The following is a 42,578-nucleotide window of genomic DNA, read 5'->3' on the forward strand; positions in this document are numbered from 1 at the left end:
GCGAGCTAGTCACGGTATATCAAGGTTTGTAGCGATTGGCTTACCGGAGAATGACCGGTAAATCTAAATTAGATAACGTTTATTTAGCGAAAATTATAACGCCTTTTTAGACAGTTTACGCCGACTGTTTGAGGGGGCGTATTTTTTATGTCTATATGTCCGTTTTTAATCGAAGTTGACCATTATATGTTGGATTGCTGTATGTTTCGTTGTGACGCTATACATCTTTCTCCAAAATATCTCCAAAAACCATGAAAAGTTATGAACAGACTTTAACGCTATTCAGAAATTACACAGTGCGAGATTTCATAATTAAGGATGCAGGGAAGGTAAAATCATCTTATATTCAACAATACATCAAATACTTGAGAGAGCGTGGAAAGGACACTGCTTCTTCTTCTGACAAGGTATTAAACAATAACTATCCTAAACGTAGGGAAGATTATCAAAAACCAGATACTACCATAGCCAATTGTTCAAAGAATATGAAAGTATTTTACTTTTTGAAAGCTGAACGAGAAATAACGGTTAATCCGATTGACACAATAGAACAGATTAAACCAAAGCGTAAGTAGAAACAACTGCTTCCCCCTGAGGAAACTAAATTAATACTAGGTGCTTTCAATCTTACAAAATATTATGAGTACAGGACTTGGATTCTACGGGGCTTAAGGCTAATGAGTGTTGTTCCTTAATGACCGAGGATATAGATTTAAAAATAATTCTATTCTTGTCAAAAATGCCAAGAATGGACATCAATGTTATGTATTTTGGGGCATAAAACGGTAGGTAATTTAAGACGTTGATGCAACTAGACAGATTTCAGATTCGCCATTTTTATTTCCAACAAGCTATAGTAGGTGTGAATATTTTGAAGATCAATAAGAAGGGAAGGTTTAAGTGTGGGTTTATCTGTTCATCCACGTTTAATACGAAATAACTTATTACATCATTGAAGGAAAGGTGAAATTTGTAAGATTGAGTAAAATTTTAGGTCATAGAAGTGTGGAAACGACAATAAAGCTTGTCTAGATTTTACTGAAAATGAGATAGATAGAAAATAACAATTTCAGTCTACAAAATAATTTAGACTTTTAGGGGACGGAACAAGAGGAGGAAAAAAAGGAGAAGATAAGAATGATAGACTACAAAGATTTTTTTCAGTACCGCAGAATTTTGAAGGGTTCAATGATTTGCAACAGCGCAGGGGAATGTTGACACTAATTGTATCTAAAGGTGGTCAGAAAAGGGTCTTAAATGATGTGAAAAGCTTGGAGCAGTCAAGATTGATGTAGATGAAGAACAGAAAAAAAGTGTTTAGAAAACTCGACTAAGCGAGTATAAACAGGCATTAGGCTTAGTGAGTTCTCCTTTTGTCCTAGTGGCGAAGTGAGAAATTGCGTAGGAAAAAGCTGTTAGTGCGCGAACACTAACGACTTTTAACTGAATATGACTACCGCAAAGCAATAGCATACACACCTATGTAACGCTATTGTACAGCCTATTCGAAAAAAATCAACGTCTAGGCTAAATAAGTGTGCTTATTTTCCGTAGTCGAACGTGGAAGCCTAGTACATATGCTCAAACTAAAACTTGACAGGTTTGTACGATAGCCGATGTAATAATTATCGTTATTACGCTATGTAAGCGTGCCTTGTCTCGCTTTGAATGCCATCGTTAAAGATCAGGAGCGAATTTTGAGTGGCTACGGCAACGAAGAACATATCATATACTATAAAGTTAGAATTCCTGGCCAATAAAGGGATAAGTATTTATAAGCGTACGGCTTACAGCAACTACTGGGGGCAGAAGTATAAGGATGCTAGGAAAGAGGTTCATGGAACTATGAGGTCTTGTTCCTTTAAGTCTATTTATAGATTTATTGAGATCAAGGCAGCACTTTTTCGACGAGATGTTGATACACACTCAGCTTCATGTTAGGGTGGGCGTAAATAATATTAATATAAATATGTAAATACAGTTATATAAATATTGTGCTAATTTTGTACAGTGTTTAGACCCTATCCTATATAAAATGTGCCAATTCGGAACATTTTTTAGATAAGTGGGTCTAAAATATACGCTTAGTTGGAACACATTCTGACAAGTTTAAAGAAAAAAACTATTTAAAGAAATAAATAGTGATAAAGAAAAAACTATGGACGGGCTTGCGCCTTAGTTTACTTTCATGGATATATTTATTATTTGAACACATTAGTAGAACTGTGTTCTATGTTATAGATTTCCAAACAATGTACTGCATGACCGCAAAGACGATTCAGTCAGACGGATATAGCTGTTATTTCAGTGATTTAATAACTAGGATAAGTACCCTGGAAGTAGTGCAAGCACCTATTTTTGTAGGGGTCTTTTTATGCGTGAAAAGTATTGCTAATATTTTTTGTAATAATATATTTCGATAATTATTTTCGGAAAAAGCATTGGTAAATAATAAAACAATATATAATGAAGACTAGAGAACTGTGATTTATGAAAAATAAAAGGAGCATATTTAATGGATTTTAAACAAAAAATAGATCAACACAAATTAGGCAAATATGACTTAACAACAGAGTTGATAACCATGGGCGCAAAGGTTGAATATGAGTTGTCCTTTCATTTAGTGACAAAGCATATGTACAGTTACATGGAGCCGAAACGAAAAGCAAAGGCAGAAGTTGCAGAGGATTATATAGCAATCTATATCAATTCGCTACAACAACGATACGCAAAGTATGTATACAAAAAGTATCTGTCAAATATTGAGAGATCGCATGATGACATGAAAGCTGCGGACTATATTTATTACTATTTGTCACAGATTGGCGAGTATTATTACGTTGATGATTTTGATAAGATACCTGATAAAGTGTTGAAGCAAGTAGAGCATGAAGAATTTGATGAGTGCTTTAATGACATATTACGGGTATTGCCATATGTCAAAAAAGAAAAAGCAGAGAAGATTGCTGAGACAGTTGAGCCTTTAAAAAAGGTGCTAAATGAAATTATCCAAAAGGTCGATACAATGAAAACTGACAAAGAGATTGTAAAGTATATCAATCATGGTATTAACAAAAAAATCTATCGTGAGATTGCCAAAGCAACAGGTACTAGAGAGTTTAACATTGATGGAGAGCGTTATTTTATCAATCAAAATGATATGAAGTTACTCAAAAATCAAACAAATTTTCGTAGGATATTTAAGTTTGATTTCTTAAATTTGTCGGAAAGACAAAAGGAATTTACAAATGAGTTGCTAGATCACTTGCAACGAGCTTTGGATAGCAAGCAGACAAATGTATTTACATTTAATCAAAATGGGGAAATTATCGATTTCAACAAACGCAACTTTGCTAGATTGATGATGCTGGAAGAAAGCAACTTCAAAAAAAGATTAAAGCGTGTGCAAGACAAGTATGACTCTTGGAGATGACCTGAATTCAAAAGTCACACTTTTTGCGTACAAACTGTTCATAGTGAGAGGATAATTTTCCTCTTAAATTTGTTGAGGTTACAATAGAGCCTTGGCATAATTTTAATATTATAATCAAAAAAATGGTAACTATTGAACGTAATCAGGGCCATTGTTTGAGGGCTACTAATTGTAGTCCTTTTTTTGTTAGCCATTATTCAAATCTTTAACTGAGCATGTTCATAACATCTATTGAGTGAATGACAGCTTGGAACACCACCTGTAAAGTCTAGTGAGCGTCAATGAGTCATTCCTGATATTTATGAGTGGCTTACTCAGAACGCTCTATATGACGTTCTATGGACTTATATGGAGTGATGGACAATTAAGCCATGAGTAGTTGCTTATTGGCTTTTTTTAGTTTGTGTAAATATGGAAAATACCAAATCAGAAGGAGAATTATTAATGGGGAATTTACAAACAGCAGAAGCAATTGAAATGAATTCTATTGAGGTTACTGAGGGAGTTGACGTAACTGAACAGGGACAAAGTGTAAATCCGTTGGAACATGAAAAACAAGAGCTACAAAAAGAAACCGAGCGTTTGGAACAAGAAAAAATTGAATTAGAAAATTTAAGATTACAGTTACAGCTTGAAGAACGAGGGTTTGGCTTTGCAAAGGAATTTGTAGAGAAGTTTAGTCTTACTAAAACACCAATAGAAAAAGTTGATGCTCTAGCAGAGTTAATAAATGAAGTAAAACTTGATATGGGCTTTAAGCCTAAAGAAGTTGCTAAGCAAGATGATTATACAGCTCATAAGCAAAATGGTGACGCTAAAGGCATGATTGCTAGTAAGTTCGAAAAAATATTTAAGTAAAACAAATTAACAGGAAGAAGGAATTTTATAATGTTTACATCACAATCATTTACAGAATCAGAACGCATTTCATTAGCAAATGAGATTGCAGTAATTGGGGTTCAAGCAACGCCATTTACATCATTACTTATGGCGAAAGGCAATATTGAAAAAGCACTTAGCACTGTGTATACTTGGCGAGAAAACTCACTATCTAATGATGAAGATATTTCAGCAGTTGAAGGAGCAGACACAACAGTATTCTATGAATCTGCTAGGGCAGAGCTAAGTAATATCCTTGAGATTTTCAAGAAGGGTGTTCAGGTATCAGGTACAGCAGAAGCTATGCAATCAACTCAGTTCTCAGGGGAAGTAGCTGACCGATTACTAGAGTTAAAAGTTAACATGGAAAAGAAATTTATCAATGGTCTTAGAGCGGATGGTTCAAAAACACCGTTCAAACGCCAATTATCAGGTCTAATTGAAATGGCTGATGCTTCTAATGCTGTAACAGCTCCGATTGATGAAATTGCAATTAAGCAAGTTATGCGTAATCTTTGGAATCAGGATTTAGCAGAAGGTCAAGTATATGCCTTTGTCAATGCTGATATTAAAGAAAAAATTGACGCTATATATAAGGATAACTACTCATACAACCATGTGACAACATCATTTGGCTTACTAGTAGATGAAATCAACACTAATTATGGTTCAGTAAAATTTGTGTTATCAAAACATGTTCCTGCTGATAAAGTTGTGTTCTTCAATGATGCTTATGTTGATTTAGCATATTTGCGAGAGCCACACTTTGAACCACTTGCAAAAACAGGTGATTCAGTGAAAGGTCAAGTAATTGCAGAAGCAACTTTAAAGGTTGGTTCAAAGAAAGCAGTTGCAGTATTAACACAGGGTAAATAATCCCTTAGACACTCTCAGAAATGGGAGTGTCTTTTTCAATTCATTTCATGAAAATTTTTAACTAGAAGAAAGGAAGTAAGTAAGACCATGACACAAATAGAGTTGTTCTTAATGCGTAGACAGAAGCAAATTAGACTAACTGATATTGCTAGGCACATTGGTTGTTCGATAGCTTTGCTCTCAAAATATGAGAATAACAAAGTAGCTATGGAAGCAAATAAAGTACAGAAATACAAAGAATTTATTCTGAAAAACTAAGTGTTCAAATGGACAGATAGGGGTATATAACATGACAAACTTAACTGAAAAAGACTTCTTCTTTTGCTTTACAAAGAAACTATCAATCTATTTGAAAGAAGAAGGAATTTCATACATCATAAAAGCTAGAAGCATTAAGGACAATGCGATTTATACGGTCTATCACAAAACTGATGAACTACAGCGAGCGTTAGATAAATATAAGAAAATTAACTAGGTCGTTACCGAGAGGGTGACTTCTTTTTATAACAAAAATACAATCACACAGGAGTTTTTACATGATGGAATTTATAATGATTAACAATCAACTTATTTCAGATGGAAATGAGTTTCAACTAACACCGCAGGAATTATTTATCTATGCGTTGCTGTCAATAAGCAGGGACTTTAGAGAAGATATTTATATTTCGGTTTCATTGCTTCATGCCAAAGGACAAATTGAGCTTGCAAGCAACAAAAAGCGAGCAGTTAAAGTAATCAAAGATACTCTTATTTCTTTGAGAGATAAAAAGGTTATTAGATTTACTAGTATTGATGGTGAGCTTGTAGATGAGTTTAATGCTAATGATATTCTTATTGTTGAATTAGTGGAATTTGAGGATATAAGCCATACACAACTTAAATTTGATGTGTTCAATGAGCTTACAGACATCCGCCAATTGTATGTATATCTTGCTACCTATAGATGGTCTAAAAGTGAAAATGGTATATTTACTTGTTCTAAATCACGTTGGGCGATAATTTTAAATTGCTCAGAGTCAACAGCAATCCAAGCAGTAAATAAAACAATTGCGGCAGGTCTAATTCACAAAAATATTGGTGATTACAACGATACAGGGAAGCAAAATACCAACCAATACAGAACAACGCCTTTTGAAAATGATGAAATTACACATCATTCATTTAAGAAAAAGTATGTTGAAAAATTAGTTGAAGAAGAAACAGACCTAGAACATTCGACTGTAGAACAGTTAAAGGAAACAGAGCAGCGATTCAACAAATTTAAAGATGAAAATGGTGAAGATGTATTCCCTATTGAACAGGATTATGTTGCTGTTTTAGACCTGCGAAAACAAAAAAGAGAAGTAGGTTTAACTGACATTGAGAAAAGAGTCTTGAGAGCGGGGGAAAACCGCATTAAGAAACTGAAAAAACAAGACTATTTAATAGATGAGTATGGCAATGAGTTTAAAATTGTTGATAGACACATTGAAAATGCAAGACTTTACATCCAAAACAGGGATGAAATGAACTCTGAATATCACTAAAAGAGAGGATTGATATTTATGGATATTTACAAAGCACTTGAAGCTGTTCCATACAAGAAAAGGGAATACTTCAAATGGAAGTTTGACCTATATGTTAATCGAACAGAAGAACTCTCAGAAGAAGCATTGTGTCTAAAGTTAGATGTGAAAACATTGAACCACATGAAGAAGTGGGAGAAATCTTCTGAGTATTTGATGTTGACTAATTTGTATCTTGAATCACGCATGGCGAATGATTTAGAGCAAATTTATCAAGTCACAGCAGAAAGGGCCATTGAGGGGGATGAAAAGGCTATTAAGCTTTTATTAGACCTTCAAAAGCAGGTCAGAGCATTTAATAAAGAGTTTAAGCTTACTCGGGTCTACGAGCCACAAGAAAGCAATGCTTATGATGAATTGGTGATGTAGTACATGGCAACTAAATCAAATAAACTTGAAAAAGTTCTTAGTGAGTTCCCACTTTTTGCTAAGAATTTTATTTTTATTACAGACAACGAAAATCAGGTCATTAATTTTGAAATCAATGAAGCACAGCAAGAAATTGAAAATCTAATGCTAGAGAATCGCTTTGTTGTGATTGGTAAAGCAAGGCAAGCAGGTATTTCAACATTTGTGCTTGCTAGGGCATTATGGCGAGCATTAACTAAGCCTAACGAAAACATCTTGATTGTTAGTTATAAGGGTGATTCAGCAAAAGCGCTTTTTGAAAAGTTGAAGCAAATGAATGACACTGTTCCAAGAGAAAAATTCCCTAATATATTCCCAAAGGTTCGCAGGGATAACAGAAGCGAGCTTTTGTTCACTAATGGTTCAAGAATATCAAGTGTTACAGCAGGGAACAAAGATATTGGACGTGGTTCAACATATACCTATGTTCATTTATCTGAGTTTGCTTTCTATGCGTCACAGGAAACGCAACTACTCTCGGTTGAACAATCCCTTGCAAAAGGGGCTGAGAGTAAATTAACAATTGAAACAACCTCCAATGGTACAAGCAACCATTTCTACCGCCTGTATATGCAAGCCCTCAAAGGTAAGTCTAAGTATGTTCCTTATTTCATTCCTTTTTACCACAAGCTATACAAAAAGCAATTTGCCCATGACTATGATGAAGCAGAGCGTTGGTATAAAGCAACCAATGGTGGCAAGCGATTTGCTTCTGATAATTTAGAAGAAGATGAAGTAGCTCTCTATAGAGCAGGTGCAACTTTAAGGCAATTAATGTGGAGAAGATGGAAGGTTCAGGACATGGAAAACGAACAGCAGTTTATGCAAGAGTACCCCTCAAATCCCTTTGAATCCTTTATTTCTACAGGTAGAAGTGTATTTGATCAACATAAGGTTTTAACTAGGCTTTCTTATACAATTGAGCCGTTACCTAAAAATGAGATGTTGTCAGAAGTACCTGAGAGCGTTCGGAAATATATTGGTAAGGGCCTAGACCTTTTCGAATTTCCAAAACGCAATACAAAATATTATTTTGGTGTCGATACAGCGAGTGGCTCAGGTAATGATTACTCCACAATTACTGCATTTGATTCAGAAGGGCATCAAGTCATAAGTTTCTACCATAATAAAATTCCAGTCTATGAATTTGCTCAGGTCATCTATGACTTGGGGATTTTTTATAATTATGCTTTTTTGACAGTGGAACGCAATTCATATGGTTTACCTGTTATTGAACGCTTACGCAAAGAGCGTGGCTATCTAAATATGTATAAGATGAAAACCTTCGATGACCGAGGAAAGAAGAAATTGCAAATAGGCTTTATCACTTCTGAGAAAACAAAGGCGATAATGATAAGTGATATGAAAGAACAATTTGAGCTTGGGCTTATCAATATAGAATGTAAGACTACCTTACAGCAAATGCAGATGTTTGTTGAAACAAATGGTCGCTTAGGAAATAAGCGAGGGAATAGTGAATTGCACCACGATGATAGTGTTATTTCAACAGCATTGGCTATTCAAGGCATGAAGATAAATAAGTGGTATGTATAGGAGAATAGCAAAATGGAAGCATTTAAAAAGTATTGTGACAGTATTGAATCAATATATCATTGGCAAGGTTGGTACGAGAGAAAGTAGTTTTTAGCCATACTCATTCAGGGTAAGGTTTATTTTGAATAAGAAAGGGAAAAAGAAGATGAATTTAGATAGATATTTACAAGTAAAGCACAAGGGTAACCCCACTTGGTTCTTAGAGGAAATAAACTCTTATGACAACCAAGAGCGTTTGCAAGAAGTGTTTAGTAAGAAAAAGTATTTAGATGGTCAGCACAAGATACTACAGCGTGATTCATTTAAGTACAATGGTCAGTTCATTGAGCCACGCAAGATTGTGATCCAGTTGGCTAAGACTATTTTGAACTTCCAAACGCAATACCTGTTGAAGAACAGTGTCAATATCATTGGAGTAGAGAAAATGGTTGAGCAATTTTTGAAGGTAAATAAGCTAGGTCGCTTTGATGATAAGAATGTTATTATTCTAAACAAATTAATCAAGTTTGGTCAGGTAGCTGAATATCTTTTCATTAATGCTAAAGGGAGAATTGATTCAAAAATTATTGACGCGGAGGATGGAACACCTGTTTTCAACCATCATGGGGAAATGATTGCCTTTGTTGAGCATTATGTCTTTGATGGTATTGCTTATTACACAATTTATACCGATAAGTTAGTCCAAGAATGGTCAAATGAAGGTGGAGAATTAAAACTAGTTGCTCAGTATGCTAATCTAAGTGGCTTACCTGTCCTATATAAAACTGACAATGAATTTAGTGATACAGAAGGTCGCTCAGAGTTAGATGATTATATGGGGATATTGGATAACATGGAAGATGTATTATCTAAGTATGTTGATAGCATGTATAAGTTTATGAATCCTATCCCTGTTGCAGTTGGTCAGCAACTCAAAGACTCATTGCCTACTGATATTGTTGGGGGAGGCTTAAACCTTGATGATGGTTCTGACTTCAAAATGGTATCAAACCAATTAGATTCAAAGTCTTTTGAATTAGTCTACAAGACGTTACAACAGGCATTATTAGATGTAAGTTCAACGCCTGCTGTATCCATGAACAAAACTGATGTAAGCAATCTATCGGAGGTTAGTATTAAGTTGCTGTTCTCATTGGCAGATACGAAAGCAGGATTAAATGAAACATACTTGAAGCAAGGCTTTTATGAGCGTTGGGAGAAGGTCTGTGAGCTGTTGAGATACAAAGGGGTTCATATTTTAGAAGACGATTTTATGACCCTTGAATTTAACTTTCAATACAACACACCTTCTAACCACGCTGAGATTATTGACAATATGAGTAAGCAACATGCAATGGGTGCTTTAAGCACTGAAACAATCCTTGAGCAGTCGCCGTATGTGAATGATGTTACGCTTGAAATGAATCGCATACAAGATGTGAAACCATTTGAACAAATAGAACACAAGAATCTTGGTGGCTCTAGTAACCTTGCTGAAAAGGTATCATAGAGATGGATAAAATCAGAATAAAATAGGTGTCTATATTTAATAGAAATCATAAAGATTTTCGTTATGTGTAGGCATTTTTATTTTGGCGAAAATTAGTGTTTTTTCGGGTGTAGAGGGTTGGAATGATTATGTCCAATTTTTCACGCCTGTTACAACAGTTGTATTGGAGGTGAATGAACAATGGAGAAAATGAGTTTATTCACTATTCTAGCCTTAACAGGAACATCATTATCCTTCCTTATTGGTGGGTGGCATGTATCATTGACTGTCCTAGTAGTTTTTATGGTTATTGATATTGTTACAGGTGTAATTGTGTCACTTGTACAAAAGCGTCTATCCTCAAAGATTGCTTTTGTCGGATTCTTAAAGAAAGCCACTATTATGATTGTGATAGTCTTGGCGAACCTATTAGACGTCCTTACAGCGTCAGGTATTCCTGTCTTTAGAACAATGGCTATATACTTCTATATCGGAATGGAAGGCTTATCTATCACTGAAAACTTAGCTAGGATTGGTGTGCCATTGCCTAAAGGGGTAAAGGAACGTCTATTACAGTTAGCAAATGAGGAAAATCAACAAAAATATTAATGTATAATATCTTTTTTTATGTTGTATTTTCAATAGTCTATTGATGTTTTGGTGGAAACCTTGATATATCAACAATGTATAGAAAATTTATAAAAGAAGTATTTCTGCCGAACTTAAACAATTTTGTTGTATCAGTTGTTTGTGACTACTTTTAGTTTACCTAACTAAGGTTGTCGGCAGTTAAAGATGAATATTATGCAAAATAAATTAATTGGAGTGATTACTAAAAATGAATAATTTACAGCGCTTACAGTTGGAAACAAAAGGTATTGACCTTGAACAGAATGAGTTGATGGTGTATCTTGCTGAAAACGGTCTTGATGCTTATTTAGAATACAATCCACAGTCTATGACAGACAAGAAGGCAATCTATTCTACTGCTCTCAGTATGCTTGAATCAGTAGCTAACAATCCAACACTGATGAAAGCCGTTAAAATTGATGATATGACAGTCAGTGAGTTCCACGAGAACCTAATGAAGCGTATTGACCAATTAACTTTTAAGGTAAGAACCATGAGAACTGAAAATAGTAACGCAGATGTGTTCATGCTATATGTGTAGGTGGTGGCAAGATGAAATTATTTGACGCACAGACGCTCACAGACACATTCTCAGAACTTGTTCAACCTTACATGAAGAATGAGTTGACTGCTACACCAAGTACCTTAGAGGGCTTGGTGACAAATACTAGGCTGTCTACGAACAGTACATTTCACTTCCATTCCGTAAGTGAGTTTAAGCGTGGCGATTACTTTACTATTAACGGTAGTTACTACCTTGTGACAGGTGATATAGTAGCTCATAGAGGGTTCAAATATAAAGCCTTAGTGGAATTTTGCAACTATATCATTGAGCCAACTACTACAGTAAAAATCAAGGTAGGAACTGACGCTATGGGTAGACCAATCTACAAAACGGAAACAGTTGTAGACCGTTCCGAACCTGCTGTGATTTGCTATAAGGAAATGACAGTTGATGAGGATTCCATTGTAACGGCTACTAAGACACTTGTTATCAATGTGCAGGATAACGCTAAAAACCGAGAAGGCTTCCAAGTGAATAGTACAATAGTGATTCATGGGCGATCATACAAAGTGATTAATGCTGAGATTGTGAAGGTTGGACTGATAGAACTAAAGGTGCAATCAGAAGATGTGTTACTTCCATTGCTTGATGATTAGATAATGATACCCCAATCGAGTTTCTTCTACTAATACCATATCAATTTTCACACGCACATAATTCTATAACAATAGTAACTAACCAGTACTATTGTTATAGAATGAATATTAGAAAAAACTAGTTGGTGTAATACGGTTAATTTGAGTAATATGTTGTATTTTGGGGAGTTTTATGTTGAAATCTATATTTTTAATAGCTATTTTGGCACTATTGTTTATAGTTGCCGGTGGAACTGCATATCTTGTGTATTGTGCTAACGGTGGGGAAAATGATGCGAAAAATACAAATGTAGAAGAAGATAGGACAGGTCAAGATGTTCCTCCTTCTGAAAGATATGCTACTGAATACATTGTCCAGAATTTATGGAAAAGTATGATTTAAGATTAAAGGGTTGAGAAGTTCGATTTAACTTATCAAATAATCTAGATGAAGATTTCTATTTGAATGGTAATGATTAATTATGTGATTACTACAATCATGGATATACAAATGAAGGAACATTCTTTTCTGGTCAATTAACACCTGTTGATGGTGGATATTCTGATTCGTGGTATTTATATTTTGATAGAGATTCATTTGACAGCGTATATCTAGCAAGATTATATGGAAATGTTGATATGAAAAATGTGGCAAGGATTTCTAGTAATATTTATGAACGAGGACAAAGGAATATGACTGTTGTGAAAGCTTTTGAGGGTTATTAATCACTGTAACATTCTTTCTCGTTCTGTTCTTTATAGTAATAATAATATTTATATTTATATTTATATATATCCAACGTTTCAATCCCTTCCCTTTATAGGCATATATGATTGAAAAAACTACTGTGTAAGATAGCGGAAGGACTACAGTATTTTGCTGTAGTCTTTTTTTACTTTTATGAGGACTACAACATAATGTGTTCATGTCTTTTTAATTTGATGGTACTAATTACACGAATTTAATGTAAAATAGGGTTGTAATACAGGGCAATACATAGGGGTGTGTGATATGAAAAATTTGAGTAAACAAGTTTATTGTTATGGTTGTATGAGAAAAAGGAATCATGAAATTATTACTACATAATAGTGAATATTGATGGACAAAGAGAGTGGATAGATGAATTTACAGTTTACTCAGAAAAACTAAAACAAGAGGCTTACATCAAATAGAAATAAAATATTTCAAACATGCTCCTGAGATTATAATTCATTTGAATGAACAGATTGTTGAATTATAAGCATTTAATTTTGTGTACTTCTGGATTAAGAACTTTAATTAGAGGGAATTTGTTCGCAATTAAAAATTATAAAGGTTTTTTATATGATGAAGAAAGGACAAAATTATCAAATCAAGATCCTAGGTGGACGGATTTTCGGATTGTACGAGAGTGGTTACATATTATTTCCACAAGCATTAATGCCTCGGAAGGTTAAAGGATTTGGTAATAAGGCGATACATGAAATAATCGTTCCAAACGTTAAAACTATAAAAGGAATTTTTATCATTTTAGAAAAGTAATGTATGACATTTTGTGTTGGGAAATCACGAGTAACTTAATAAATAAACTTTAAAAAGAGTGGGAATACCCTCCTTTTTTTAGCAATTTCACACGTCTAACAATATAATAGAAGAAAGTAAATTTGACTACCAAAAAATTTACAAGTATTGACCGATAAATATATGAAACTTTGGTTAAATAAAGTGTTTGAAAACATTGATATTAAACATTTCAATCTTCAATTTAGACAAGTAGCGAATTCATTGCCATGATCGCTGACAAGATTCGGATTGATATGATTGCGAGCTAAGTTAGAACCACAAGGGATTACAGGACTTATTTAGAGAGAATTCATTGAATTTATACCGACGAGTTCAGATAACTAATGTAAATTAATTGAATTAAACTATGAAACACATTCATTTATGGAACATTCCTGTTCATGGATGTGTTTTTTTATGATTGATTTCGCCATTGAAATAGATCGTTTTATGCTTGATTGTTCGGTAAAAGGACTAGCTGTAAAAACAATGAATTTCTATGAACAAACATTAAAGCTATACGCAAAATGGATGTTTGATGGATTTGAAATTGATTCACCTCAGAATGTAAAGCAAATCTGAGCGTGGCAAATATGAAATGCCGATCAATGACAAAGCAAATACATTTACTTATCACAGAACAAAAGACGGTGAAGTCAAAGCGATTCATGCTTCCTAAAGTAACAAGAGAAGCTATTGAACCGTATACAATGAATTTGCACAATGATGTTTATCTGTTTGCAACACGTAAAGGTTACAGCCATATTTCAACAACTCAAGCATATAGAACCCTTCAAAAGGTTGCAGATGTACTAGGACCTGATGATATTGGAGCTCATAAAATGAAATAAACATTTGTTTACCATTACTACAAGAAGAATAAAGATGTAGCTACGCTTGAAATATTATTTAATGATTCAGTACCAAGCATTACATTAAAATATATTGGGATTAATGCAGTGCTGAAATTGATAAAATTATGGAAAATTTTTCTTGGTAATAATAGTGATAAGTTCTAGAAACAGCTTGTTTATCACTCTGAAATTATAAGTAATATTTTCAATGAGTATAATTAAACAATTTTAGTACATATTTGTTTTGTGGGTCATTTTAAATGCTGATTTAAGGTAATTATGCAGGGGTAATTAAATATCAAAAAACTGCTGTTTAAAGAAATCGATATATGACTGAACAGGTAGGCATACACAACTTGGGGAATATTAGTGAATATGTAGTTGTGGAGTTAAATTACTCTAGTGGAAATTGAGGATTATTTAGGATAGTTGTTGATGGATAAGAACAATCTCAATTGGAGAAAATATTTGTGAACTAAAAAAATGTTCAAATTTTAAGGATTGGGAGGACTAAATATGTCATCTGAAATGGAAGATATACATCGTACTGGTCGAGACATTAATGACGGAATAGTACACTTTGGTGGGCAAGCTGAGAGTGTTTTTAGTTCATTGGCTGAACAAGCTCGAGTTTCAATACAAAAGAAAGCAGACGAATTAGCTGCACAGTATCTTGAAAGTAATCCTAACCCAGACTATTATGATTGTGTTCAAATTGTAGAAGAGGGAGTCTTTACGGCTGGGAACGAAATAAAGGCTAGCAGTGGTTCTTGGGGAGATTCAGTAGATGCAGCACTTGATGCTGGTGTTGGAACTCCAGCGGCAAAAATAGCTTGTAAAAGAATATCGATGTCACATTAATTTTTGAAAAAGCATAGGCGTAGATGATCTGACCCAAAAAAGTTAGACATATTTAGTTAAGCAACTTCTACGACCTGAGTTCGGTACTCCACCGTGCTTAGGTCTTTTAATTTTGCTTCATTCGTTTGTGATTGTAATAGTGAATATAGTCCTTAAGTTCCTGTTCAACATGTGCCATGGATTCGAATTCTTGTAGATACAGGAGTTCAGAGTTTAATAAGCCAAAGAAATTTTCAATGACTGCGTTATCCAAACAATTCCCCTTACGGGACATACTTTGCGTAATCCCATATTGTTTTAATGTTCGTTGTACTTTTTCATTTGATAGCGCCAACCTTGGTCCGAATGAAGAACGACTTGGATTACCTGATTGAAGGCGCTCCAATGCTTATTCTAACATATCATGAACCAGTTTATACACCGGACGATTCATTACCGTGTATGCAATGATTTCGCCATTACATAAATCAAGGACGGGTGATAAATAACGTTTCTCACCAAATAAATGGAACTCTATCACGTCTGTTACCCATTTCTCGTTAATTCATTTTATAGTCAATAATATTGTGTATAGGACTTTAAGAAAGTCTCTACACCACTTTTTTGATAACGGCGAGCCCATTCACTGACAACTTGAACTGTCATTCCGATATCTTTCGCAACTTCAATCATGGTTTCATATCCATTTAAGTATCGTTGAACCGCTTGAATACGTTGTTCAACACTTACTTTCCCCATAAAAAACCCCAGTAAAAGTTAGATTGATGTCTAACTTTTACGGGGCAGTTCAAAAAAAAGCTTATGCTTTTTTGATATTTATTGATTTCTTTTATCTCTCATTAACAATAAAAAAGAAGAATCGATTTCTCAATCCTTTCGCTATTCTCAGAATTGAATAAAGTTATAAAATTTTTCAGCTGCTCACCGCAATCGATTTTAATTCCTAACATGTTCTTCTTGAAGCGCCCTTTAAAGGCATTTAAGAGGGTTATACAGGACATAAAAGCAGATGGTGGTTAGAGGAAAATAGAGATGGAAGGTACATTCTATAATGTTTCTAACACTCACTCAGTAGGCTTCGATGTATTTATGTACTGTTTGGCAAACAAAGATTAAGGTGTCGTAGGATTTTATCTGTACGGCACATCATTAAGTTGCTGTGCTTTTTCTGTTTTCACCTTCTCAAACAGCCCTCAGATGATTCGATAATTGATTAGGCGCATACTTCGGTTGCGTGGATTGCTCTAAGGTTAGTTCTCAGTGTCAATACATCTTGCAGATGGAGTGGGTTGCAGTTGAACATTTGGTTGTGACTATATAGTAGTACTATAGTTTGTAAAAAAAGGTACCATTATTTACATAAATATAGTAAAATTTAATGTATAGACTATAGTCTTAATTTACTGTAAGGAGTTTAGAAGATGGAAGAAACAGAATACAAGCCGATTGAAGAAAGATTTAATGAGCAGAATGATAACAAAAAACTAAATAAGCAATCAAAAGCACCATATACATTATATAGTGTTCTTGGCTTCATAGGAGCTATTATATCAATTGGCATGGGCTTCTATAAGATGTTTGTTTATGAAAGTGCTGATGAAGATAGCTATTTTAGTAGTAAAGAGAATATCAATGCTTATGTTGGCGGTGATGCTTATAACTACATTATCAACGGTACATATACAACGAGTTATTTTGTATTAGCATTAGTATGTATGGTATTTGCTTGCTCAATGTTAATTTTAAAAAGTATTAATCAGAATAAGTAGGAGTTTAGTTTTTTATGAAGAAAATTTTTGTAGGCATTATACTAATTATTACAACTATTATTATTTGCGCTTGTGGGAATAAAAGCGATGCACCTGAAAATGTGCGTGAGGATATATGGAATCATGGAATACAATTTGCTCTTTTCATGAAAGATACAATTCATGATGATTTAGATCAAAATGATTACGAAAAATTCGGTAGTGCTTTTAATAGCTATTATGAAAAGTTTGATAAAGATGCGACAGAAGAAGAACGAAAAATATTAGGCAACTTGTATGCTGCAACACTTATCTACGATATTGCTAAATTACATCGTGATACAATGGGCAATTATAATTATAATGAAGAAGATTATAATGATATATTCAAAGCTTTGGAAGAAGTATTTGGTGCTTCCAATTTGAAAGATGTAAATTATGATAAAGATAGTATGAAAAAGATTCTTTCAAAATATGATTAGGTGTGCATAGCCTAAAGTGTTTAAAAAGATAGAGTGAACTGCTCTATCTTTTTTTATTGCCATGCCAAAAGCTTACAGTCACTACACAAGACATATTGATGAAACGATGAGCTCGGCTTTTGTTACATTAATTGACCCAACCTTGAGAGCTTTTCAATACAGAAATGTACTGAGAACGCTTAGTTACTCAATAATTCCGCTTACATAATTAGGCTTTCTAGGGGGGGTCTCAACTTGGACAAATAATTATAAATCTCTATTATCTAAAGAATTTTTACATTCTTTCTCACTATATTTTGTCTCATCCTCAAATATGTCAGTAACACCATCCGCTGAAAGTACGTCTTTTTCACAAAACTGCTGAACTTGTTTTCCTTTTTTAGTTATTCCATAATAATAGGCTGTATTCGGCTCATCTTTAAAAATAACCATAAAGTGTCCGTGATAAAAGTCTTTATTTATTAAGTACTTTGGCTCAACATAATGTGATTTTTCAATTTTTTCGTCTGTATATCCCTTCTCTTCTAAATATTTGGGAACATATTTGTTAGCGATGTATTTTGTATATGGATTACCATTGCTTAGTACATAAATAAAACCTGTTGGAATAGCAATGACAATAACGGCAATTAGGATACTAATTGTAATATATATCTTTTTTTTCTTCATTTTACGTCACCCTTCTTTATTAACAATAATCATTTTTACGCACAAATCCTTGATGAGCTGTGTGATAGGCTTTGTTTTGAAAAATGATATCCCCCTATTATTTCGAGTAAAATTAAGCTACAAACAAACCATTTGATCAATTTATCCACCTAAACATCGTTTAGTGTAATTTTACACTATTTTAGTGTTTAGTCAATTAGGGGTTGCTACTTATTCGCAGTTATAAATAATATCGTTTAAGGAGTTGGGTTGAATTTATGGAAAAATATTCTCATATTCTAAATGAAGGATGGACATTTGGAGGGGGAGTAAAGATGGGGATATTTGATGGGATAATAGGAAATGCAAGTGAAGTTAATCTAGAAAAGTTAAAGGAAGAAGTTAAAGGCTTATTAACACCTAATGAAACAATTAAGAATGCTTACAAAATTATAAGAGACACGTTTATTTTTACGGATAAAAGACTTATCTTAATCGATAAACAAGGAGTGACTGGAAAGAAGACACAATACCATTCAATTCCATATAAAAGTATTCTTCATTTTTCAGTTGAAACGGCAGGGACATTTGATTTAGATGCAGAGTTGAAAATTTGGGTTTCAGGTAATGAATTACCAATACAGAAAAGCTTTAATAAATCAACTAACATATATAAAATTCAAAGTGTATTAGCGGAACATGTATTAGGAAAGTAATAAATTAAACGATCAACAATGCTGTTGATCGTTTATAACTTCTTTCAGCGTGTGCCCAAACACCCGCTGAAATAGAGGAAATCAGTCTAAGAAAGCCACGTACTGTGGCAATTTAACTGTGCGAAAGCAACAACAACAACACACGAATGAGTGATCAACATGGGGTTGGCCCAAAGCCTATTCCGGACACAATTATACCGAGGTATAATTGATTTGGGGTGATAACAGATGAAAAGCGTAAACATACAGCTTGACGAGAAAAACTCGTTAGAAATAACGCAGATAGAAGATAATTTATTTGAAGTGCGGCTTGGAATGAATGGAAGCATTAGCGTTTACTATATGACACGTGAGCAGCTCCTGAATTTCGATCAATTAGGCGCTCATTTGCGCATTGAGTCTATTCTAGGGATAGATTAGGAGCTATTATTCGATTATGTATAAATGGTTTCCGAGGGATGTTTATTTAGTATTGAAGGCCTAAGTAAGATTATGAAAATTATGACTGATATATTATCTGTTTTTTAAGTTAGTTGAAGATTTAGTAAATTTCCTGATTGTTAATAGTGAAATTTATACAATTTGGACAGTGAGATTTTGAAGACTGAATAAAATATTACTTTCGTATAGTATAAATCTCCTAATTATCATATGAAAATGAAAAAAATGGATGTGTATATTACTTATAAAGTATGTGTATGTTCTTTCTGAGTAGTGACAATTGTCTCTAAACAAATGTAAATAGATTGTATATACTTACAGTTAGAGGGAAGGAGGAGGTAGCTTGATTCTAGTTCGAAATGATAAATTCGAAATATCCGAAGAAAATGGCAAAGTATATATGCTTACTTTCAGTGCCGGTTTTCCATTAAAAGAATTTGATAGTATTTTACGAAGTCATCCCCGACTCAAATTATCAAATTTTTCAATATTAAAAAATGTCTTAGCAACCGAAAGCACAAGCCCTGTTGAAATTGGACGCTGGCTTCCTAATGTTGAAGCTGAAGTTGCAAGAGATAAAATGTCTGCCTCAATATTTATCTATGAAACACATGACTATATTCTAAAGAATAAAGAGAAATTAACGGAACAAATTTTGGAAACTATCAAAAACGAAGGAATTGCTCACGGCATATTAGATTTTGATATTTCTAACATTGAGACAGGCAAAGCATTTTTAATTGCTCAAGGTACACAACCAGTAGCAGGAACAGATGCACAAATTACATACTTACCTAAACCAGAGAGAAAGCCAGTAATTCGCGAAGATGGCAAAGCTGATTATTATGACATGAACTTTATTTCTGAAATATCCGAAGGTTCGTGGTTAGGCGAGAAAATTCCTGCGACATTAGGTAAACCAGGGGAAAATGTACTAGGTGAAATGATGGCTGCAGTACCGGGTCGTGATTTTCCTATACGATATGATAAAAAATCAGCTTATGAAGTGGAAGAGGATGGGAAAACTGTCATCCGTTCGAAAATAGCTGGTGTATTAGATGATGTTAAAGGCATGATCGGAGTTAATAGACATTTGCCAATTCATGGAGACGTTGGCGTTGAAACAGGGAATCTCGAATTTAATGGCTCTTTAAGCATTAAAGGAACAGTTACATCAGGCTATACAGTTATTGCTACTGGAGATATTTCCATCGAGGGTGCCGAAGGTGTAAGCGGTGCCAAACTGATTAAATCCCTTGAAGGCGACGTCTATATTCGCGGAGGGATTTTTGGTCTAGGTTCAACGCTTGTAGAGGCAGGCGGCAATATTTTCGTTAAGCATGTTAATGAAGCAAATCTAGTTGCAGCTGACAGCATTCATATAGGATCTTATGCATTGGGATCCCAGCTCTCTGCCCATTCTATCTTTGTGGACGAACGAAAAGGAAAAATTATTGGGGGCCGTGCAGTGGCCAAAAATACAATTGTTACGGCCATCTCAGGAAATCGTTTAGAGCGTCGAACTGATTTAATCATCGAAAGCGTCAATAAACAGGAAAGCTATTCTATTATGCAAGAGAAGGCGGGGAATCTTAAGAAACTGCAATCAGAAATCGCTGAGCACGAAGGAAAAATTAAAAGCTTACTGCCACTCCTTAACCAAATGTCTAAGGAGCAAATAGCTACATTTGAGGGTACAAAACAAATTTTAACAAAATTGAAAGCGGATGCAGTGACCATTGATCGTGAGGTTAAACTCATAATGGATGAAATGCGTCATGCTGGAAAAGAGGAGATTACTGTTACGAAGGAAGCGCATCCTGGTACCTATATTCAAATTGGCAAAAAATCATCCTTATTAAGTAAGATTAAAAAGGGTAAATTTCTTATTGAATTTGGTGAGCTAAATGCTTAGCGAATCTTTTATTCCTGTATTTGCACATCGTGGGGCATCCGCGTATGCACTTGAAAATACTTTGAAGTCTTTTGAAAAGGCATTAGAGCTAGGAGCAGATGGAATTGAATTAGATATCCAGCTTTCGAAAGAGGGCATTCCAGTAGTGTTTCATGATCCACAGCTATCAAGATTAGTAGGCATCAATAAGCTGGTGAACGAATGTACGAAAGAGGAGCTAATAAGCTTTAAACTTGGGAAGCCGTGGAGACGATTATTTTCAACGTATAAAATTCCGACGTTTGAAGTTGTTTTAGCATGGGCAAATTCTCAACAGCTTCCACTTAATATTGAATTAAAATCAACACTCCTTGATAATAAAAGCGCACTTATTCAAATGCTACATGGGCTTACTTTGCCTGTTGGCAGTCATTTTTCATCGTTTCACTATGAGCTTTTAGAGATTGTGAAACAATATAAGCCAGACTATGAAACAGCACTTATAGCAACGAAAAAATTAAAATGGGATTTGCTTCGTGATTACAATGCAATTGATAGTGTTCATATGCATAAAAGGTATTATAAACCAAGATATTTAGAGGCTTGTGTAGCGAGTGATAAAGCATGTCGTTTTTATGCAATTGATGGGAATGAAACATTTTTAACGAATCCTCATCCTTCAATAATTGGTTGGATTTCTGATTTTCCAGATAAAGTGATTAAGAGACAACAACGTTAATCACTGTCGCCTCGGCAAAATTGTAGCTGTCGCTTCGCTTTCGCACAGATAAAAAATGTAGTTGAAGATTTTGAATGAAGATAAAAATAGCTATCCAATAAGTCCGCCTTAGACTTATTAGGATAGCTATTTTTATTTTTTTTGGAAGCGCGGAGCCACTTTTCCATTTTTTCGATCGCGGTGAAGTAAAAAACCTGCGAAAAAGCCAAAGCCTATAACAAAAAGAATAATGCCAACGACAAATTGTAGCCATAAAAATGGGAAAGGTGAAATGAGCTTACCGAATAATGTATCACGCATAAATTTAATGCCACCTGCAGCCATAAGACCGGGAATAAGCATTACTATAAATGCAGCAAAACGAGCCATGCATGTCCCTCCTTATTCCTAAGTTTAATTGTACCTGTGGATATTGGAATGTCAAGAAACGTTATAAAACTACGGAACTGATGAATCCAAAAACAAGTAAGACAAAATGCGATAATTGTAACTGAATCTTTAGAAAATTCTTACTTAAACAAGAAAATGTAATAATAGTTGCTAAATTGTGAAATTGTCAGTATTGTAAAATTAAATGGAGCAATATTATCCATTGTTAAACAATTTTAAATTCTTTCAGCAGGTGTCCTAATACCTGTACCTGACGCTACGCTTTCGGTACAAAAGATATTTGCTAAAAGAATTTAAAGCCTCCGGCGGATGTCACGGAATCGGAAAGGAATTCAATATAGGATGTTAGCCTAAAATCATCGCATCCATGCGATAACGGCAAACTGACCTGCATCGGTAAAAACGCCACGTTCTGTGGCATTACCGAAATGACCGACATCGTGTCGGCCCTCGTGTTGTTGCTGTCGCTACGTTAGCACTGCGCTTTCGCACAAAAAACATCGCAGGCCTATGCACAAAGCCGATTCCGGACGCAGTTATGCCGAGGCATAATTGAAACACTAATTATACTGAATTGGAATGGGCGTTTGGGGATGCACTTTCCAAAGCAAAGGGGCGAGTTTTCATGGAAATCTTCAAGTATATGGAAAAGTATGATTATGAACAATTGGTATTTTGCCAAGATGAAGCATCAGGGTTAAAAGCGATTATCGCTATCCATGACACAACACTTGGACCAGCATTAGGTGGGGCACGTATGTGGACATATGCATCAGAAGAAAATGCGATAGAGGATGCATTGCGTTTGGCACGAGGGATGACTTATAAAAATGCTGCAGCTGGTTTAAACCTTGGCGGTGGAAAAACGGTTATTATCGGTGACCCATTTAAAGATAAAAATGAAGAAATGTTCCGTGCGTTAGGACGTTTTATCCAAGGGCTTAATGGTCGCTACATTACGGCAGAAGATGTAGGTACAACAGTGACAGATATGGATTTAATGCATGAGGAAACAAATTATGTAACGGGAATTTCCCCTGCTTTTGGTTCATCAGGAAATCCTTCACCAGTAACTGCTTACGGAGTTTATCTTGGGATGAAAGCAGCAGCAAAAGAAGCATTTGGATCTGACTCATTAGAGGGACGTACTATTTCTGTACAAGGTTTAGGAAATGTAGCCTACAAGCTTTGCGAATATTTACATAATGAAGGTGCAAAACTTGTTGTTACAGACATTAATCAAGCGGCAATTGATCGCGTTGTGAATGATTTTGATGCAACTGCTGTAGCACCGGAGGAAATCTATTCACAGGAAGTTGATATTTTCGCACCTTGTGCATTAGGGGCGATTTTAAATGATGAAACGATTCCGCAACTAAAAGCAAAGGTGATCGCAGGTTCTGCCAATAACCAATTACAAGATTCTCGACATGGTGATTATTTACATGAATTAGAGATAGTTTATGCACCTGATTATGTAATTAACGCTGGTGGAGTAATAAATGTAGCTGATGAATTATATGGATATAACCGTGAACGTGCAATGAAACGTGTCGAAGGTATTTACGATAGCCTTGAAAAAATCTTCGCGATTTCTAAACGTGATGGTATACCGACGTATGTAGCAGCTAATCGTTTAGCAGAAGAACGTATCGCTCGAGTATCAAAGTCTCGTAGCCAATTCTTAAAAAATGAAAAAAATATTTTAAACGGTCGTTAAGTACCGCTTATTCGTTGAAAGAAGTCGCATTGTCGACTTCTTCTAACTTTATCGTAAATTAATAGATTACATGAATGATTAGCATTTTTCTCACAAGGGGGAATCTATATGGCTCAAAACTATGATGTTGTCATTTTAGGCGGAGGTACAGGGGGCTATGTAGCTGCAATTCGAGCTGCGCAGTTGGGCTTAAAAACAGCTATTGTCGAACGTGAACGACTAGGTGGAACATGCTTGCATAAAGGCTGTATACCAAGTAAGGCCTTACTTCGAAGTGCAGAAGTGTATCGTATGGCAAATAAAACTGCGGCTGAATATGGTGTTGATATTGAAGGGGTGACATTGCAATTCGACAAAGTGCAAGAAAGGAAGCAAGCTATTGTTGAGCAATTGAGCCAAGGTGTGAATACACTGATGAAAAAGGGCAAAATAGACGTTTATCAGGGATTAGGGCGAATTTTAGGGCCATCTATTTTCTCACCGATGCCTGGCACTATTTCAGTTGAAATGAGTAATGGCGATGAAAATGAAATGCTAGTTCCAACAAATGTGGTGATTGCTACAGGATCAAAGCCAAGAGGAATGGCGGGACTAACGGTTGATGGTAAATATGTGATGAACTCTGATCATGCATTGGAAATGGAAGAACTGCCAAAGTCATTGTTAATTGTTGGCGGAGGAGTTATTGGAATAGAATGGGCCTCAATGCTTTGCGATTTTGGGGTTTACGTAACGGTCATTGAATATGGGCCATCCATTTTACCTGCGGAGGATGCGGATATTGTAAAAGAAGTAACAAAGCAACTTGAAAAAAGAGGCGTCCGCATTGTGACGAATGCTCGCTTAGATTCGGGATCCTTTAAAATTGAAAATGATAACGTTTTCATTTCCGCGAAAGTAAATGATAAGGATGAATTATTTGAGGCAGATAAATTATTGCTTTGTGTTGGACGTGAAGCCAATACACAAGGTATTGGTTTAGAAAATACTGAAATAGAAGTAGAAAATGGATTTATCAAAGTCAATGATTCGTATCAAACGAAGGAATCACATATGTATGCCATAGGGGATGTTATCGGTGGCTTACAATTAGCGCATGTTGCCTCACACGAAGGGGTGTGTGCTATTGAGCATATTGCAACGGGTAAAACAGAGGGACTTGATGTTCTAAATGTTCCGAAATGTGTTTATTCTTACCCTGAGGTCGCAAGTATTGGCTTAACAGAAAGGGATGCACAAGAACAAGGTTATTCGTTGAAGATTGGTAAGTTTCCATTCAAGGCGATCGGAAAAGCACTAGTTAATGGAGAGACAGATGGTTTTGTAAAAATTGTTGCTGATGAAGAAACGGATGATATTTTGGGTATTCATATGGTAGGACCACATGTGACAGATTTAATTGGAGAAGCATCACTTGCTAAATTATTGGATGCAACGCCTTGGGAAATAAGTCAGGCCATTCATCCACATCCGTCACTCAATGAGGTGCTAGCGGAAGCGGCGTTAGCAGTGGATCATCGCGCCATTCATTTTTAAGATTCGTAGTTTTTGTAACTAAAGTCTAGGGTCAAAACAAAAATCTGTTCTTGATTAACAGGTAGATTAAAAGTGCTCATAAAGTGGTAGGTGACGTCGTTCGTGGAAAACGTCCTTTCTGGAGTGGAATGTGCAATCAAGTACATATTTTGGTGAAGGGCCATAATTGCTTTAGTTATCTGTATCCAGAAAGTGTTTTTGTAGCGAAAGCGAAACGTTCGAAAGGGGTGTTCGTATGCAAGGTGTTCAAATTAAGCATGAGGATTTAGGGTTAACAAATGAAGATGTGCTTGCAATATTCGAAACGATGTTAATGGCAAGAAGACTTGATGAACGAATGTGGTTATTAAACCGTTCTGGTAAAATTCCGTTTGTTATTTCTTGTCAGGGTCAGGAGGCGGCGCAAGTAGGGGCAGCATTTGCTCTAGATCATAACAAAGATTATATTGCACCTTATTATCGTGATATGGGTGTTGTTTTACATTTTGGTATGACACCGAAAGAATTGATGTTATCTGCATTTGCTAAAGCAGAGGATCCGAACTCGGGTGGGCGCCAAATGCCAGGTCATTTTGGACAAAAGAAAAATCGTATTTTAACAGGTTCTTCGCCAGTTACGACACAAGTTCCACACGCGGTAGGCGTAGCTTTAGCAGGGCGCCTACAAAAGGAAGATTTTGTTACTTTCGTTACACTCGGTGAAGGTTCATCTAACCAAGGTGATTTCCATGAAGGTGCGAACTTCGCAGGAGTGCATAAGCTTCCAGTTATTATAATGGTAGAAAATAATCAATATGCAATTTCTGTGCCAGTTGAACGTCAATTAGGCTGCGCGAAAGTATCAGATCGCGGTATTGGCTATGGTATGCCAGGTGTTACAGTTGATGGGAAATGTCCGTTGCAAGTCTATAAGGTTGTGAAAGAAGCGGCTGATCGTGCTCGTAGAGGTGAAGGCCCAAGTTTAATAGAGACAGTGACGTATCGCTTAACGGCGCATTCTTCGGATGATGATGATCGTCAATATCGAACTGCTGAGGATATAGCTGAAGGAAAGGCAAAGGATCCAATTTTGTTATTTGAAAAGTATCTTATGGATACTGGAGTTATGACAGAAAAACTTCGTGCTGAAATAGAAGAACGTGTCATGGCAGAGGTGAATGAAGCAACAGATTATGCAGAAGCTGCTCCATATGCACCACCAGAGCATGCTATGAAATACGTATATGCACCAGTGGACGGAGGTGACGTGTAATGGCAGTAATGTCTTATATTGATGCGATTACATTAGCGATGAAGGAAGAGATGGAACGTGATGAGCGTGTTTTCATTTTAGGAGAGGACGTTGGTCGTAAAGGTGGGGTTTTCAAAGCGACAGCAGGTCTTTACGATCAATTTGGTGAACATCGGGTACTTGACACACCTCTTGCAGAGAGTGCTATTGCAGGTGTTGGTATTGGTGCTGCGATGTATGGAATGCGTCCAATTGCCGAAATGCAATTCGCTGACTTCATCATGCCTGCAGTTAACCAAATTGTTTCTGAGGCAGCAAAAATCCGCTATCGTTCAAACAATGATTGGTCTTGCCCGATGGTTATACGTGCACCATTTGGTGGAGGAATTCATGGAGCGCTTTACCATTCGCAATCTGTAGAGGCGCTTTTTGCAGGAACACCAGGGTTAAAAATTGTTATACCTTCAACACCGTACGATGCTAAAGGCTTATTAAAAGCAGCGATTCGCGATGAAGATCCAGTGCTATTTTTTGAGCATAAGCGTGCATATCGTCTTATTAAAGGCGAAGTCCCAGTAGACGATTACACATTGCCGATTGGTAAGGCGGATGTTAAGCGGGAAGGGGAAGACGTTACTGTTATTACGTATGGTTTAGCTGTCCATTTTGCATTACAAGCTGCAGAACGTCTAGCAGCAGACGGAATTTCAGCGCATATTCTGGACCTACGCACGGTATATCCGCTTGATAAAGAAGCAATCATTGAGGCGGCAAGTAAAACAGGTAAAGTTTTACTAGTTACCGAGGATAATAAAGAAGGTAGCATTATGAGTGAAGTTGCAGCAATCATTGCAGAGCATTGCTTATTTGAACTAGATGCACCAATTCAGCGTCTTGCAGGACCTGATGTTCCGGCAATGCCGTACGCACCGACGATGGAAAAATATTTTATGATCAACCCTGATAAAGTAGAGCGTGCGATGCGAGAACTTGCCGCATTCTAATATAAATGGATCTATTTCTGTGGTAAATAGAAGTTTTTAAAAGAAAGTTTATAAATATCACAGGTATTTTAAGACTCTTCATCGAAAGTTCGGGATGACATTTCTTAAAACGTTATGTCGTGGTATATAAGTTGATTAGAGTAGAGACTGGCTGACTCCTCCTAGGGGGTTATTGGACGCCCTTAGGAGAGCCCAAGTCGGTGCGAAAATCAACCCCACTTTATGGTGATGAGTAATATTATAAATATGATAGTAATTTGATAGATACAATTACACCTAGGCATAATTGATGGGGGGAATAGATGATGGCTATTCAAAATATTACAATGCCACAGCTCGGCGAAAGTGTAACAGAAGGTACGATTGAAAAATGGCTTGTCAAACCAGGTGATACAGTAAAAAAATATGATCCACTAGCAGAAGTAGTTACAGATAAAGTAAATGCAGAAATCCCATCTTCTTTTGAAGGAGTCATATCAGAGCTACTTGCAGAGGAAGGGCAAACGTTACCGGTTGGTGCAGTCGTTTGTTCCGTTGAAATAGCAGGTGACAGTGAGTTACCTCCACCGCCTCCAGCTAAAAAATCAGCGGTAAGTACGGCAATTTTAAATGCAGGTGTACAAAAGAAACAAGAGACTCAACAACCAACTACTGCTACAAGAGAATCGCAAAAAACAGTTCGTCAGGATAAAGTACGTTATTCACCAGCTGTTCTTCGACTTGCACAAGAGTATGAAATTGCCCTTGATCAAATAACAGGTACTGGTGAAGGTGGACGTATTACAAGAAAAGACCTAATGAAACTGATTGAAACAGGAAATGTGCCAACGCCTCTAGTGGAAACATCACCTGTAGTCGATGAAAAAGTTCCGCAATCAGTACCGGTTACAACACATACAGCACAAGAGAATACGAAAGTGGCCACACCTACACAACCAATGCAAGCAGGCGATATTGAAATTCCAGTAACGAAGGTGCGCCGTGCGATTGCCAATAATATGGTACGAAGCGTTCATGAAGTACCACATGCATGGATGATGATGGAAGTGGACGTCACAGATTTAGTAGCATTTCGTGATAGCATAAAGGCTGAGTTTAAGCAAAAAGAAGGCTTTAATATTACGTATTTTGCTTTCTTTGTAAAAGCTGTTGCTCAAGCTTTAAAGGAATTCCCGATGATGAACTCTATGTGGGCAGAGGACAAAATTATTCAAAAGCATGACATCAATATTTCCATTGCAGTCGCAATAGATGATGCGTTATTTGTTCCTGTTATAAAACACGCTGATGAAAAATCGATTAAAGGGATTGCGAAGGAAATTCATGAGCTTGCAGGAAAAGTTCGTGCCGGAAAATTGTCGATGGATGATATAAAAGGTGGTACATTTACGGTTAATAATACGGGTGCATTCGGCTCTGTTCAGTCGATGGGCATCATTAATTACCCACAAGCTGCCATTCTTCAAGTGGAAAGTATTGTAAAAAAACCAGTTATTTTACCTGGTGGAATGTTCGCGGCACGAGATATTGTGAATTTATGTTTATCTTTAGATCATCGAGTTCTTGATGGACTTGTTTGTGGTAAATTCCTGAATAGAGTAAAAGAAATACTCGAAAATACAAATAAATCTTCAACGTCAGTCTACTGATGACTTGTCGGAAGCCTGTTATATAACGGTTTCCGATTTTTTTTTGCTTTGCGAGTCGCAATTTGTCATGTAGAATAACAAATAGAAACTACTAAGGGGGGAAGCTGATTAAGCGTCCGCATGTCAAACAACATGAAAAATATTGAATTTGAAAAGCCGTCCTATTCAGAATGGCAAGATGCAGCAATCAAGGCTTTAAAAGGGAAACCATTCGAGTCTCTTTTAACGAAAACGAGTGAAGGTATTACATTAGAACCTCTTTACACCCAAGAAAGTTTAGTAGCAAAACTTGGAGAAGAGCTTGATAAACAAGTTGCTACGATCCGTTCCCTACAAAATAATGAAGCATTTCGAGTGGCACAGCAAATATATGCTGAAACAAGCGATGCATTTTTTGCACAGCTTGATGATAGCTTAGCTCGGGGCAATGAAGTAGTAACAATTGATAGCCGTGTGAATTTTGAATGGACTGAAGAAGTAGTGGCACAATTAGCGACTTATTTCTCTGAATATTCGTTTAAAATGTCGGTTGAAAATTCAAATGACCCATTATTAGCAGTATTCGACAAAATAGCAAATAATCAGCGAGAAGCTGTAAAAGGTTTCATCGTATCGAAAAATCCTATCTCTTTAAATAATTTCTCGAACGTGCGCTCAGTCGGTGCGAACACAACGGTTTATCATAATGAAGGCGCAAACGCAGTGCAAGAGTTAGCTTATGCACTTGCATTAGCCGTAAAATACGCAAATCAAGAAGAAAGCTTTGAAGCGTTCGCGAAGAAGTTTTATGTATCATTTGCAGTGGATACACAGTTCTTTACAGAGATTGCCAAACTCCGTGCTTTTAAAGTACTTTGGAAAGCGTTTTCATCTGCATATGGAGTATCTAATTGCGTAAAAGTTCCAACGATTGCTGAAACATCGGTAAGAAGCTTCTCGAAGCTGGATGTTTATGTAAACTTATTACGTTCGGCAAATGAAGCTCTTTCTGGCTTAATTGGTGGTGCGGATGTCTTTACAGTTCACCCTCATGATGCATTAACGAAACCAACAGATCAATCGGTTCGTATTGCACGAAATGTATCCTTAATCTTAAAAGAAGAAACAAATGTTTTAAAAGTTATAGATCCAGCTGGTGGCTCTTACTTTATTGAGTCATTAACAGCTGATTTTGTGAAAGAAGCTTGGACATTATTTTTAGAAATTGAAGCAGCTGGAGGTATCGACGCTTACACTGCATCTGGAAAGCTTGCGGAAGAACTAGAAAAATCCTACCAAGCTCGTATTAAAGCGGTACAAACACGTAAGCAATCATTAATCGGTACAAATATTTATGCTAATCCAGCAGATGTGCTTGAAAGTGCAACAAACCCAGCTTTTGCAGAAATTAAGCGCATTGCTAAACCTTTTGAACATTTACGTACGGAAATGACAGCAGCAAATGTAACAACAGGAATTTTAGCATTAGGTACACTAAAAAGCTCAAAACCACGTGCTGACTTCGTGTCAGGTTTCTTAAATACTGTAGGTCTAGTACCAGAAAAAAGTGAACCAATTGCTACAGCTGAAGAAGCATTAGCTTGGTTAAATACTACAGAAGCAACATATGTAGTCATTGCAGGAAATGATGACGATACAAAACAATTAGTACCAGCCATTTTAGCTGGCAAACGAGCAAACGTAATTGTTGACGTTGCAGGTAAATTTAAAGACGAAGAAGAAGCTTGGTTAGCAAATGGCTTAAACGGCTTTATTTTCGCAGGACAGAACATCATTGAAAAATTAAATTCAGTGTTCGCTAGCATGAAGGAGGTCCAACGATGAGCAAGCCAAATTTTAGTGCAGTTGAAATTGAAAAAGTTTTAACAGCAGAAGCGCCTCAAGCGTCAGAAGAAAAATTCATGACAAATGAAGGCATCGAAATTAAAGATATATACACAAAAGAAGATATTAAAGAGGCAAAGCATTTAAATGATGTAGCAGGTATTGCGCCAAATACACGCGGTCCATACCCTACTATGTATGTAGCTCGTCCTTGGACTGTTCGCCAATATGCTGGTTTCTCAACGGCTGAAGAATCAAATGCATTCTATAAACGTAATCTAGCAATGGGTCAAAAAGGTCTTTCTGTTGCCTTTGATTTAGCAACTCACCGTGGCTATGACTCAGACCATCCGCGTGTAACAGGGGATGTTGGTAAAGCCGGTGTAGCGATTGACTCTGTAGAAGATATGAAAATCTTATTTGACCAAATTCCTTTAGATCAAATGTCAGTTTCTATGACAATGAATGGTGCAGTATTACCAGTTCTTGCATTTTATATCGTTGCTGCTGAAGAGCAAGGAGTGACTCCTGACCAATTAGCGGGTACGATTCAAAATGATATTTTAAAAGAATACATGGTTCGTAACACATATATTTATCCACCGACAATGTCTATGAAAATTATTGCAGATATTTTTGAATATACAGCGAAATATATGCCAAAATTCAACTCTATTTCGATTTCTGGTTACCATATTCAAGAAGCTGGAGCAACAAATGACATTGAACTTGCTTATACATTAGCAGACGGCCTTGAATATGTTCGTACAGGGCTTAAAGCTGGAATCGATATTGATGCCTTTGCACCGCGTTTATCATTCTTCTGGGCAATTGGTATGAACTATTACATGGAAGTTGCAAAAATGCGTGCTGCACGCCGAATTTGGGCACAAATGATGTCAACGTTTAATCCGAAAAACCCGAAAACATTAGCACTTCGTACACACTCACAAACATCTGGTTGGTCTTTAACAGAACAAGATCCATTTAACAATGTGACACGTACATTAATCGAAGCAAATGCGTCTTCAATGGGGCATACTCAATCTCTTCATACAAATGCACTTGATGAAGCGATTGCTCTACCAACTGATTTCTCTGCACGTATTGCACGTAATACGCAGCTGTTCCTACAAGAAGAAACAGCTATGACGAAAGTTATTGACCCATGGGGCGGTTCATACTATGTGGAAAAATTAACAGACGAGATTACAAAATCTGCATGGGCTTTAATTGAAGAAATCGAAGAGCTTGGCGGTATGGCGAAAGCGATTGAAACAGGTCTTCCAAAAATGAAAGTTGAGGAGGCTGCTGCAAAACGTCAAGCGAAAATCGACTCTAAAACAGAAACGATCGTTGGCGTAAACAAATACCGTTTAGAAAAAGAAGAACCTATCGACATTCTTGACATTGATAATACGTTAGTTCGTCAAAAGCAAATTGAACGTTTAGAAGCTATGAAGGCAGCGCGCGATGAAGCAGAAGTACAAAAACATTTAGCTCGTTTAACAAAAGCGGCGCAAGATGGAGAAGAAAACTTATTAGCAATTGCAGTAGATGCTGCGCGTGCTCGTGCTTCATTAGGAGAAATTTCTGATGCAATCGAAGTTGTTTCAGGTCGTCATAAGGCCGTAATTCGTTCCATCTCTGGTGTTTACTCTGCAAACTTCTCAGATGAAGAGCAAATTACTGAAGTGAAACAAATGACAGAGGAGTTTCTTGGAAATGAAGGTCGTCGCCCACGTATTTTAGTAGCGAAAATGGGACAAGATGGACATGACCGTGGTGCAAAAGTTGTGGCAACAGGCTATGCTGACTTAGGCTTCGACGTAGATATTTCACCATTATTTATGACACCTGCAGAAGCAGCTCAAATGGCTGTGGAAAACGATGTTCATGTCATTGGTGTATCTTCATTAGCTGCAGGTCATAAAACATTAGTTCCTGAATTAGTAGCAGAGCTAGAAAAACTGGGCCGCGAAGATATCATTATTATTGTTGGAGGCGTTATTCCAGCACAAGATTATGAATTCCTTTATGAAGCTGGCGCAGTAGCAATTTTTGGACCAGGTACAGTAATTCCTGTATCTGCACAAAAGATTATTGAAGAGATATACAAACGTTTAGGCTATGAGGAAGTGTCTGAATAATGGACAAAAACAAAGGAATGCCGGAAAGTGCGCTATTTGTTATGGACGGAGTAGAGGCAACTCACGACGGAATGCAATATGGTACACCGAAAAAGTTCCGAAAGAAAAAAGCAGACAATTTAAACGTACAGGAGCTTGCACAAGAAGTACGTGCTGGCTCTCGTACACAATTGTCAAAAGCTATTACACTCATTGAAAGTTCAAATGCAACACATAAAGTGCAAGCACAAGAACTTTTACAAGAGCTTCTACCACATACAGGAAACAGTGTCCGCATTGGGATAACAGGCGTGCCTGGTGCAGGAAAGAGTTCGTTCATTGAGGCTTTCGGAACGATGCTTTGTGAGTTAGGGAAAAAAGTGGCAGTCCTTGCGATCGATCCGAGCTCTTCTTTATCGGGAGGAAGTATTTTAGGTGATAAAACTCGAATGGAGGAGCTCGTGAAAAAGCCTAATGCTTTTGTTCGTCCCTCTCCATCAGCTGGTACCCTAGGGGGTGTTCATAAAAAGACGCGTGAAACGATGCTTGTTTGTGAAGCGGCTGGCTATGATGTCATTTTAATAGAAACAGTTGGTGTTGGACAAAGTGAAACGTATGTCCGAGGGATGGTTGATTTCTTCTTGCTGTTAGTTTTAACAGGTGCCGGAGACGAGTTACAAGGCATGAAGAAGGGCATTATGGAGTTAGCGGATGCCATTGTTGTTCATAAGGCGGATGGTGATAATGTTCGTCTGGCTAAAAAAACGGTATCCGAGTACAAGCAAATTTTACATTTCTTACAGCCTGCAACACCAGGTTGGATGTCCACAGCAATGCCGGTTAGCTCGTGGGAAAAACGTGGTCTCGACAAAGTCTGGAATACAATAGGGGAGTTCAGACAAATCGTTGAGGCAAATAATTACTGGTCAATTAGACGTCAAAATCAGACAAGAGATTGGTTCCAATCGATGATTACCGACCAATTAATCGATATGTTTTATGGTAATCCAGAACGGAAAGCACAAGTGCAGCTTTTAGAACGTCAAATTTTAAATGGACAGTTGACAGTTACACAAGGTGTAGATCGTTTATTTAGCGATGAACAATCACAGAAATAATATCATCTAATATATGAGCAAGTAGGTGCACAAATTCGTCACTAACTGCTATGATAGGAGATGTATGAGCGTCGAATATCTAAAGCTAGTAAGTTTCACTTCTTTCAGCTGAAAAAAGTGAAACCTCTGGACGCAATTATGCCGAGACATAATTGCTGATGATGACGCGAACTTGAAAGGAGCTATCGCTTTATGAATATGGATTACGATTTATTTATGCAAGAAATTTTAAAAACAGCACGTGCAGAAATTGAGGCTGCAGGTTATGAGCAGCTTCGCACGCCCGAAGCTGTTGAAGAGGCGTTTGCTCGTCCAGGTACAACATTAGTCATGGTAAACTCAGTATGCGGCTGTGCAGGAGGTATCGCACGTCCATCAGCAGCACAATGCGTACATTACGATAAACGTCCAGACCATCTTGTAACGGTGTTTGCTGGTCAAGACAAAGAAGCAACTGCAGCTGCTCGTTATCTCTTCGGTGAAGATCATTTACCATCTTCCCCATCATTTGTGTTATTAAAGGATGGACAAGTAGTAGCAGAAGTTGGACGCTATGAAATTGAAGGTCATGACCCAATGTCAGTAGTAACAAACTTACAAGCAAACTTTGAGGAATACTGCGACGAACTTTAATTTTATTCAATTATAGAAGAGCTATTCATTTAGCAGAAAACTCCGCAGGCTATAAAATGTCTGCGGAGTCTTACTACTAAAAAATTCTCCGAATTAGCATCGCTTTCTCCACTGATTCCAGTAGAATTGCATTTAGAATTTTTGTAATATTGGCTAAACGATTAGCTTATAGTTTTCTTTAAATTGAATAAAATAAGTAGAGTACTAAAAGATAGGAGGCAGTCGACTTGAAGAAGTTTTCAATCGGCTATCGTACATTAAAAACGGCATTTGGTGCAGCACTCGCTATTGCCATTGCCCAATACTTTGAATTAGCTTCTTATGCATCTGCTGGTATTCTAACAATATTATGTGTACAGCCAACGAAGAAAAAATCTCTTCATGCGGCTTATACACGATTTGTCGCAAGTATTATCGCAATGATTTATGCATTTTTGAGCTTTGAGCTATTTTCCTATCATCCACTTGCATTAGCAGGTATGCTACTCATTTTTATACCAACAATTGTGTCATTAAGGGTAGCGGATGGATTTGTCTCTAGTGCAGTTATTATCATGCATATATATGCAGCTAAAAGCTTTTCATTAGCGCTTGTTTATAATGAATTCGCATTAATGGCAATTGGTTATGGTACGGGAATAGCTATAAATATGTATATGCCAGACATTCAAAAGGAATTAAATTACTATCGAGTTAAAATTGAGGAACTTTACAGTAAGATCTTTTTAGAAATTGCCAACTATTTAAGAGAAGGCGATACATTGTGGGATGGGCAGGAAATTATTGAAGCGATTAAAGTATTGAATAGTGCAAAATCCCTAGCGTTTAAAGATGTTGAAAATCATTTTACGAGACGAGAAAATGACTACTACGTGTATTTTGATATGCGTGAACAGCAGTTAGAAATTATTGATAGAGTTCTTCCTAAAATAACGGCACTTCCTGTTATAGTACAAGAGGCTGATATCGTTGCTGACTTTTTACAAGACCTTGGTGAACATGTTCATTCAGGAAATACGGCTAGTCATTTTAGAGAAAAATTAGAGCAAGTAAAGATGGATTTCGCCCAATTACCATTGCCGAAAAATCATGAGCAATTTTTAGCGCAAGCGGCACTTTATCAATTTATTGAGGAAATGGATCGATATTTAGAAATAAAGCAGTCTTTTAAGGGGTTAAAGGTAAAGAAAAAGCGCCCGCAGTAATGCGGACGCCTAGCCTTTCATTACACTATCATCGATAAGCCGAATGCTAGAGATGAAATTACCATGATCGCGACCATAGTATAAACTACGATTTTTTGAAATTTTTTATTACTCATATGCTCGTTCGCTCCTTCTTTTCTTATAAATAGTTTAGCAAATCTGAAAAATTTCTCAAGTAGTAGAGTTTTGACGAAAAAGTCTGTAAAATAGATTATGTACCATAACAGAAGGAGATGTCACCATGGAGAAAGTAGATCATATTGGGATTGCGGTCCGAAATCTTGATGAACGCATTACATATTATACAGAAACTTTAGGCTTAAAGTTGCTAAAAGTGGAAGAAGTAGAATCGCAACAGGTTCGTGTTGCATTCATAGATGCGGGAAATATAAAAATTGAGTTATTAGAACCGATGAGTGAAAAAAGTACTATTCATGGATTCATCGAAAAACGTGGAGAAGGTATTCACCATGTAGCTTTCGGTGTAACGGGGATTCGTGAGCGTATGGCTGAGCTTCGTGAAAAAGGTGTACGTCTTTTATCAGAAGAGCCAGGACCAGGAGCTGGTGGTGCAGAGGTTGCTTTCATGCACCCGAAATCATCTTTCGGTGTGTTATATGAATTATGCGATAAAAGTGGAAAAGGGGATAAGTGATCAGTATGGATATGTTCGACAAAATTAATGAGTTGTATGACCGTAAGACAGTGATTGAACTTGGTGGCGGCTATGAGCGCATCGAGAAGCAACATGATAAAGGTAAATTAACTGCTCGTGAGCGTATTGAATTATTACTAGACGAAGGTACATTTTTCGAGATCAACCCATTCATTACACACCGTACAGTAGACTTCGGCATGGACAAGATGGAAGGCCCTGGTGACGGAGTAGTAACTGGTTTCGGTAAAATTAATGGACGTCCAGTATACTTATTCTCTCAAGACTTCACAGTATTTGGTGGAGCGCTTGGTGAAATGCACGCTAAAAAAATGGCAACAGTAATGGATCTAGCAGCAAAAAATGGTACACCATTTATCGGTATTAATGATTCAGGTGGTGCTCGTATTCAAGAGGGCGTACTTTCACTTGATGGTTATGGTCATATTTTCTATCGTAATGCAATCTACTCTGGGGTAATTCCACAAATCTCAGTTATCATGGGACCATGTGCTGGTGGGGCGGTATATTCTCCAGCAATTACAGACTTCATTCTAATGGTTGATAAAACATCTCAAATGTTTATTACAGGACCTAAAGTTATCGAAACGGTTACTGGTGAAAAAATCTCTGCTGAAGATTTAGGTGGTTCTAAAGTAAACAACGCTATAAGTGGTAACGCACACTTCCGCGCACCTTCTGAAGAAACAGCGATTGATCAAATTAAGAAACTATTAAGCTACTTACCACAAAATAATAAAGAAAAAGCTCCACGCCAGGCACGTCCAGAGGGTGACGACTATCGTCCAGAAATCGTGGATACGATACCAATCGAAACAACTCGACCTTATGATGTTCGTAAAGTAGTCGAGCAAATCGTGGACGCAGATTCATTTATGGAAGTGCATTCAGAATTTGCGAAAAACGTAGTAGTTGGTTTTGCACGTATTGCTGGTGAATCAGTTGGTCTTGTATGTAACCAACCTAAAGTATTAGCTGGTGGTTTAGATATTGATTCTTCAGACAAGGCAGCTCGTTTCATTCGTACTTGTGATGCTTACAATACACCAATCATCACATTTGAAGACGTTTCTGGTTTCTTCCCAGGCGTTAAACAGGAGCATGGTGGGATTATTCGTCACGGAGCAAAAATCCTTTATGCATACTCAGAAGCAACTGTACCAAAAATTACAGTGATTCTGCGTAAAGCATACGGTGGTGCGTACGTTGCGCTTAACTCTAAATCAATTGGGGCTGATTTAGTATTTGCTTGGCCTAACGCAGAAATTGCTGTTATGGGTGCGGCAGGTGCAGCTAATATTATCTTCGCGCGTGAAATTGCCAAATCAGAAGATCCAGAAGCAACACGTGCAGCGAAAATTGAAGAATATAAAGAGAAATTCGCAAACCCATACGTTGCGGCATCTCGCGGTATGGTAGACGATGTTATCGATCCACGTGATACGCGTATTAAGCTAATTCAAGGGCTAGATATGTTAGCGAACAAACACGAAACACGTCCAGAGAAAAAGCACGGAAATATTCCTCTATAACAATTGTAAAAGCCTAGTATCTATTCGGATTGCTAGGCTTTTTTTGACTTATACTAACTTTAAATAATAAAAGATAAATTATAAATAACAGATAATTGAAACATATTTTGATTTCATTCGTACATATATGTAATAGGAGTTGAGATGAATGGAATGGAAACAATTACAAAAAGAGCAAGGAATAATACATGCACAATTAAGAACTGCCAGTAGATTAAGTGAACAAAAGGTTTTAATTGAACAGCAAATCGGGCATGCCCAACAGGAAATTGACAAACATTCTAAAGCACTCAATCAAATTCGTTTAAGACTCGATAAGTTAGAAGGCTTTTCTTTTATGAATATGATTCGTACGTGGGCAGGGCAACAAGATGAGCTACGTACAGAAAAAATTGATAAAGCAGCTATTCTTGAATTAAAAATAAATGAAGCAAAGAAGATGGATGTTGATTTGGCGCATGATTTGGGGCAAATAAACACCAAGCTTTCTCAAATTAATGAAAAAGAGTTACAAGAAGCTTTAAGCCAATTAAATGCTAAAAAGAAAGGCTACTTACAAATCCATGAGCCTGAACAGGCAAAAAGGCTTGAACAATTAGCACATGAGGAAATGCATACGAAACAACTACTGATAGAGATAAAGGAAGCAGAAGCGGCTGGTGAAACAGCACTTACTGAGCTTGGACAAGCAGCAGAGTCCTTACATTCCGCTAATGGATATTCAACTTGGGATACGTTTTTTGGTGGAGGATTCTTTGTTACGCATTTAAAACATGATGCACTGGATAAGACCGAAAATTATCTTCACAATGCTCAAATTGCGTTACAACGCTTCCATAACGAACTGCTAGATGTACATGATATGTCAACGAAATCCTTACAAGTTGATACAGATGGATTCGTGAAATTTGCGGACTATTTCTTTGATGATATTTTTTCGGCTTGGTCTGTCCATTCTAAAATATCCACTGCAAGAGATCAGGTTTCTCGTGTACAAGATGATGTACATAATACAATTTTGCGTTTACAGGATAAACATAACAAGGCAGATGATTATTTGAAGTCTCTGCAAAAAGAAAAAGAAGCGATCATTTAAAACGTAGATGTAAAGTAAACTGTGAAAAGATTTTCCTTTTTTCTAACGGGTTCGGTTGATTGGGAGAAAAACACTAAAAGTGAAGTTAATAACAACCTCAATGACACTTATTTTAACAGTAATTTAGTAACATAAACGACAGATAAAAACGCTCAGTAATTTGAGCGTTTTTTTGTGTAAAGCCCCCGTTTGACTACGCCGAAGGTTATTAAATATCACCGTAGTATTCTGCAAAATGTAAAAAGCCAAATTTCCTCACAAGAAAGTTTCTTAATTCGCCATGAGTAGCTTTTTCTATTGGAGGGTTTGTTAGGGAGTATGCTTTGGCATTTAATTCGGCAAATTTTTCTTTATCTACTTCATTATGTTCTTTATCTTCAATAATTACATGAAGAAATTGCGGCCTTTGGATAACCCATAAAAAATATATGTGTTCTTAATGCCATACTGGGTGTTGAATGTAACAATATAATTACAACCAACAAAGAAACAATAATTATAACTTTTTTCTTCAAGTCGCTACTCTCCCCAATAAAAGTTAATAATCTATAAAATATTTTAATGTAATTTTCTGTTAAATGTAAAAAGTTTACTTAAAAAGCTAACTATCTAGATAAATTATATTTTTAAAATTTTGGTGATATCTATTCGTCTTCCTGAGGTGAGCAGTGTGAATTCTTCATGAATGGTTCTGATCTGTACGTTTTGAAGATAACGAAAACTTGATTTGTCATGTTTATCATCTAACCGTCCAGTCCAAATTTGTTCAGTCGTTTTTGTTTACGTTAAGTGCTACTTTCCTTTCAATCTGAAAAAAGGTGCTTCCATAATTATCAGTACTTTTACCTCTATATAATTTGCGAATCGAATAGAAGCGGGTATTTGCAGCCATCAATTGAAAAACAATGTAATCGTTTTATTTTCCCAAACGCAGCAGTATGCTAAAATATAGAAGATAACTATGACGTGGAAAAACACGTAAACTAAGGGAGTCCTACAACATGACAAGTCGTTTAGTAGAAGAGTTTTTTGAGCTCGTACAAATCGATTCAGAAACAAAATATGAACAAGTGATTGCGCCGGTTTTAGTCGACAAACTAACAGCGCTTGGTTTTACAGTAGAACAAGATGATGCACATACTAGAAACGGGCATGGAGCAGGTAATATACTTGCTACGCTAAAAGGTTCATTAGATATCGAACCAATTTATTTTACTTCTCATATGGATACAGTTGTCCCAGGTAAAGGGATTAAACCATCTCTTCGTGAAGATGGCTATATTGTTTCAGATGGTACAACTATTTTAGGTGCTGATGACAAAGCTGGTATCGCAGCATTATTTGAAATGGCTAAACGCTTAAAAGAGCAAAATATTGAACACGGTGATATTGAATTTATTATTACAGCTGGCGAGGAAAGTGGCCTTGTTGGCGCTAAAGAGTTAGATCCATCTAAAATTAAGGCGAAATATGGCTTTGCGGTAGACAGTGATGGCAAAGTAGGGGGAATTGTCACAGCAGCTCCATTCCAAGCGAAAGTTTCCGTTAAAATAATTGGTAAAACAGCGCACGCAGGTGTTGCTCCAGAAAAAGGAATTTCAGCGATTACGGTTGCTTCTAAATGTATTGCAAAAATGAAGCTAGGTCGATTAGATGAAGAAACAACAGCAAATATTGGTCGCTTTGAGGGTGGTCAGGCAACAAATATTGTGTGTGATGAAGTAACGATTCTTGCAGAAGCTCGTTCAATCGACAAAGCGAAGTTAGATGCACAGACTCAGCATATGCAGGAGACGTTTGAGCAAGTTGCTGCTTCATTAGGAGCAAAGGCAGAGGTTGAAGTAAAGCTAATGTATCCTGGATTCCGTGTAACAGAATCAGATAAAGTTGTTCAAGTAGCGATTGCAGCTGCACAGAACATCGATCGTACACCAAAGCTAGGTATTTCAGGCGGAGGTTCCGATGCTAATGTTATTGCAGGCTTTGGCATCCCTACAGTCAATCTTTCTGTTGGATACGAGGACATTCATACAACAAATGAAAAGATCCCAGTAGAAGAATTAGAAAAATTAGCAGATTTACTTGTTGAAATCGTAAAAGAGTCTGCGAAAAAATAACAACAGAATCGAAGGATGTGACCGTATGGAAAGTGTGAAGGCAGTAGTTTTTGCTTGTGGTACAGAGGAATATGCAGTGCCTGTGGAGCAAGCGATTTCGATTGAAAAGTTAGAGCAAGTAACACCGATTCCTCATTTGCCTAATTATCTTCTAGGTTTCACAAGAATTCGTGGCGAGCTTGTGCCAGTGCTTGATTTTGAGCGTATTCTTTATAATCGTTCCTCTAATGCTGCAACAGCACGTATTATTGTGTTGAACACGGATGTTGTGAATTATGGATTACTTGTCACAGAAGCTCGTGAAATTCTTGATTTTGATGAGTCGGTATTAAAACAGATGGGACTAGTCAATTATTCAAAAACACGCTACTTTACAGCTGTGGCAAATCTAGAAAATCGTATGATTACTTACGTTGACCCGAAAATTCTTGTGAATTCATTAGAAGGTATTCGTGAAATAATTAATTATTTGCACAAAATGCTTGAAAATGAAAAAGAAAACGTAGAGGCTTGAGTTTTTATTAAAGCTAAAAATTAATTCAATAATACACATCAAAGTTGATGTTCTAGACAGAATTACAAATATGTGATTCTGTCTCTTTTTTGGCTCTATAATATTTGTTGGGGTAATCACACAATTTTATGCATAAAAAAGCACAGTATCACCATTTCTTATATACTTGAATTGTCGAGAAACAAGTAATAGAAAGGTGAACTGTGCATATGAATTTTAACACGAATATTCCAGGATTAAAAGATGTAGAGATTACGAAAGTAGAAGAAGTAGGCGATCGAATCGCATTGTATGTACAATTGCCTAAATGTACGCATCAATGTCC

Annotated in this window: 42 protein-coding genes and 1 pseudogene; 38 read left to right on the forward strand and 5 right to left on the reverse strand. The window is 36.5% G+C overall.

The window, feature by feature from the left end; genetic code table 11:
* Positions 1-365 precede the first annotated feature (365 nt).
* The 17 genes from ACQKN4_RS23065 to ACQKN4_RS23145 all read left to right on the forward strand — a co-directional run bounded on the left by ACQKN4_RS23065 (position 366) and on the right by ACQKN4_RS23145 (position 15,211).
* Entirely contained in the window at positions 366-575 is a 210-nt protein-coding gene (locus tag ACQKN4_RS23065) for a hypothetical protein (RefSeq protein ID WP_427484920.1), read from the forward strand.
* A 1,940-nt stretch (positions 576-2,515) separates the two neighbouring features.
* On the forward strand, positions 2,516-3,433 hold the full coding sequence (locus tag ACQKN4_RS23070) for a hypothetical protein (RefSeq protein ID WP_079561791.1): 918 nt from the start codon (positions 2,516-2,518) through the stop codon (positions 3,431-3,433).
* Positions 3,434-3,877: 444 nt separating this feature from the next.
* A complete protein-coding gene (locus tag ACQKN4_RS23075) occupies positions 3,878-4,291 on the forward strand; it encodes a hypothetical protein (RefSeq protein ID WP_079561790.1) in 414 nt (137 codons plus the stop codon).
* 30 nt (positions 4,292-4,321) lie between these two features.
* Positions 4,322-5,188 (forward strand): SU10 major capsid protein, encoded by an 867-nt coding sequence (locus ACQKN4_RS23080; RefSeq protein ID WP_079561789.1) that lies wholly within the window; start codon positions 4,322-4,324, stop codon positions 5,186-5,188.
* Positions 5,189-5,477: 289 nt separating this feature from the next.
* Positions 5,478-5,663 (forward strand): DUF5659 domain-containing protein, encoded by a 186-nt coding sequence (locus ACQKN4_RS23085; protein ID WP_079561787.1) that lies wholly within the window; start codon positions 5,478-5,480, stop codon positions 5,661-5,663.
* Positions 5,664-5,724: 61 nt separating this feature from the next.
* A complete protein-coding gene (locus ACQKN4_RS23090) occupies positions 5,725-6,714 on the forward strand; it encodes a hypothetical protein (RefSeq protein WP_427484921.1) in 990 nt (329 codons plus the stop codon).
* Positions 6,715-6,732: 18 nt separating this feature from the next.
* Positions 6,733-7,122, forward strand: a complete 390-nt coding sequence (locus tag ACQKN4_RS23095; RefSeq protein ID WP_079561785.1) for a hypothetical protein — start codon at positions 6,733-6,735, stop codon at positions 7,120-7,122.
* A gap of 3 nt (positions 7,123-7,125) precedes the next feature.
* The gene (locus tag ACQKN4_RS23100) at positions 7,126-8,715 is read left to right on the forward strand and encodes a terminase large subunit domain-containing protein (protein WP_079561784.1); all 1,590 of its coding nucleotides are present in this window, start codon (positions 7,126-7,128) and stop codon (positions 8,713-8,715) included.
* 145 nt (positions 8,716-8,860) lie between these two features.
* On the forward strand, positions 8,861-10,204 hold the full coding sequence (locus ACQKN4_RS23105; RefSeq protein WP_079561783.1) for a phage portal protein: 1,344 nt from the start codon (positions 8,861-8,863) through the stop codon (positions 10,202-10,204).
* 180 nt (positions 10,205-10,384) lie between these two features.
* Complete coding sequence (locus ACQKN4_RS23110) at positions 10,385-10,792, forward strand: phage holin family protein (RefSeq protein ID WP_079561782.1); 408 nt, start codon at positions 10,385-10,387, stop codon at positions 10,790-10,792.
* 229 nt (positions 10,793-11,021) lie between these two features.
* Positions 11,022-11,354, forward strand: a complete 333-nt coding sequence (locus ACQKN4_RS23115) for a hypothetical protein (protein WP_079561781.1) — start codon at positions 11,022-11,024, stop codon at positions 11,352-11,354.
* A gap of 11 nt (positions 11,355-11,365) precedes the next feature.
* On the forward strand, positions 11,366-11,974 hold the full coding sequence (locus ACQKN4_RS23120; RefSeq protein WP_427484922.1) for a hypothetical protein: 609 nt from the start codon (positions 11,366-11,368) through the stop codon (positions 11,972-11,974).
* Positions 11,975-12,146: 172 nt separating this feature from the next.
* Positions 12,147-12,356 carry a hypothetical protein gene (locus ACQKN4_RS23125; protein ID WP_079561779.1) on the forward strand — a complete coding sequence of 70 codons (210 nt, stop codon included), beginning with the start codon at positions 12,147-12,149 and terminating at the stop codon, positions 12,354-12,356.
* 921 nt (positions 12,357-13,277) lie between these two features.
* The gene (locus ACQKN4_RS23130; RefSeq protein ID WP_139376969.1) at positions 13,278-13,475 is read left to right on the forward strand and encodes a hypothetical protein; all 198 of its coding nucleotides are present in this window, start codon (positions 13,278-13,280) and stop codon (positions 13,473-13,475) included.
* A 438-nt stretch (positions 13,476-13,913) separates the two neighbouring features.
* Positions 13,914-14,078 (forward strand): hypothetical protein, encoded by a 165-nt coding sequence (locus tag ACQKN4_RS23135; RefSeq protein WP_427484923.1) that lies wholly within the window; start codon positions 13,914-13,916, stop codon positions 14,076-14,078.
* 26 nt (positions 14,079-14,104) lie between these two features.
* Positions 14,105-14,347 carry a hypothetical protein gene (locus tag ACQKN4_RS23140; RefSeq protein WP_427484924.1) on the forward strand — a complete coding sequence of 81 codons (243 nt, stop codon included), beginning with the start codon at positions 14,105-14,107 and terminating at the stop codon, positions 14,345-14,347.
* 519 nt (positions 14,348-14,866) lie between these two features.
* Entirely contained in the window at positions 14,867-15,211 is a 345-nt protein-coding gene (locus ACQKN4_RS23145; protein ID WP_427484925.1) for a hypothetical protein, read from the forward strand.
* Between the two features lie 56 nt (positions 15,212-15,267).
* Here ACQKN4_RS23145 and ACQKN4_RS23150 read toward each other — a convergent pair.
* Positions 15,268-15,752: pseudogene (locus ACQKN4_RS23150) on the reverse strand (IS3 family transposase); the annotation flags it as partial.
* A gap of 14 nt (positions 15,753-15,766) precedes the next feature.
* Positions 15,767-15,949: a helix-turn-helix domain-containing protein gene (locus tag ACQKN4_RS23155; RefSeq protein WP_427484926.1), complete on the reverse strand. Its 183-nt coding sequence runs from the start codon at positions 15,947-15,949 to the stop codon at positions 15,767-15,769.
* A gap of 683 nt (positions 15,950-16,632) precedes the next feature.
* Here ACQKN4_RS23155 and ACQKN4_RS23160 point away from each other — a divergent pair.
* Positions 16,633-16,980, forward strand: coding sequence for a DUF4064 domain-containing protein (locus ACQKN4_RS23160; RefSeq protein ID WP_079561774.1), 348 nt, complete (start codon positions 16,633-16,635; stop codon positions 16,978-16,980).
* Between the two features lie 14 nt (positions 16,981-16,994).
* A complete protein-coding gene (locus tag ACQKN4_RS23165; protein WP_079561773.1) occupies positions 16,995-17,441 on the forward strand; it encodes a hypothetical protein in 447 nt (148 codons plus the stop codon).
* 246 nt (positions 17,442-17,687) lie between these two features.
* On the opposite strand, the gene ACQKN4_RS23170 is transcribed toward ACQKN4_RS23165, so the two are convergent.
* Positions 17,688-18,110 (reverse strand): DUF3139 domain-containing protein, encoded by a 423-nt coding sequence (locus tag ACQKN4_RS23170; RefSeq protein WP_079561772.1) that lies wholly within the window; start codon positions 18,108-18,110, stop codon positions 17,688-17,690.
* A gap of 314 nt (positions 18,111-18,424) precedes the next feature.
* Between ACQKN4_RS23170 and ACQKN4_RS23175 the strand changes: the two genes are divergently transcribed.
* The 4 genes from ACQKN4_RS23175 to ACQKN4_RS23190 all read left to right on the forward strand — a co-directional run bounded on the left by ACQKN4_RS23175 (position 18,425) and on the right by ACQKN4_RS23190 (position 21,879).
* Positions 18,425-18,805, forward strand: coding sequence for a PH domain-containing protein (locus ACQKN4_RS23175; RefSeq protein ID WP_197141056.1), 381 nt, complete (start codon positions 18,425-18,427; stop codon positions 18,803-18,805).
* A 228-nt stretch (positions 18,806-19,033) separates the two neighbouring features.
* The gene (locus ACQKN4_RS23180) at positions 19,034-19,225 is read left to right on the forward strand and encodes a hypothetical protein (RefSeq protein ID WP_427484927.1); all 192 of its coding nucleotides are present in this window, start codon (positions 19,034-19,036) and stop codon (positions 19,223-19,225) included.
* A 364-nt stretch (positions 19,226-19,589) separates the two neighbouring features.
* A complete protein-coding gene (locus ACQKN4_RS23185) occupies positions 19,590-21,161 on the forward strand; it encodes a DUF342 domain-containing protein (RefSeq protein ID WP_427484928.1) in 1,572 nt (523 codons plus the stop codon).
* On the forward strand, positions 21,154-21,879 hold the full coding sequence (locus ACQKN4_RS23190) for a glycerophosphodiester phosphodiesterase (protein WP_427484929.1): 726 nt from the start codon (positions 21,154-21,156) through the stop codon (positions 21,877-21,879). The genes ACQKN4_RS23185 and ACQKN4_RS23190 overlap by 8 nt, the downstream gene beginning before the upstream one ends.
* 132 nt (positions 21,880-22,011) lie before the next feature.
* Here the strand turns inward: ACQKN4_RS23190 and ACQKN4_RS23195 are convergent, their stop codons facing one another.
* Positions 22,012-22,248 carry a DUF2627 domain-containing protein gene (locus tag ACQKN4_RS23195; protein WP_079561768.1) on the reverse strand — a complete coding sequence of 79 codons (237 nt, stop codon included), beginning with the start codon at positions 22,246-22,248 and terminating at the stop codon, positions 22,012-22,014.
* Positions 22,249-22,894: 646 nt separating this feature from the next.
* Here ACQKN4_RS23195 and ACQKN4_RS23200 point away from each other — a divergent pair.
* The 10 genes from ACQKN4_RS23200 to ACQKN4_RS23245 all read left to right on the forward strand — a co-directional run bounded on the left by ACQKN4_RS23200 (position 22,895) and on the right by ACQKN4_RS23245 (position 36,318).
* Positions 22,895-23,989: a Leu/Phe/Val dehydrogenase gene (locus tag ACQKN4_RS23200; RefSeq protein ID WP_079561767.1), complete on the forward strand. Its 1,095-nt coding sequence runs from the start codon at positions 22,895-22,897 to the stop codon at positions 23,987-23,989.
* A gap of 108 nt (positions 23,990-24,097) precedes the next feature.
* Positions 24,098-25,525, forward strand: a complete 1,428-nt coding sequence (lpdA, locus tag ACQKN4_RS23205) for a dihydrolipoyl dehydrogenase (RefSeq protein ID WP_427484930.1) — start codon at positions 24,098-24,100, stop codon at positions 25,523-25,525.
* A gap of 235 nt (positions 25,526-25,760) precedes the next feature.
* Positions 25,761-26,777 carry a thiamine pyrophosphate-dependent dehydrogenase E1 component subunit alpha gene (locus ACQKN4_RS23210; protein WP_079561765.1) on the forward strand — a complete coding sequence of 339 codons (1,017 nt, stop codon included), beginning with the start codon at positions 25,761-25,763 and terminating at the stop codon, positions 26,775-26,777.
* Entirely contained in the window at positions 26,777-27,760 is a 984-nt protein-coding gene (locus tag ACQKN4_RS23215) for an alpha-ketoacid dehydrogenase subunit beta (protein ID WP_079561764.1), read from the forward strand. The genes ACQKN4_RS23210 and ACQKN4_RS23215 overlap by 1 nt, the downstream gene beginning before the upstream one ends.
* A gap of 305 nt (positions 27,761-28,065) precedes the next feature.
* On the forward strand, positions 28,066-29,409 hold the full coding sequence (locus tag ACQKN4_RS23220; RefSeq protein WP_427484936.1) for a dihydrolipoamide acetyltransferase family protein: 1,344 nt from the start codon (positions 28,066-28,068) through the stop codon (positions 29,407-29,409).
* A gap of 132 nt (positions 29,410-29,541) precedes the next feature.
* Complete coding sequence (locus tag ACQKN4_RS23225) at positions 29,542-31,233, forward strand: methylmalonyl-CoA mutase family protein (RefSeq protein WP_427484931.1); 1,692 nt, start codon at positions 29,542-29,544, stop codon at positions 31,231-31,233.
* Positions 31,230-33,383, forward strand: a complete 2,154-nt coding sequence (gene scpA, locus ACQKN4_RS23230) for a methylmalonyl-CoA mutase (RefSeq protein WP_427484932.1) — start codon at positions 31,230-31,232, stop codon at positions 33,381-33,383. Before ACQKN4_RS23225 ends, scpA begins: the two co-directional genes overlap by 4 nt.
* Positions 33,383-34,480, forward strand: a complete 1,098-nt coding sequence (gene meaB, locus ACQKN4_RS23235) for a methylmalonyl Co-A mutase-associated GTPase MeaB (protein WP_079561760.1) — start codon at positions 33,383-33,385, stop codon at positions 34,478-34,480. Before scpA ends, meaB begins: the two co-directional genes overlap by 1 nt.
* A gap of 192 nt (positions 34,481-34,672) precedes the next feature.
* Positions 34,673-35,113 (forward strand): BrxA/BrxB family bacilliredoxin, encoded by a 441-nt coding sequence (locus ACQKN4_RS23240; protein WP_079561759.1) that lies wholly within the window; start codon positions 34,673-34,675, stop codon positions 35,111-35,113.
* A 227-nt stretch (positions 35,114-35,340) separates the two neighbouring features.
* Entirely contained in the window at positions 35,341-36,318 is a 978-nt protein-coding gene (locus ACQKN4_RS23245) for an aromatic acid exporter family protein (RefSeq protein ID WP_079561758.1), read from the forward strand.
* A 20-nt stretch (positions 36,319-36,338) separates the two neighbouring features.
* On the opposite strand, the gene prli42 is transcribed toward ACQKN4_RS23245, so the two are convergent.
* Complete coding sequence (prli42, locus tag ACQKN4_RS23250; protein WP_170938970.1) at positions 36,339-36,434, reverse strand: stressosome-associated protein Prli42; 96 nt, start codon at positions 36,432-36,434, stop codon at positions 36,339-36,341.
* Between the two features lie 125 nt (positions 36,435-36,559).
* On the opposite strand from prli42, the gene mce reads away from it, so the two are divergent.
* The 5 genes from mce (at position 36,560) to ACQKN4_RS23275 (ending at position 42,253) form a co-directional block, all read left to right on the forward strand.
* Complete coding sequence (gene mce, locus ACQKN4_RS23255) at positions 36,560-36,973, forward strand: methylmalonyl-CoA epimerase (protein ID WP_079561757.1); 414 nt, start codon at positions 36,560-36,562, stop codon at positions 36,971-36,973.
* A gap of 5 nt (positions 36,974-36,978) precedes the next feature.
* A complete protein-coding gene (locus tag ACQKN4_RS23260; RefSeq protein WP_427484933.1) occupies positions 36,979-38,526 on the forward strand; it encodes an acyl-CoA carboxylase subunit beta in 1,548 nt (515 codons plus the stop codon).
* A gap of 148 nt (positions 38,527-38,674) precedes the next feature.
* Positions 38,675-39,622 (forward strand): hypothetical protein, encoded by a 948-nt coding sequence (locus tag ACQKN4_RS23265; protein ID WP_427484934.1) that lies wholly within the window; start codon positions 38,675-38,677, stop codon positions 39,620-39,622.
* Between the two features lie 1,001 nt (positions 39,623-40,623).
* On the forward strand, positions 40,624-41,739 hold the full coding sequence (locus tag ACQKN4_RS23270) for a M20/M25/M40 family metallo-hydrolase (protein WP_427484935.1): 1,116 nt from the start codon (positions 40,624-40,626) through the stop codon (positions 41,737-41,739).
* Positions 41,740-41,764: 25 nt separating this feature from the next.
* Entirely contained in the window at positions 41,765-42,253 is a 489-nt protein-coding gene (locus tag ACQKN4_RS23275; RefSeq protein WP_053483746.1) for a chemotaxis protein CheW, read from the forward strand.
* Positions 42,254-42,578: the final 325 nt, after the last annotated feature.

It is taken from the genome of Lysinibacillus sp. NPDC093692, assembly GCF_050280125.1.
In the GTDB taxonomy this organism is placed as follows: Bacteria; Bacillota; Bacilli; order Bacillales_A; family Planococcaceae; genus Lysinibacillus.

Coding starts and splice junctions, on each gene's coding strand:
- ACQKN4_RS23070 (WP_079561791.1), top strand. CDS start 2,516: ATGGATTTTAAACAAAAAATAGATCAACACAAATTAGGCAAATATGAC.
- ACQKN4_RS23075 (WP_079561790.1), top strand. CDS start 3,878: ATGGGGAATTTACAAACAGCAGAAGCAATTGAAATGAATTCTATTGAG.
- ACQKN4_RS23080 (WP_079561789.1), top strand. CDS start 4,322: ATGTTTACATCACAATCATTTACAGAATCAGAACGCATTTCATTAGCA.
- ACQKN4_RS23085 (WP_079561787.1), top strand. CDS start 5,478: ATGACAAACTTAACTGAAAAAGACTTCTTCTTTTGCTTTACAAAGAAA.
- ACQKN4_RS23090 (WP_427484921.1), top strand. CDS start 5,725: ATGATGGAATTTATAATGATTAACAATCAACTTATTTCAGATGGAAAT.
- ACQKN4_RS23095 (WP_079561785.1), top strand. CDS start 6,733: ATGGATATTTACAAAGCACTTGAAGCTGTTCCATACAAGAAAAGGGAA.
- ACQKN4_RS23100 (WP_079561784.1), top strand. CDS start 7,126: ATGGCAACTAAATCAAATAAACTTGAAAAAGTTCTTAGTGAGTTCCCA.
- ACQKN4_RS23105 (WP_079561783.1), top strand. CDS start 8,861: ATGAATTTAGATAGATATTTACAAGTAAAGCACAAGGGTAACCCCACT.
- ACQKN4_RS23110 (WP_079561782.1), top strand. CDS start 10,385: ATGGAGAAAATGAGTTTATTCACTATTCTAGCCTTAACAGGAACATCA.
- ACQKN4_RS23115 (WP_079561781.1), top strand. CDS start 11,022: ATGAATAATTTACAGCGCTTACAGTTGGAAACAAAAGGTATTGACCTT.
- ACQKN4_RS23120 (WP_427484922.1), top strand. CDS start 11,366: ATGAAATTATTTGACGCACAGACGCTCACAGACACATTCTCAGAACTT.
- ACQKN4_RS23125 (WP_079561779.1), top strand. CDS start 12,147: ATGTTGAAATCTATATTTTTAATAGCTATTTTGGCACTATTGTTTATA.
- ACQKN4_RS23130 (WP_139376969.1), top strand. CDS start 13,278: ATGATGAAGAAAGGACAAAATTATCAAATCAAGATCCTAGGTGGACGG.
- ACQKN4_RS23135 (WP_427484923.1), top strand. CDS start 13,914: ATGATTGATTTCGCCATTGAAATAGATCGTTTTATGCTTGATTGTTCG.
- ACQKN4_RS23140 (WP_427484924.1), top strand. CDS start 14,105: ATGACAAAGCAAATACATTTACTTATCACAGAACAAAAGACGGTGAAG.
- ACQKN4_RS23145 (WP_427484925.1), top strand. CDS start 14,867: ATGTCATCTGAAATGGAAGATATACATCGTACTGGTCGAGACATTAAT.
- ACQKN4_RS23155 (WP_427484926.1), bottom strand. CDS start 15,949: ATGGGGAAAGTAAGTGTTGAACAACGTATTCAAGCGGTTCAACGATAC.
- ACQKN4_RS23160 (WP_079561774.1), top strand. CDS start 16,633: ATGGAAGAAACAGAATACAAGCCGATTGAAGAAAGATTTAATGAGCAG.
- ACQKN4_RS23165 (WP_079561773.1), top strand. CDS start 16,995: ATGAAGAAAATTTTTGTAGGCATTATACTAATTATTACAACTATTATT.
- ACQKN4_RS23170 (WP_079561772.1), bottom strand. CDS start 18,110: ATGAAGAAAAAAAAGATATATATTACAATTAGTATCCTAATTGCCGTT.
- ACQKN4_RS23175 (WP_197141056.1), top strand. CDS start 18,425: ATGGGGATATTTGATGGGATAATAGGAAATGCAAGTGAAGTTAATCTA.
- ACQKN4_RS23180 (WP_427484927.1), top strand. CDS start 19,034: ATGAAAAGCGTAAACATACAGCTTGACGAGAAAAACTCGTTAGAAATA.
- ACQKN4_RS23190 (WP_427484929.1), top strand. CDS start 21,154: ATGCTTAGCGAATCTTTTATTCCTGTATTTGCACATCGTGGGGCATCC.
- ACQKN4_RS23195 (WP_079561768.1), bottom strand. CDS start 22,248: ATGGCTCGTTTTGCTGCATTTATAGTAATGCTTATTCCCGGTCTTATG.
- ACQKN4_RS23200 (WP_079561767.1), top strand. CDS start 22,895: ATGGAAATCTTCAAGTATATGGAAAAGTATGATTATGAACAATTGGTA.
- lpdA (WP_427484930.1), top strand. CDS start 24,098: ATGGCTCAAAACTATGATGTTGTCATTTTAGGCGGAGGTACAGGGGGC.
- ACQKN4_RS23210 (WP_079561765.1), top strand. CDS start 25,761: ATGCAAGGTGTTCAAATTAAGCATGAGGATTTAGGGTTAACAAATGAA.
- ACQKN4_RS23215 (WP_079561764.1), top strand. CDS start 26,777: ATGGCAGTAATGTCTTATATTGATGCGATTACATTAGCGATGAAGGAA.
- ACQKN4_RS23220 (WP_427484936.1), top strand. CDS start 28,066: ATGGCTATTCAAAATATTACAATGCCACAGCTCGGCGAAAGTGTAACA.
- ACQKN4_RS23225 (WP_427484931.1), top strand. CDS start 29,542: ATGAAAAATATTGAATTTGAAAAGCCGTCCTATTCAGAATGGCAAGAT.
- scpA (WP_427484932.1), top strand. CDS start 31,230: ATGAGCAAGCCAAATTTTAGTGCAGTTGAAATTGAAAAAGTTTTAACA.
- meaB (WP_079561760.1), top strand. CDS start 33,383: ATGGACAAAAACAAAGGAATGCCGGAAAGTGCGCTATTTGTTATGGAC.
- ACQKN4_RS23240 (WP_079561759.1), top strand. CDS start 34,673: ATGAATATGGATTACGATTTATTTATGCAAGAAATTTTAAAAACAGCA.
- prli42 (WP_170938970.1), bottom strand. CDS start 36,434: ATGAGTAATAAAAAATTTCAAAAAATCGTAGTTTATACTATGGTCGCG.
- mce (WP_079561757.1), top strand. CDS start 36,560: ATGGAGAAAGTAGATCATATTGGGATTGCGGTCCGAAATCTTGATGAA.
- ACQKN4_RS23260 (WP_427484933.1), top strand. CDS start 36,979: ATGGATATGTTCGACAAAATTAATGAGTTGTATGACCGTAAGACAGTG.
- ACQKN4_RS23265 (WP_427484934.1), top strand. CDS start 38,675: ATGGAATGGAAACAATTACAAAAAGAGCAAGGAATAATACATGCACAA.
- ACQKN4_RS23270 (WP_427484935.1), top strand. CDS start 40,624: ATGACAAGTCGTTTAGTAGAAGAGTTTTTTGAGCTCGTACAAATCGAT.
- ACQKN4_RS23275 (WP_053483746.1), top strand. CDS start 41,765: ATGGAAAGTGTGAAGGCAGTAGTTTTTGCTTGTGGTACAGAGGAATAT.